The sequence below is a fragment of the Burkholderia sp. BCC1998 genome (genome assembly GCF_905339875.1).
Lineage (GTDB): Bacteria > Pseudomonadota > Gammaproteobacteria > Burkholderiales > Burkholderiaceae > Burkholderia.
Genome location: NZ_CAJPHE010000022.1, coordinates 56,716 through 114,386, shown reverse-complemented (window position 1 = coordinate 114,386; position 57,671 = coordinate 56,716). Strand labels below are relative to the sequence as shown.

49 protein-coding genes (2 of these 49 only partly in view) are annotated in these 57,671 nt (G+C 67.9%); 40 read left to right on the top strand and 9 right to left on the bottom strand.

Translation table 11 applies throughout. The features are described from left to right. The 18 genes from U5A56_RS29845 to U5A56_RS29760 form a co-directional block, all read left to right on the top strand. A protein-coding gene (locus U5A56_RS29845) for an ABC transporter permease (protein WP_124646497.1) crosses the window boundary here: on the top strand, positions 1-453 show its 3' portion. 522 nt of this gene lie to the left of the window's left edge; 453 of the gene's 975 nt are visible here — the last part of the coding sequence; the start codon falls outside the window, past its left edge; the stop codon is at positions 451-453. 45 nt (positions 454-498) lie between these two features. Continuing rightward, positions 499-1,410 (top strand): ABC transporter ATP-binding protein, encoded by a 912-nt coding sequence (locus tag U5A56_RS29840; protein WP_321926021.1) that lies wholly within the window; start codon positions 499-501, stop codon positions 1,408-1,410. A gap of 690 nt (positions 1,411-2,100) precedes the next feature. After that, positions 2,101-2,604 (top strand): inclusion body family protein, encoded by a 504-nt coding sequence (locus tag U5A56_RS29835; RefSeq protein WP_124489572.1) that lies wholly within the window; start codon positions 2,101-2,103, stop codon positions 2,602-2,604. A gap of 64 nt (positions 2,605-2,668) precedes the next feature. After that, positions 2,669-3,187, top strand: coding sequence for an AidA/PixA family protein (locus tag U5A56_RS29830; protein ID WP_124489573.1), 519 nt, complete (start codon positions 2,669-2,671; stop codon positions 3,185-3,187). A gap of 508 nt (positions 3,188-3,695) precedes the next feature. Next, positions 3,696-4,556, top strand: a complete 861-nt coding sequence (locus U5A56_RS29825; protein WP_044845555.1) for a transporter substrate-binding domain-containing protein — start codon at positions 3,696-3,698, stop codon at positions 4,554-4,556. Between the two features lie 85 nt (positions 4,557-4,641). After that, a complete protein-coding gene (locus U5A56_RS29820; RefSeq protein WP_044845491.1) occupies positions 4,642-5,364 on the top strand; it encodes an ABC transporter permease in 723 nt (240 codons plus the stop codon). Between the two features lie 12 nt (positions 5,365-5,376). Beyond that, positions 5,377-6,123 (top strand): ABC transporter permease subunit, encoded by a 747-nt coding sequence (locus U5A56_RS29815; protein ID WP_321926017.1) that lies wholly within the window; start codon positions 5,377-5,379, stop codon positions 6,121-6,123. A gap of 28 nt (positions 6,124-6,151) precedes the next feature. Then, positions 6,152-6,943 (top strand): ABC transporter ATP-binding protein, encoded by a 792-nt coding sequence (locus tag U5A56_RS29810; RefSeq protein WP_044845493.1) that lies wholly within the window; start codon positions 6,152-6,154, stop codon positions 6,941-6,943. Positions 6,944-6,950: 7 nt separating this feature from the next. After that, a complete protein-coding gene (locus U5A56_RS29805; protein WP_321926015.1) occupies positions 6,951-8,444 on the top strand; it encodes a histidine ammonia-lyase in 1,494 nt (497 codons plus the stop codon). 60 nt (positions 8,445-8,504) lie between these two features. Next, complete coding sequence (gene hutC, locus U5A56_RS29800) at positions 8,505-9,260, top strand: histidine utilization repressor (RefSeq protein ID WP_321926013.1); 756 nt, start codon at positions 8,505-8,507, stop codon at positions 9,258-9,260. Positions 9,261-9,490: 230 nt separating this feature from the next. Continuing rightward, the gene (locus U5A56_RS29795; protein WP_321926012.1) at positions 9,491-12,994 is read left to right on the top strand and encodes an adenylate/guanylate cyclase domain-containing protein; all 3,504 of its coding nucleotides are present in this window, start codon (positions 9,491-9,493) and stop codon (positions 12,992-12,994) included. A 93-nt stretch (positions 12,995-13,087) separates the two neighbouring features. Then, positions 13,088-14,137 carry a patatin-like phospholipase family protein gene (locus U5A56_RS29790; protein WP_321926010.1) on the top strand — a complete coding sequence of 350 codons (1,050 nt, stop codon included), beginning with the start codon at positions 13,088-13,090 and terminating at the stop codon, positions 14,135-14,137. A 72-nt stretch (positions 14,138-14,209) separates the two neighbouring features. Then, positions 14,210-14,821, top strand: a complete 612-nt coding sequence (locus U5A56_RS29785) for a hypothetical protein (protein WP_415749239.1) — start codon at positions 14,210-14,212, stop codon at positions 14,819-14,821. A gap of 264 nt (positions 14,822-15,085) precedes the next feature. Beyond that, the gene (locus U5A56_RS29780; RefSeq protein WP_044845498.1) at positions 15,086-15,985 is read left to right on the top strand and encodes a LysR substrate-binding domain-containing protein; all 900 of its coding nucleotides are present in this window, start codon (positions 15,086-15,088) and stop codon (positions 15,983-15,985) included. 162 nt (positions 15,986-16,147) lie between these two features. Next, the gene (locus U5A56_RS29775) at positions 16,148-16,897 is read left to right on the top strand and encodes an SDR family NAD(P)-dependent oxidoreductase (RefSeq protein ID WP_124488566.1); all 750 of its coding nucleotides are present in this window, start codon (positions 16,148-16,150) and stop codon (positions 16,895-16,897) included. Between the two features lie 74 nt (positions 16,898-16,971). Beyond that, the gene (locus U5A56_RS29770) at positions 16,972-18,297 is read left to right on the top strand and encodes an MFS transporter (RefSeq protein ID WP_321926008.1); all 1,326 of its coding nucleotides are present in this window, start codon (positions 16,972-16,974) and stop codon (positions 18,295-18,297) included. A 50-nt stretch (positions 18,298-18,347) separates the two neighbouring features. Then, entirely contained in the window at positions 18,348-19,193 is an 846-nt protein-coding gene (locus U5A56_RS29765; RefSeq protein WP_321926006.1) for a transketolase, read from the top strand. Continuing rightward, positions 19,190-20,188: a transketolase family protein gene (locus U5A56_RS29760; protein ID WP_321926005.1), complete on the top strand. Its 999-nt coding sequence runs from the start codon at positions 19,190-19,192 to the stop codon at positions 20,186-20,188. Before U5A56_RS29765 ends, U5A56_RS29760 begins: the two co-directional genes overlap by 4 nt. A 160-nt stretch (positions 20,189-20,348) precedes the next feature. Here the strand turns inward: U5A56_RS29760 and U5A56_RS29755 are convergent, their stop codons facing one another. Both U5A56_RS29755 and U5A56_RS29750 read right to left on the bottom strand, forming a co-directional pair. Beyond that, positions 20,349-22,757, bottom strand: coding sequence for a hypothetical protein (locus tag U5A56_RS29755; RefSeq protein ID WP_321926004.1), 2,409 nt, complete (start codon positions 22,755-22,757; stop codon positions 20,349-20,351). A 38-nt stretch (positions 22,758-22,795) separates the two neighbouring features. Continuing rightward, a complete protein-coding gene (locus tag U5A56_RS29750; protein WP_321926002.1) occupies positions 22,796-24,358 on the bottom strand; it encodes a DASS family sodium-coupled anion symporter in 1,563 nt (520 codons plus the stop codon). A gap of 158 nt (positions 24,359-24,516) precedes the next feature. Here U5A56_RS29750 and U5A56_RS29745 point away from each other — a divergent pair, with 158 nt between their 5' ends. From U5A56_RS29745 to U5A56_RS29730, 4 genes are all read left to right on the top strand, one after another. Beyond that, on the top strand, positions 24,517-25,257 hold the full coding sequence (locus tag U5A56_RS29745; protein ID WP_124489475.1) for a GntR family transcriptional regulator: 741 nt from the start codon (positions 24,517-24,519) through the stop codon (positions 25,255-25,257). 178 nt (positions 25,258-25,435) lie between these two features. Then, entirely contained in the window at positions 25,436-25,639 is a 204-nt protein-coding gene (locus U5A56_RS29740; protein ID WP_321926001.1) for a hypothetical protein, read from the top strand. A 14-nt stretch (positions 25,640-25,653) separates the two neighbouring features. Beyond that, the gene (locus U5A56_RS29735) at positions 25,654-26,571 is read left to right on the top strand and encodes an AEC family transporter (RefSeq protein ID WP_321925999.1); all 918 of its coding nucleotides are present in this window, start codon (positions 25,654-25,656) and stop codon (positions 26,569-26,571) included. A gap of 452 nt (positions 26,572-27,023) precedes the next feature. Then, a complete protein-coding gene (locus U5A56_RS29730) occupies positions 27,024-28,112 on the top strand; it encodes a sigma-54 interaction domain-containing protein (protein ID WP_124489472.1) in 1,089 nt (362 codons plus the stop codon). Positions 28,113-28,157: 45 nt separating this feature from the next. Here U5A56_RS29730 and U5A56_RS29725 read toward each other — a convergent pair whose 3' ends face one another. From U5A56_RS29725 to U5A56_RS29695, 7 genes are read right to left on the bottom strand one after another with little or no spacing between them, the layout of a single operon-like run. Beyond that, entirely contained in the window at positions 28,158-29,267 is a 1,110-nt protein-coding gene (locus U5A56_RS29725; protein WP_124489471.1) for an LLM class flavin-dependent oxidoreductase, read from the bottom strand. Then, positions 29,264-29,992 carry an LLM class flavin-dependent oxidoreductase gene (locus U5A56_RS29720; RefSeq protein WP_321925998.1) on the bottom strand — a complete coding sequence of 243 codons (729 nt, stop codon included), beginning with the start codon at positions 29,990-29,992 and terminating at the stop codon, positions 29,264-29,266. The genes U5A56_RS29725 and U5A56_RS29720 overlap by 4 nt, the downstream gene beginning before the upstream one ends. Further along, complete coding sequence (locus U5A56_RS29715) at positions 29,989-31,047, bottom strand: LLM class flavin-dependent oxidoreductase (RefSeq protein WP_124489469.1); 1,059 nt, start codon at positions 31,045-31,047, stop codon at positions 29,989-29,991. Before U5A56_RS29715 ends, U5A56_RS29720 begins: the two co-directional genes overlap by 4 nt. Then, the gene (locus U5A56_RS29710) at positions 31,044-32,066 is read right to left on the bottom strand and encodes an LLM class flavin-dependent oxidoreductase (protein ID WP_321925995.1); all 1,023 of its coding nucleotides are present in this window, start codon (positions 32,064-32,066) and stop codon (positions 31,044-31,046) included. The genes U5A56_RS29715 and U5A56_RS29710 overlap by 4 nt, the downstream gene beginning before the upstream one ends. Next, positions 32,063-33,436, bottom strand: a complete 1,374-nt coding sequence (locus U5A56_RS29705; RefSeq protein WP_321925994.1) for an LLM class flavin-dependent oxidoreductase — start codon at positions 33,434-33,436, stop codon at positions 32,063-32,065. Before U5A56_RS29705 ends, U5A56_RS29710 begins: the two co-directional genes overlap by 4 nt. 13 nt (positions 33,437-33,449) lie before the next feature. Continuing rightward, complete coding sequence (locus tag U5A56_RS29700; protein WP_321925992.1) at positions 33,450-35,846, bottom strand: TonB-dependent receptor; 2,397 nt, start codon at positions 35,844-35,846, stop codon at positions 33,450-33,452. A gap of 38 nt (positions 35,847-35,884) precedes the next feature. Next, positions 35,885-36,235: a hypothetical protein gene (locus tag U5A56_RS29695; protein ID WP_321925990.1), complete on the bottom strand. Its 351-nt coding sequence runs from the start codon at positions 36,233-36,235 to the stop codon at positions 35,885-35,887. Here U5A56_RS29695 and U5A56_RS29690 point away from each other — a divergent pair. The 18 genes from U5A56_RS29690 to U5A56_RS29605 form a co-directional block, all read left to right on the top strand. Next, a complete protein-coding gene (locus U5A56_RS29690) occupies positions 36,234-37,475 on the top strand; it encodes an SfnB family sulfur acquisition oxidoreductase (RefSeq protein ID WP_321925988.1) in 1,242 nt (413 codons plus the stop codon). The two genes, U5A56_RS29695 and U5A56_RS29690, sit on opposite strands and share 2 nt — an antisense overlap. Beyond that, positions 37,475-39,103: an ABC transporter substrate-binding protein gene (locus tag U5A56_RS29685; protein WP_260427921.1), complete on the top strand. Its 1,629-nt coding sequence runs from the start codon at positions 37,475-37,477 to the stop codon at positions 39,101-39,103. The genes U5A56_RS29690 and U5A56_RS29685 overlap by 1 nt, the downstream gene beginning before the upstream one ends. Before the next feature lie 4 nt (positions 39,104-39,107). Further along, positions 39,108-40,109, top strand: a complete 1,002-nt coding sequence (locus U5A56_RS29680) for an ABC transporter permease (protein WP_321925986.1) — start codon at positions 39,108-39,110, stop codon at positions 40,107-40,109. Next, positions 40,106-40,936: an ABC transporter permease gene (locus tag U5A56_RS29675; protein ID WP_321925984.1), complete on the top strand. Its 831-nt coding sequence runs from the start codon at positions 40,106-40,108 to the stop codon at positions 40,934-40,936. Before U5A56_RS29680 ends, U5A56_RS29675 begins: the two co-directional genes overlap by 4 nt. Beyond that, positions 40,933-42,639 carry an ABC transporter ATP-binding protein gene (locus U5A56_RS29670; RefSeq protein WP_321925982.1) on the top strand — a complete coding sequence of 569 codons (1,707 nt, stop codon included), beginning with the start codon at positions 40,933-40,935 and terminating at the stop codon, positions 42,637-42,639. Before U5A56_RS29675 ends, U5A56_RS29670 begins: the two co-directional genes overlap by 4 nt. Beyond that, on the top strand, positions 42,636-43,520 hold the full coding sequence (locus U5A56_RS29665) for an alpha/beta hydrolase (protein ID WP_321925980.1): 885 nt from the start codon (positions 42,636-42,638) through the stop codon (positions 43,518-43,520). The genes U5A56_RS29670 and U5A56_RS29665 overlap by 4 nt, the downstream gene beginning before the upstream one ends. Positions 43,521-43,590: 70 nt before the next feature. After that, positions 43,591-44,130 carry a GNAT family N-acetyltransferase gene (locus U5A56_RS29660; RefSeq protein WP_044848942.1) on the top strand — a complete coding sequence of 180 codons (540 nt, stop codon included), beginning with the start codon at positions 43,591-43,593 and terminating at the stop codon, positions 44,128-44,130. 4 nt (positions 44,131-44,134) lie between these two features. Continuing rightward, positions 44,135-45,673, top strand: a complete 1,539-nt coding sequence (locus tag U5A56_RS29655; RefSeq protein WP_321925976.1) for an MFS transporter — start codon at positions 44,135-44,137, stop codon at positions 45,671-45,673. A 224-nt stretch (positions 45,674-45,897) separates the two neighbouring features. After that, positions 45,898-46,455: a GNAT family N-acetyltransferase gene (locus U5A56_RS29650; protein WP_185641372.1), complete on the top strand. Its 558-nt coding sequence runs from the start codon at positions 45,898-45,900 to the stop codon at positions 46,453-46,455. 30 nt (positions 46,456-46,485) lie between these two features. Next, on the top strand, positions 46,486-47,427 hold the full coding sequence (locus tag U5A56_RS29645; RefSeq protein WP_415749240.1) for an ABC transporter substrate-binding protein: 942 nt from the start codon (positions 46,486-46,488) through the stop codon (positions 47,425-47,427). A 117-nt stretch (positions 47,428-47,544) separates the two neighbouring features. Then, positions 47,545-50,028, top strand: coding sequence for a TonB-dependent receptor (locus U5A56_RS29640; RefSeq protein ID WP_321925974.1), 2,484 nt, complete (start codon positions 47,545-47,547; stop codon positions 50,026-50,028). A gap of 151 nt (positions 50,029-50,179) precedes the next feature. Further along, on the top strand, positions 50,180-51,181 hold the full coding sequence (locus U5A56_RS29635) for an LLM class flavin-dependent oxidoreductase (RefSeq protein ID WP_321925972.1): 1,002 nt from the start codon (positions 50,180-50,182) through the stop codon (positions 51,179-51,181). Positions 51,182-51,225: 44 nt separating this feature from the next. Further along, positions 51,226-52,548: an LLM class flavin-dependent oxidoreductase gene (locus tag U5A56_RS29630; RefSeq protein WP_321925970.1), complete on the top strand. Its 1,323-nt coding sequence runs from the start codon at positions 51,226-51,228 to the stop codon at positions 52,546-52,548. Positions 52,549-52,580: 32 nt separating this feature from the next. Then, positions 52,581-54,389 carry an amino acid ABC transporter permease/ATP-binding protein gene (locus U5A56_RS29625; protein ID WP_321926052.1) on the top strand — a complete coding sequence of 603 codons (1,809 nt, stop codon included), beginning with the start codon at positions 52,581-52,583 and terminating at the stop codon, positions 54,387-54,389. Between the two features lie 57 nt (positions 54,390-54,446). Beyond that, entirely contained in the window at positions 54,447-55,505 is a 1,059-nt protein-coding gene (locus U5A56_RS29620) for an LLM class flavin-dependent oxidoreductase (protein WP_321925968.1), read from the top strand. A gap of 203 nt (positions 55,506-55,708) precedes the next feature. Beyond that, on the top strand, positions 55,709-56,407 hold the full coding sequence (locus tag U5A56_RS29615; RefSeq protein WP_044848626.1) for an energy transducer TonB: 699 nt from the start codon (positions 55,709-55,711) through the stop codon (positions 56,405-56,407). Positions 56,408-56,477: 70 nt separating this feature from the next. Further along, positions 56,478-57,416 (top strand): MotA/TolQ/ExbB proton channel family protein, encoded by a 939-nt coding sequence (locus U5A56_RS29610; RefSeq protein ID WP_321925966.1) that lies wholly within the window; start codon positions 56,478-56,480, stop codon positions 57,414-57,416. Positions 57,417-57,428: 12 nt separating this feature from the next. Then, on the top strand, positions 57,429-57,671 hold the 5' portion of the coding sequence (locus U5A56_RS29605) for a biopolymer transporter ExbD (protein ID WP_321803063.1). Its footprint extends 180 nt past the window's final position; only the first 243 of its 423 coding nucleotides appear in the window; it begins with the start codon at positions 57,429-57,431; its stop codon lies beyond the right edge, outside the window.

Here is a 57,671-nt window from a genome sequence, read left to right as displayed (position 1 = left end):
GCGCCGGCGTTCGGCGCGCTGATGGTCGCGATTCTCGGCATCTACGACGCGCCGAAGATCGCGATCATCGTGATCGGCACGCTGTTCCAGCAGGTGCTGATCGTCGCGAACACGACGCGCAAGCTCGAATACGGGTTGTTCGAGGCCGCGATGACGCTCGGCACGAAGAAGCTGAAGCTGCTCACGCACGTCGTGATTCCGGGCGTGCTGCCGGACCTGTATCGCGACCAGCGGATCCTGCTCGGCTGGGCGTGGACCTACCTGATCGTCGCCGAACTCGTCGGCACGAGTTCGGGCATCACGTGGTACATCAGCCAGCAGGCCCGCTACCAGCATTTCGACAACGTATACGCGGCGATCCTGATGATCGGGATCATCGGCCTCGGCACCGACATCGTGCTCGGGCTGCTCGGCCGCAAGCTGTTTCCGTGGGATCGCACGCTGAAGGCGTGACACCCGTCGACGCGCATCCATCGACCGATTTTCGCAGAGGGCATCATGCAGAATCCGCAAGCCGTTCCCGATTACCTGATTCAATCCGACGCGGTGCGCGAGCGCTTCGCGCGGCTGAAAACCCGCGACGTGATTCTCGACGTGCGCCATGTCGGCAAGCGTTTCGCGACGCCGCAGGGCGAGTGCGTCGCGCTCGACGACATCAGCTTCCGTACGCACCGGCGCGAGTTCGTGTGCGTGATCGGCCCGTCCGGCTGCGGCAAGTCGACGTTGATCCGCATCCTGGCCGGGCTCGACGCGCAGACGAGCGGCGAGGTGCTGCTGGACGGCAAGCCCGTGCAGGGGCCGGGCGCCGACCGCGGGATGGTGTTCCAGGGCTATACGCTGTTTCCGTGGCTCACCGTGAAGAAGAACGTGATGTTCGGCCTGCGCATGAACGGCAGCAGCAGCGGCGAGGCCGAGCGCGAGGCGCTGCAGTGGCTCGATCTCGTCGGGCTGACGCGTTTCGCCGACGTGTATCCGCACCAGTTGTCGGGCGGGATGAAGCAGCGCGTGGCGATTGCCCGCGCGCTCGCGAACCGACCGCGGATCCTGCTGATGGACGAGCCGTTCGGCGCGCTCGACGCGCAGACGCGTGCGCGGATGCAGACCCACCTGCTCGACATCTGGCGCAATATCGACGTGACGATCCTGTTCATCACGCACGACCTCGACGAGGCGATCTTCCTGGCGGACCGGATTCTGGTGCTGAAGGCGAACCCGGGCGGCGTGCAGGAGCTGATCGAGGTGCCGGTGCCGCGGCCGCGCGATTATGCACAGGTCAATACGCCCGAGTTCATTGCAACGAAGGCGCGGCTCGAAGCGCTGATCCATCCGAAGGAAGCGGTGGCCGCGGACGACGAAGGCGTCAGGCCGCACATGATCCGGATGACGGACGTCGCGGACAATGTCGAGTAGCGGGGGAGCCGGGCGCGCGTGCGCGCCCGGGATCTCGTACCGGGCGTGATCCGTGCGACTGCATGACGGGATCCCGACCACGCACGAGTGCGAACATTTGTCGTCAGTCGTTTTGCTACGGATTTTCTCTTGATCTCTCGCGGCGGAATGCGAGATGAAATAATGCCGTTACACGTGTGGTTCGGCAATGGCGAAGTTGGGCGCGATTCGCGCAAGTCTTTTTGTTTCTGTTTTTGCGTGAAATGCGAGATTCAATTCACATATATGCGCATCAAGGTCGCGCGTTCGTCCCGGAAAATGGCGGCGTTAATAAAAATATTATTGAAGCGCTGAAATACTCCTTGTTGGGTCTGCGCCCCGCCTGACGCGTGCTTGCTGCATTTGAACCGCGCTCCCGCGTATCCGGCGAAGGCTTCGCCCCGGATGCGCCGATTTTGCAGTATTGAAAATCATGTGAAATATCGGTTCAATCCGGAATATTGTTTTCGCAAATTGACGTCCTTATAAAAAATAATCGAGAACTGTCAGTATTTACAGGTTCATTGGATTAACCGCTCGATGTAAATTCGAGTCGCGGGACAAATTGATGTTTTCAAGGTTTCGTGCGAATCGATCACCCGATCGGTGATCGAAGGTCGCATGGAACGGTGTCCACGCACCGGCAACCCATCTACCTGAACGGGAGCTTCTATGTCACGCGTTACCGATGTGCTCGTCTCGATCGATACCGAAACCATTCTCCAGAAATATCCGAATCCCAGCCGGGATCCGAAAAACCCGACGCTGATCGACTGGAAGCACGTCTACATGGTCACGAACCAGGACAACGTCGTGTCCGGGCAGGCGGGCGGCGAACTCGACCTGAAAGCCCAGGTGGGCGACCTGATCCGATGGCGTGAAACGAGCCTGTCGCTGGGCTTCGAGAAGCAGGTCGTGTTCTACGGCTTCATCGCCAACCAGGGCCGCGACCTGATTTCGACGCCGACGCCGCGCAAGGCCACCGCATCGATCCCGATTCCGAACCCGAGCTCGCCGTCGACGCCGACCTGCCAGAAGGTGGACAACTACTACTGGTCGTCGGAAACGCTGTCGGAAGGCCGCGTCACCTACCACTTCTACTTCCAGATCATCGACCGCAATTGCCAGTCGCTGGGTTGCTATCAGTGGGACCCGTTCATCTCGATCCACAACTGATCTCGGCAGGCGGGCGACCGTGCGACGGTCGCCCGCGTCATTGTCCCGTTCCGGAGGAAGCGCCATGCCTGGTCTTCGTTGCGACGTGCTTGCGATCGTCGATGCCGTCACGCTGCTGTCGGCCTGTCCCGATGCGAGCCGGAACGCGGATGCGCCGACCGTGATCGACGGCCGGCACATCTACGTGGTGAGCCCCGGCGACACCGGGCCGCTCGGCCGCAACGACAGCCGGCTCTTTGCCGGCCTGTCGCCGGGCGACCAGCTCCGCCTGCGCGAAACGGCGCTGGCGCTGCGTGCCGAAGTGAGCGTGCTGTTCATCCGGTTCGCCTTGCGGGACGCCGGCATCGTCGCGCCGATCGAAGCGCAGGTGCGCGACGCCGCGACGCCGGTGCCGTCCGACGACGACCTGCTCCATCCGCAGTGCCGGCCGATGCCGGACCATTACTGGCGCAGCGACGTGCTGGCTGCGGGCGCCACCACGTGCACGGCCGATTTCGCCGTGCTCGACCGTGGCGGTGCGGTGTCCGGCTACTTTCGCTGGGAGACGTCGATCGAGATCGCCGGCGGCCGCGCGGATTCGTAGCAGCGCGATTGCAAGCCGTCGCCGGACCGCGACGGCAACGTCAACCTTGCGTCCGATACCGGCTTCGGGCGATTTTCTGCGCGAATGCCGATTTCAGGCAGGACGCCGAACCGTTTGACTCACGGGCCGCTCGCGTTTCATCGGCAGCCGGCCCGCCCGAATCAGTTTCGTTCCCGTTCGAGCCAGCGTCGTTGCGAGGCGTGACCACCCGAGCGCGCCGCGCCCGTCGCGGGCCGGTTCCCCGCATTACCGCCCGCTGATCCAATCCGGAATTTGTCTAGTCATCCTTGCGATTGGATCGTACGAGATGCACCAAACGCGTGCCTGAATTCCCCACGACGAGGCACGTCAGAGCCCCGAAATTAGGGGATTTCCCGCGTTTACCCGGTTTTTTTTGATCGCTGCTTGTCGCGCTGTTTTTCTTCTTGCATGCTTGTATAGACAAATTCCTGAGGCGGCTTGCTGCAGCACCGAAGGGATGACGAACCTCAACGCAAGGAGAAATCTCGTGAACGGCAAGCGGATCAAGTGGGCAATCAGGACGATCGGTGTCATCGCGGCCGCGGCGGCAACGCTCGCGGCGCCGGCGCAGGCGAAGGAATGGAAGACGGTGACGGTCGCGCTCGAAGGCGGCTACGCACCGTGGAACCTCACGCTGCCGGGTGGCAAGCTGGGCGGTTTCGAACCGGAGCTGCTCGCCAACGTGTGCGAGCGGATCAAGGTGCAGTGCAACATGGTCGCGCAGGACTGGGACGGGATGATTCCCGGCCTGCAGGCCGGCAAGTTCGATATCCTGATGGATGCGATTTCCATCACGCCGGAGCGCGAAAAGATCCTGCTGTTCTCGCGTCCGTATGCGGCGACGCCCGCGACGTTCGCCGTCACCGACACCAAGATCCTGCCGAAGGCCGCGCCCGGCGCGCCGATGGTCAAGCTGACGGGTGACGCGAACGCGGACAAGCCCACCGTCGATGCGCTGCGCAAGCAGCTGAAGGGCAAGACGATCGGCATCCAGTCGGGCACCGTCTATACGAAATTCATCAACGACAGCTTCAAGGACATCGCGTCGATTCGCGTGTACAAGACCTCGCCCGAACGCGACCTCGACCTCGTCGCCGGGCGCATCGATGCGTCGTTCGACGACGTCACGTACTACGCGGCGAACAACACGAAGAAGGACACCGCGTCGATCGTGCTCGCGGGGCCGAAGCTCGGCGGGCCGATCTGGGGGCCGGGCGAAGGGCTCGCGTTCCGCAAGCAGGATGCCGACCTGAAGACGAAGTTCGATACGGCGATCGGCGCGGCACTCGCGGACGGCACGGTGAAGAAGCTGGCCGACAAGTGGTTCAAGACCGACGTCACGCCGTAAGCACGCCGCCGCCGCGCGAGCGACTCGAACGACGCGCGGCGGCAGGCATCCTGCCGATTCACTCAACGCTTGCCGGGAGGCACGCATGGCGATTCTCGAAATGCTCGGCTTCGGAACCGAAGGCTGGGGCGGTGTGCTGCTGCTCGCCGCACTGATGACGGTCGCGCTGACGCTCGCCGCGCTCGCGGTCGGCGCGGTGATCGGCGCGGCGATCGCGGCGGCGAAGCTGTCGCGCTACCGCAGCGCCCGCCTGCTCGGCGACCTGTACACGACGGTATTTCGCGGCGTGCCCGAACTGCTCGTCATCTATCTGTTCTACTTCGGCGGCTCGACGCTCGTCACGGCCGTCGGCCAGTGGTTCGGCGCGGAAGGCTTCATCGGCGTGCCGCCGTTCGTGATCGGCGCGCTCGCGGTCGGCATGATCTCGGGCGCCTACCAGGCGGAGGTGTATCGCGCGGCGGTGCTCGCGGTGTCGAAGGGCGAGCTCGAAGCGGCGCGCGCGATCGGCATGCCGCGCAGCATGGTGCTGCGGCGCATCCTGGTTCCGCAGGTGCTGCGCTTCGCGCTGCCCGGAATCGGCAACGTGTGGCAGCTGAGCCTCAAGGACTCGGCACTGATCTCGGTCACCGGGCTCGCCGAGCTGTTGCGCACGAGCCAGATCGCCGCCAACTCGACCCACCAGTACTTCGTGTTCTTCGTCGCGGGCGGTGCGTTGTATCTGCTGATGACGGGCGTGTCGAACCGCGTGTTCAACCGCGCGGAAGCGATCGTCGGCCGGTCGTTCCGCCGCAATTTCGCGCGCAACTGACGGAGAACGTGCATGTCCCTCGATTTCGCTTTTCTCTTCGATACGCTGCGCCAGCTGCTCGCGGCCGTACCGACCACGCTCGGCCTGTTCTTCGCCTCGCTCGTGCTCGGCGGCCTGCTGTCGCTCGTGATCGTCACGATGCGCCTGTCGCCGCGCTGGCTGCCGAACCGCTTCGCGCGTGCTTACATCCTCGTGTTTCGCGGCTCGCCGCTGCTGATCCAGATGTTCCTCGTGTATTACGGGCTCGGCCAGTTCGGCGTGATCCGCGAAAGCTTCATGTGGCCGCTGCTGCGCGAGCCATACGTCTGCGCGGTGCTGTCGCTCGCGCTGTGCACGGCGGGCTACACGGCCGAGATCCTGCGCGGCGGGCTGATGGCCGTGCCGGTCGGGCAGATCGAGGCCGGTTATTCGATCGGCCTGTCGGGCTTCGCGCTGCTGCGGCGCGTGATCGGCCCGATCGCGTTGCGCCAGTGCTTGCCCGCGTATTCGACCGAAGCGGTACTGCTCGTCAAGTCGACCGCGCTGGCGAGCCTCGTCACGGTATGGGAAGTGACGGGCGTCGCGCAGCAGATCATCCAGCAGACCTATCGGACGACCGAGGTGTTCGTCTGCGCCGCCGTGATCTATCTGGGCCTGAACTTCATCGTCGTGCGCCTGCTCGGCGCGCTCGAATGGCGGCTTTCCGGGCACCTGCGTGCGCCGAAGCCCACCGGTGCGCCCGCCGCGGCGACGCGCAATCCTCAACGCGTCGCGCCCTGAGCGTCCCCGTCCTTTCCAGGAGAATCCGATGAACACCGCTGCTCCCGTTGCGCTGTCGGTCAAGAACATCCACAAGTCGTTCGGCGACCATCATGTGCTGAAGGGCATTTCGCTCGACGCGCATGAGGGCGACGTCATCTCGATCCTCGGCGCGAGCGGCTCGGGCAAGAGCACGTTCCTGCGCTGCCTGAACCTGCTCGAGACACCCGACGACGGCTCCGTCGCGCTCGCCGGGGAAACACTCGCGATGAAGCGCGCGCGCGACGGCAAGCTGCATCCGAGCGACCGGCGCCAGGTCGACCGGATCCGCTCCCAGCTCGGCATGGTCTTTCAGAACTTCAACCTGTGGTCCCACATGACGGTGCTCGACAACCTCGTCGAGGGGCCGCTGCGCGTGCAAAAGCGCAGCCGCGCCGAAGCGGTCGAGGAGGCCGAGGCGCTGCTGGCGCGCGTCGGTCTCGCCGACAAGCGCGGCTACTATCCGGCGCACCTGTCGGGCGGCCAGCAGCAGCGCGTCGCGATCGCCCGCGCGCTCGCGATGCATCCGAAAGTGATGCTGTTCGACGAACCGACGTCCGCGCTCGATCCGGAGCTGGTCGGCGAAGTGCTGCGCGTGATGCGCTCGCTGGCGGAAGAGGGGCGCACGATGCTGGTCGTCACGCATGAAATGGGCTTCGCGCGGCACGTGTCGAATCGCGTGCTGTTCCTGCATCAGGGCGAAGTCGACTCGGACGGCACGCCCGACGACCTGTTCGGCGGCCAGTGCTCCGAGCGCTTCCGGCAATTCGTGTCGAGCCACCACGACCGCACCACCAACTGAGGCTGCCATGACCGTATTCCGTGCGGCTCGGCCGCTCGACTGGCGACAGGTTGCGACGGTGGCGGCCGGCGAGCCGCTGGCGCTGGCCGACGAGGCACGCGCGCGCGTCGTTGCCGCGCGCGAACTCGTCGACGAGATCGTCGCGCGCGGGATTCGCGCTTACGGCGTCAATACCGGCGTGGGCGCGCTGTGCGACGTGATCGTGTCGCCGGCACAGCAGAGCACGCTGTCGCGCAACATCCTGATGAGTCACGCGGTGGGCGTCGGCATGCCGCTCGGCGCGGCCGAAACGCGCGCGATCGTCGCGGCCGCGATCAACAATTTCGCGCACGGGCATTCGGGCGTCCATGCCGACGTCGTCGACCAGCTCGTCGCGCTGCTCGAGCACGATTGCCTGCCGGAGGTGCCGGCGCACGGCTCGGTCGGCTATCTGACCCACATGGCGCACGTCGCGCTCGTCTGCATCGGGCACGGCCATGCGCGCCACCGCGGCGAACGCATCGGCGGCGCCGACGCGCTGCGCCGCATCGGCCGCGAACCGCTCGTGCTCGGTGCGAAGGAAGGGTTGAGCCTGGTCAACGGCACGCCGTGCGTCACGGGGCTCGCCGCGCTCGCGCTGGCCCGCGCGGAACGGCTGCTCGACTGGGCCGACTGGATCGCGGCGGCGAGCTTCGAGAATCTCGGCGGGCAACTCGCCGCGTTCGACCCGGCCTCGCTCGCGTTGCGGATCTCGCCCGGCATCGGGCATGTCGGCGCGCGCTTGCGGACGATGCTGGCCGACAGCCCGATGCTCGCCGCGGCGAGCGGGCGGCATACGCAGGATCCGCTGAGCCTGCGCACGATTCCGCACGTGCACGGCGCGGCGCGCGACGTGTTCGCGGTCACGGCGGACGTCGTCGATCGCGAGCTCGCGTCCGTCACCGACAATCCGATCGTCGCCGGTACGCGCGACGCGCCGGCCGTTCATTCGCAGGCGCATGCGGTCGGCGCGGGCATCGCGCTGGCGATGGACAGCCTCGCGGCCGCGATGGCGCAGGTGGCGGCAATCGCCGAGCGGCGGCTGGACCGTCTCGTCAATCCGCTCGTGAGCGGCCTGCCGGCGTTTCTCGCGGCGCCGGGCGGCACGTGTTCGGGCTTCATGATCGCGCAGTACACGGCGGTCGCGCTGGTCGCGCAGAATCAGCGGCTCGCGGCGCCGGCGAGCCTCGACGGCGGCATTACGTCGGGGCTGCAGGAAGATCACCTGTGTCATGCGACGCCGGCCGCGCTGAAGGCGCTCGACATCATCGAGAACGCGACGCGCGTGCTCGCGATCGAGCTGCTCGCCGCCGCGCAGGCATACGACTTGCAAGCGAGTGAAACCGGGCGGGCCGCGTCGACCGACGCGCTGTGGCGGCACGTGCGCGAACGCGTACCGGCGTATCGCGACGACCGGCCGCTCGCGGACGACATCGCGATCGCGGCCGGCATCGTCGCGGGGGCGCCGCCGCCATTGCAGTGACGACCGGCGACGACCGGCGACGACGGGCGGATCATCCATTATTCATTCGGTCGAGGGTGCATGAACGAGACGGAGCGACAACTTTCCGCACGGCCGGCGAGGGTATCGAGCGAGGCCGTGCCGGCGCGCGCACTGCCGGCCTATCAACAGATCAAGCGCTACGTCGTCGAGCGGATCGCGAAGGGCGACTGGAAACCCGGCGGCGCGATCCCGACCGAGGCCGAGCTGGTCAAGGAATTCGGCGTGGCCCGGATGACGGTGTCGCGCGCGCTGCGCGAACTGACGAACGAACGCGTGCTGACCCGCATCCAGGGTGCCGGCACGTTCGTCGAGCGCCGGCATTACGAATCGACGGTCCTGGAGATCCGCAACATCGCGGACGAGATTGCGGAACGCGGTCATCGGCACAGCGCGCGCGTCGTGCTGATCGAGCGCAGCGTCGACCCGGACGCGATCGATGCGCTCGGGCTTCGCTCGGGGCCGGTGTTTCATTCGCGCATCGTGCATTTCGAGGAAGACGAGCCGATCCAGTTCGAGGATCGCTACGTCAATCCGGCGTTGTTTCCCGACTACCTGGAGCAGGATTTCACGATCGAGACGCCGAACCACTACATGGTGCGGCTCGCGCCGATCCAGCGCGCCGAGTTCCGGATCTATGCGGAGAAACCCAATGCGCAGGTGCGCCGGCATCTCGTGATGGAAATCGGCGAGCCGTGCCTGGTGTTGAAGCGCCGCACCTGGGTCGGTGAGCACGTCGCGACGTCGGTCAGGCTGTGGCATCCGGCGTCGCGGTTTCACCTGGCGGGGAAAATGTAGGGACGCGGCGAGCGGCCCGGATCGAGCCGAGGCAATCGGCGTGGATGTCCTGCGCGTCGGCGAATGATGCGGCCGCTGACTCGACCCGGCGAGTGACAATCGCGAAGAGCGCCCATCGAACCGTTCGTTCCTTCGCCCGTCGGCATGCGTACGCGCATTCACCGACCTGAATACCGGCAGCGAGTGGCGCATAATGTTTCGAGGTCGACCCTTGGCTGGAAGAGGGTTTTATGCGCTGCACAATTTGCGGATCGGAGAATCCTCCCGGTGCTGGGTTCTGCCAGGAATGTGGCGCCGTGCTGTCCCGCACCTGCCCGCAGTGCGGGCATGACGCAGCGCCGGCAGCCCGCTTCTGCAGCCATTGCGGTGCGCCGCTGGCGACACCTGCCGCCGCGGCGCCATTGTCCCGACCGTCGGCTCACGCGCCGTCGCCCACCCCGATTCATTACACGCCCGATCATCTGGCCGAGCGCATCCGTGCCGAACACGCGGCGATGGAAGCGCGCGGCGAGCCTGCCGGCGAGCGCAAGACCGTTACCGCGCTGTTTGCCGACATGGCCGGGTCGACCGCGCTGATCCACGACCTCGATCCCGAAGTGGCGCATCGCCTGATCGTGCCGGTGGTCGAGCTGATGATGGAGGCGGTCCACTACTACGAAGGGTACGTCGCCAAATCGCTCGGCGACGGCATCCTCGCGCTGTTCGGCGCGCCGATCGCCCACGAGGACCACGCGCAGCGCGCGCTCTTCGCCGCATTGCGCATGCAGCAGGCGATGCGCCAGCACGGCGACCGCATTCGGCTGCAGGAAGGCATTCCTCTGCAGATTCGCGTCGGCGTGCATACGGGCGAGGTCGTCGTCCGTTCGATCCGCACCGACGACTTGCACACCGAATACGACCCGCTCGGGCATACGATCCACATCGCGTCGCGGATCGAGGGCATCGCGGCGCCCACGTCGATTCTCGTCAGCGAATCCACCCACAAGCTGGCCGAAGGCTATTTCGAGTTCAAGGCGCTCGGGGCCACGCAACTCAAGGGCATTCCCGCGCCGCTATGCGTCTACGAAGTGCTGGGGCTGGGTGCGTTGCGCACGCGCCTGCAGCTGGCGGCGCACCGTGGTCTCGCGCGGTTCGTCGGGCGCGAAACGGAACTGGAACACCTGAACCGGGCCCTGGAGACCATGCGGGCCGGGCACGGGCGCGTGGTCGGCGTGGTCGGCGAGGCCGGCGTCGGCAAGTCTCGTCTGTTCCACGAGTTCAAGGAGCGTTCACGGCGCGGCGCGCTGGTGCTGGAGACGTTTTCGGTATCGCACGGCAAGGCGTTTTCCAATTTGCCGTTGATCGAACTCCTGAAGAACTATTTCCAGATCACGCCGCAGGACGACGAGCGGCGCTGCCGGGAAAAGGTCATCGGCAAGGCGCTCGCGCTGGAGCGCAGTTTCGAGGACCTCGTGCCGTACGTTCTCTATCTGCTCGGCATCGGCGAGGGCGGCTCGGTGCTGGTCGAGATGGACCCGCAGATCCGGCGCGAGCGCACCTTCGACGCGATCAGGCAGCTGCTCGTGCGCGAGAGCCAGAATCAGCCGGTTCATTTGCTGTTCGAGGATCTGCAATGGCTGGACCGTGAAACGGAAGCATTCCTAAGTTATCTGATCGACCACGTGCCGGACGCACGCATCCTGCTGTTGGTGAACTACCGGCCCGAGTATCGGCCGGCGTGGGCCGGCGCGGTTCATTGCAGCAGGATCCGGCTCGAGCCGCTCGGCCCGTCCGATGCGCAGGGGCTGCTCACGGCGCTGCTCGGCGAGGATCGCACGCTCGTGCCGCTGAAGCAGCTCATTCTGGAGAAGACGGAGGGCAATCCGTTCTTCATGGAGGAAGTGGTCCAGACGCTCGTCGAAGAGAAGTCGCTGCTCGGCGAGGCCGGGCGCTATCGCATCGTGGAGACGCCGGCGACGCTGCATATCCCGACCACCGTGCAGGGCGTGCTGGCGGCCCGGATCGATCGGCTTCCCGTCGAGGAAAAGGAACTGCTGCAGGCGCTTGCCGTGATCGGCCACGAGTTTCCGTTCAGCCTGATCCGGCGCATCTGCGGCGAGGTGGCGGCGCGGGACGACGAACTGCGTCGCCTGCTCGCCCATCTGGAAGCCGCGGAGTTCATCTACGAACGGCCCGCCTTTCCCGAGGTCAATTATTCGTTCAAGCACGCGCTGACCCAGGAAGTGGCCGGGCGCTCGTTGCTCACGGAGCGGCGCACCGCGCTGCACGAGCGAACCGCGCAGGCGATCGAGGTGCTGTTCCCGACGCGCATCGCCGATTACTGCAGCGAACTCGCGCATCACTACGGTCAGAGCGGCAACATTCCGAAGGCGGTCGAATACCTGCATCGTGCGGCGCAGCAGGCGCTGCGCCATGCGGCCCATCACGATGCGATGAATCACCTCGGCGCGGCGCTTGCGTTGCTGAAGGGCTTGCCGGACACACCGATGCGCGCGCATTGGGAACTGACGCTGCTGCTGTCCCTCGGGCCGGTCCTGATGGATGTGCGCGGGTATGGCGCGACGGAGGTGGGCGCCACCTATACGCGCGCGCTCGAGTTGTGCGAGCGCACGGGCGAGGTATCGCAACGCTTCGCGACGCAGCTGGGATTGCGGATGCACCACGTGGTGCGCGGCGAATATGCGCTCGCGACCGACCTGGGCCGGCAGATGCTCGGTACGGCCCGCGATGCGAACGACCCCGGCTTTCTCATCGAGGCCCATAGCGCGCTGGGTTCGTGCTTCTTCCTGCAGGGCGATTTCACGGCCGCCCGCACCCACCTGGAACAGGCGATCGCGATCTACGATCCGGAGCAGCATCAGGCCCACGTGTTCGCGCACGGGGTCGATCCGGGCATCCGGGCGCTCAGTTTCCTGGTGTTGACCCTGTGGATCCAGGGGTATCCCGACCAGGCGCTCAGGCGCAGCGTCGAAGCACTGGCGCTCGCACGGCACCTTTCCTATGGGCCGTCCCTGGCGTTCAGCCTGACCTACACGGCACACCTGCATCAGCTGCGGCGCGAGCCGACGCTTGCCGCCGAGCGCGCGGAAGCGGTCATTGCCGTATCGACCGAGCACGGCTTGCCGTACTGGCTCGCATGGGGGACGCTTCTGCGGGGCTGGGCGATGAGCGCGCAAGGCAACATCCGGGACGGCATCGCGCAGATGCGGCTGGGCCTCGACGCGCAGCGGGCCGCCGGCGGCGAAGACCAGCGGCCCTATTCCCTTGCGCTGCTCGCCGACAGTTACTGGCGCGCGGGCGACCGGCGGGCAGCGCTGGACCTGCTGGAAGAGGCGACGACGCTCGTCGAGCAAACCGGTGAGCACTGCTTCGAGGCCGAGCTGTACCGGCTCACGGGCGTCTATCTGGCCGGCGGGGCGAGCGAGCAGGAGGCCGTCGCGGCGAGCGAAGAGGGGGCCGTCGCGGCGTGCGACGAAGGGGCCGTCGCGGCGCGCGACGACAAGGCCGCCGGCTGCTTTCACCGGGCGATCGAGCGCGCGCGCCGCCAGGGTGCCCGAGCGCTGGAGTTGCGGGCGGCGTCGGACCTTGCGCGGCTGTTGCAGCGGCAGGGGAAAACCGTGGAGGCGAGGCGAGCGCTGTCCGAGGTGCTCGCCTGCTTCACGGAAGGTTTCGATACAAGCGACCTGCGCGACGCGAAAGCGCTGCTGGATGCATTGGACGCGCGCGCAGGATGAATGGAACAACGGCGCACGGCGACGGATCGCGTGACGACGTGCGCTCGATGACCTGCCGCTGCTCCGCCTGCGCGGAGCGCCGAGGAGACGGGCATGGCAACCACGCACGCAAGACGCGGCAACGATGGCCCGCGCAAACCGATTGCGCTCGCGTTGCAGGGCGGCGGAATGCACGGCGCCTTCACCTGGGGCGTGCTCGACCGCATGCTCGAAGACGGCCGGCTCGACATCGAAGGCGTCAGTGCAACCAGCGCCGGCGCGATGAACGCCGCGGTACTCGCGTACGGGCTGCACAAGGGCGGCGAAGACGGCGCGCGTCAGGCACTGCACGACTTCTGGCACGCGGTCGCGCAATCGGCGGAGCGCTACAACCCGCTGCGCTGGATGCCCTGGCTGAAGGGCACGCACAGCTTCGGGCTCGATCATTCGCCGCTGTATGCGTTCGCCGACATGATGCTGCGGGTCTTTTCACCCTATCAGTTCAATCCGAACAACCTGAATCCGCTGCGCGAGGTGCTCGAAAGCCAGGTCGATTTCGACGCGCTGCGCAAGCACTGTCCGATCCGGCTGTACGTGTGCGCGACCAACGTCGAGACGGGGAAGATCCGCCTGTTCACCGGAGCGGACCTCAGTGCCGACGCGGTGCTGGCATCGGCATGCGTGCCGACCCTGTTCCAGGCGGTCTCGATCGACGGCGAGTACTACTGGGATGGCGGGTACATGGGGAATCCGGCCATCTATCCGCTCATCTACAACTGCGCGACGCGCGACGTCGTGATCGTGCACATCAATCCGCTCGTGCGTCGCGGCGTGCCGATCACCGCCGCGGAAATCCTCAACAGGATCAGCGAGATCAGTTTCAATTCGTCGCTGATGCGCGAGATGCGGGCGATCGCGTTCGTCACTGACCTGATCCAGCAAGGCACGATACAACGCGGCGAGATGAAGGAAATGCTGATTCATTCCATTCGCGCCGACGATGCGCTGTGCGCGCTGAGCGTATCGAGCAAGTACAACGCGGATTGGGGATTCCTGAGCGAACTGCATGACCACGGGCGACGCGAAGCGGATGTGTGGCTCGCGCATCACTACGGAAACATCGGGCAGCGCTCGAGCATCGACATCCGCAGGGAATTTCTCTGAGCGCATCGCAGTCATGTCGGCATGGGGCGATTCCGCGCGGACGCCCCCATCCAAGGAGCGAACGTGAACCGGATGCAGGCGCGGTTCGTCGCGTTGTGGTCGTGCAGCGGCGGGACCCATGCCGAGGAGGTCTATCGCAGGCTCGCGCAATGCTATGCGGAGCCGGTGCGCCATTACCATACGCTCGTGCATGTACGGCGATGCTTGCGTCATCTCGACCTGGCGCGCGACGCGATTCCCGCGCCGGACGCCGTCGAACTCGCGCTCTGGTTCCATGACGTGATCTTCGTGCCCGGCGCGAAGGACAACGAGCAGCGTAGCGCGGACTGGTTCCGGCACCAGGCCGGGGGGCGAATCCGCGCGTGCGACCCCGTCTGCGCGATGATCCTCGCGACGACCCACTCGGGCATTGCCGCGCAACCGGATACCCGTTTCGCGTGCGACATCGACCTGGCCGCGCTCGGCGCTTCCCGCAGCCGGTTTCGCGAAGACGGCCGGCGTTTGCGGGCAGAGCGTCCCGATCTCGACGACCGGGCCTACGATTTTCATGAGCGGACCATTCTGCGCGGGCTGCTCGTGCGTCCGCGCATCTATCTGACGGAATTCTTCTACGTGCGCTGCGAGAGGCAGGCGCGCAGGAACCTGAGCTGGCGGCTGGGGTTGCCGGTTCCTGAACCGGAGTGACGACCCGCCGCGCCGACGCGATGATCGATCGAAGCGGTGCCCGGGCGCCAGGGCAACCTGACCCGACAGGCCCGCCACGCGTGCGTCGCGCGCCTAGGGAACCGGTGCGCGCCCGCCGGTCGGACCGCGTTGCGGCGAGCGGCGGCCCTCGGGCACTCTAGAATTGGCATGTAACGTATTGCAGTGGCCTGGCCCGGACAATGTTCCAGGTGTCGTTTCGATATCGCTTTGCCAGGCGATCTGCTCATTCCAACGGATACCAACATGCGCATCCCGCCGCTCAAGGCAATCATCGCGTTCGAAAGTGTCGCCCGGACCAAAAGCGTCAATCGTGCCGCGGAAGAACTGGGCCTGACCGCGTCCGCCGTGAGTCACCAGCTCAGCAACCTCGAATCGCAGATCGGCCAGCCGTTGTTCCAGCGATCAGGGCGCGGGCTCGTCCTCACGCCGACCGGCGAGCGCTATCTGGCGGACGTCACCGGCTCGCTGGCCGACCTGAGCCGCGCCACCGAGCGCGCGTCGAGCCGCGCCGAGGTCGATATCCTGCGCGTGCATTCGAGCCCGAGCTTCGGGCTGATGTGGCTGTTGCCGCGGCTGTCGTCGTTTCAGGAAGCGAACGGCGATATCCAGCTGAACCTGGCGTGTTCTTACGAAAACGTATCGTTCTCGAACGGCTTCTACGATATCGACGTCCGCCACGGCTACGGCAACTGGGACAACCTCGAGGTGAAGACGATGCGCGGCGAGTTCATCGCGCCGCTCGCGTCGCCGCAATACCTCGAACGGCATCCGGTGAACGCGCCGGAAGACCTCCTCGCGCATCGGCTGATCTATTCCGAAACGCCGCTCGTGCAGTGGAAGCAGTGGTTCGGCCGGGCCGGCGTATCGCTCGCGGCCCGCAAGACCTTCGACTTTTCATTCGACCGGTCGTACATGTCGCTCGAAACCGCCGCGCTCGGCCTCGGCATCGCGCTCGAAAGCCTGATGCTCGCGTCGGTGAAGATTCGCGAAGGCGCGCTGGTGCCCGTGTTCGACGAGACGCATGCGGTGGAAGTCGGTGCGCATCATCTCGTTTACCCGCGGCAGAACGCGGAACTGCCTCGCGTGAAACGCTTCCTTGCGTGGATCGAGCGGGAGGTCGCGGCGCAGCGCCGCGCGAACTGAGCGTCGCGCGTCCGGGCCGCGTGCAATATTGCGTTGCAGCACGCCGGAACGGCCCGCGCGGCGTCATCTGAAATTTTCTCAACCATGCCTGAGCGTTTCCGCGTTGATGCGGGTGTCCGGCGAGCCGACACTCTGCACACACATCAACACAGGAGACGAACGATGTTGCTCGACAACAGGACCATCATCGTGACCGGCGCGGCATCGCCGCGCGGTATCGGCAAGGCCACGGCCCGCACGCTGGCCGCCCAGGGCGCGCGCGTGGCGATTCTCGACTTGCGTCGCGAGGACGCCGAAGCGGCCGCCGCCGAGCTCGGGCCCGACCACCTCGGCCTGGCCTGCGACGTGACCGATCGCGACGCGTGCGTGGCCGCGGCCCGCGCGACGCTGGCGCGTTATGGCCGTATCGACGGCCTCGTGAACAACGCCGGCATCACGCAGCCGGTGCGCACGCTGGACATTTCCGGGCGCGACTTCGACGCGATCGTCGACGTGAACCTGCGCGGCACGCTGTACATGTCGCAGGCGGTGCTGCCGGCGATGAAGGAGCAGCGCGGCGGCAGCATCGTGTGCATGTCGTCGGTGTCCGCGCAGCGCGGCGGCGGCATCTTCGGCGGCCCGCACTACAGCGCCGCGAAGGCCGGCGTGCTCGGCCTCGCGAAGGCGATGGCGCGCGAATTCGGGGCCGACCGTATCCGCATCAATTCGATCACGCCGGGCCTGATCCAGACCGACATCACCGGCGACAAGCTGACGCCCGACATGCGCGAGGAGATCGTCAAGGGCATTCCGCTCGGCCGCCTCGGCGATGCCGCCGATGTCGCCAATGCGTGCCTGTTCCTGCTGAGCGACCTGTCGAGCTACCTGACGGGCATCACGCTGGACGTCAACGGCGGGATGCTGATTCACTGAGAACGGCGCCGCGACACGCGCGGCGCCGACCATCATGCACCCGGGACAACCCGGGGCCATGGCAGGAGACAAAGATGAGAGCAAAGTACCCCGCCTCGCCGGTTCAGGGCGAGCTGCTGCAACGGGACGATGCGCAGACGTTCGAAGCGGCGACCTATGCGAAGGTCGCGCGACGGCTGATCCCGTTCCTGATGTTGTGCTATCTCGGTGCGTATCTCGACCGGGTCAACGTCGGCTTCGCGAAACTGCAGATGCTCAACGACCTGCGTTTCAGCGAGACCGTGTACGGGATGGGCGCAGGCATTTTCTTTCTCGGCTACTTTCTGTTCGAAGTACCGAGCAACCTGATCCTGCATCGCGTCGGCGCGCGCCGCTGGCTCGCGCGCATCATGCTGACGTGGGCCGTGATTTCCGCGAGCTTCGTGTTCGTGAAGTCGCCCGCCGCGTTCTACGTGCTGCGGTTCCTGCTCGGCGTCGCCGAAGCGGGCTTCGCGCCGGGCGTGATCCTGTACCTCACCTACTGGTTCCCGTCGGCACGTCGTGCCAAGGCACTGTCGCTGTTCTTCATGGCGATTCCGCTGGCGGGGATTATCGGCGGCCCGCTGTCGGGCGCGATCATGCATTCGCTGCACGGCGCGATGTCGATGGCGGGCTGGAAGTGGCTGTTCCTGCTCGAAGCGTTGCCTTCGTTCGTGCTGGGCTTTGCGATCCTGCTGTATCTCGATGACGGCATTGCCGGCGCGAAATGGCTGACCGATGCCGAAAAAGCCTTGCTGGCGCGCAACGTGTCGGCCGACGCCGAGCACACGACCGCCCACCTGTCGATTCGTGCGTTCGTCGCCGACCGCCGCTTATGGCTGATGGCCGCGATCTACTTCTGCGTCGTGCTCGGCCAGTACGGCCTCACGTTCTGGCTGCCCACGATCATTCGCAAGGCCGGCGTCGCCGATCCGCTGTGGGTCGGCCTGTTCACCGCGATTCCGTATGCGTGCGCGATCGTCGCGCTGCCGCTGATCGGCATGAGCGCGGATCGCCGCCGCGAGCGCCGCTTCCATCTCGCGGTGCCGATGCTGATCGCGGCGGCGGGCTTCGCGACGTTGCCGATGCTCGGCAGCGTCGGCGCATCGATCGTGTGCCTGAGCATTGCGTCCGCCGGCATCCTCGCGTCGTCGTCGCAATTCTGGTCGCTGCCCACGGCGCTGCTCGGCGGGATGTCGGCGGCGGCGGGCATCGCCGCGGTCAACTGCTTTGCGAACCTCGCGGGCTTCTTCTCGCCGGCGATCGTCGGCTGGCTGAACGACCTGACCGGCAAGTCCACCGCCGGACTCCTCTTCATCTCCGTCGCGATTACGCTCGGCGCGCTGCTGGTGTTCCTCGTGCCGCGCTCCGTCAATCGCTGATACCCGCCGATTCGACCTGCATGCCTTCCGATCCAATACTGGAGCCAACGATGGATACCGAAACCATTCATGAAGCGGTCACGCTCGCCGAGCGCGCGTACCGCATCCGCAGAAACGCCGTGCTGATGGGCGAAGTCCAGGGGCAGGGTTATGTCGGCCAGGCGCTCGACATCGCCGACGTGCTGGCCGTCGCGTATTTCGGCGCGATGCGCTATCGCCCCGACGATCCCGAGTGGGAAGGGCGCGACCGCTTCCTGCTGTCGAACGGCCACTATGCGATCGCGCTGTACGCGGCGCTGTTCGAAGCCGGCATCCTGCCGGCCGAGGAGCTCGAAACCTACGGCAGCGACGACAGCCGTTTGCCGATGTCCGGGATGGCGAGCTACACGCCCGGCATGGAGATGTCCGGCGGTTCGCTCGGCCAGGGCCTGACGATCGCGGTCGGCCGTTGTCTCGGGCTCAAGCGCAACGGCTCGGACGCATTCGTCTATACGCTCTTTTCGGACGGCGAGCTCGACGAAGGCGCGATCTGGGAAGGGCTGATGTCGGCCGCGCACTGGAAGCTCGACAACCTGATCGCGATCGTCGACGTGAACAACCAGCAGGCCGATGGCCCGTCGACGCAAGTCATGGCGTTCGAGCCTCTGGTCGACAAGCTCGAAGCATTCGGCTGGTATACGCAGCGAGTCGACGGCAACGATCTCGACGCGGTAAAGCGCGCGTTCGACAACGCGCGCCGACATGACAGGCCGCAGCCGCGGATCATCGTCTGCGACACGAAGATGGGGTGCGGCGTGCCGTTCCTCGAAGCACGCGAGAAGAGCCATTTCATTCGCGTCGATGCGCACGAGTGGAAGCTCGCGCTCGACGCACTCGAAGCAGGGAGACACGCATGAGCACCGTCGACAACAAGCCGCGCCTGAAGACTTCCGCGATGATCGCGTCCATCGCGGCCGACGGGCAGGCGACCCGCGCCGCGCCGTTCGGCCATGCGCTCGCGAAGCTCGCGCGCACGAACGGCAACGTGATCGGCATGACGGCCGATCTCGGCAAGTACACCGATCTGCACATCTTCGCGAAGGAATTTCCCGAGCGTTACTACCAGATGGGCATGGCCGAGCAACTGCTGATGGGCGCCGCCGCCGGCTTCGCGCACGAAGGCGCGCAGCCGTTCGTCACGACCTATGCGGTATTCGCGACGCGCCGCGCGTACGACTTCATCCATCAGGCGATCGCCGAGGACAATCTCGACGTGAAGCTGGTGTGTGCACTGCCGGGCCTCACGACCGGTTACGGGCCGAGCCATCAGGCGGCCGAGGATCTGGCGCTGATGCGCGCGATGCCGAACATGACCGTGATCGATCCGTGCGACGCGCTGGACATCGAGCAGATGGTGCCGGCGATTGCCGCGCACAAGGGGCCGGTGTACGCGCGCCTGCTGCGCGGCAACGTGCCGGCCGTGCTCGACGAATACGATTACCGTTTCGAACTCGGCAAGGCGAAGCTGCTGCGCGACGGCAACGACGTGCTGCTGATCTCGTCCGGGATCATGACGATGCGTTCGCTCGAGGTCGCGAAGGCGCTTGAAGCCGACCGCATCGATGCAGCCGTGCTGCACGTCCCGACGATCAAGCCGCTCGATACGGCGACCATCGTTCGGGAGGCGTCGCGCAAGGGGCGCCTGGTGATCGTCGCCGAGAACCATACGGTGATCGGCGGACTCGGCGAAGCGGTGGCGACTGCCCTGCTTGCGGCTGGCGTCGCGGCACCGTTCCGGCAGATCGCGCTGCCGGATGCGTACCTCGCCGCCGGCGCGTTGCCGACGCTGCACGATCGTTACGGGATCTCGGCCGGCGCGATGCGGACCAATATCAGGACGTGGCTCGGTTGATCGTTTCAAGGCACCGCGGCCCGCTCGGCGGGGGGAGGCATTCCCTCCGCAAGCCGGGCGGGCCGGCTTCAGGGTAGCGTACCTTGCGCCCGGCCATGCGCGGCCGGGGGCCGACCCGTCGGCAACGCCGCCGGCACGGCGCCCGGATCGCGCATGCGCGTCACTCGAACGTGACGAACTGGGCAGACGACCACACCTTGCTGTCGTTGCGCTGCCGCCCGAAGAAATAGACGGGGCGGAATCCGAACGACGCATTTTCCGCCGCGACTTCGATGCTGCCCGCGAGATCGACGGGCAGCACTTGGTCCGTCAACCGTTCGACCGCGACGAACAACTCGGTGCCGCCGAGCGCATGCGTGGCCGTTCCTTGCGCGAGCAGGTCCGCGCCGCTGATCTCGAAGCGGAACGTCGGCGCGTGCACGAACGGATTGCGCTGCAGCGGATCGCCGACCTTCGCGAAGCTGTCGATCGTGCCTTCGACCACGATCGTCGCGTCGGCGAGATTGCCGATGTCGAGCTCGATGCTGTCCGCATCGCCATAGGTGTCGCTGCGGAACTCGACGTCGGTCGCGCCGGTACGCCATGCCGACTCCTCGACATGCTCGAAGCCGTTCGAGCCGAAGCGGTGGATCGTGCCGTTGACGACGCGGATCCGGCCGCGCCACGCGGCCCAGCGATAGCGGTCCCGGATGCGGGCGCCGCCCCAGCGCACGCGGATCAGGCGATCCGCGTAGCCGAGTTCCGCATGCAGGTTGCGTTCCCACACCCGTCCTTCGTGATCGTACGCGGCCACGTATTCCCATCCGGACTGGCCGAGCAGCCGGTAGTCGAGCCGCGCCGGCCCGCGATGCGCGAACGCATCGCCTTGCCAGTGATCGCCGCAACGCACGAGCAGCGCACTGTGCTCGCCGGTGGTCGCCCATGTGCGGCGCGCGCGCAGCGCGTCGCCGACGTGCTTGCGATCGAGCACGTCGGCGAGCACACCCGTCAGCCCGCCGTGCACACCGAACACCTGCACGCCGGGCGCGCCGCCACCCGGCCGGCCGCGATGTTCGTCGCCGCTGGCCGCGACGCCGAGCCGGTAGCCGCGTGCGATTACGTCCTGGTACAGCCAGCCGAAGTGCCCCCACGACGACGCGATCTCGACCAGCCGTTCGAGCTCGGGATGATGCCAGTCGGGGATGTAGCGGCGGCCGCCCACGTGCGGCATCACCAGATGCTGCGCGGCAGCGTCGGCATACGCATCCCACAGTTCCTCGACGGGCCAGCGGCCGAGCTCGACCGCATGACCTTTCATGTCCTCGTTCCAGACCAGCGTACGGTTGTGTTCGCCGCGCGCGTTGTACGGAAAATCCGGCCGCGCGTCGCCGAGGAACACCACGTTATGGTCGCCGCCCGCGGTCGAGCTGCCGCACCATTCCTGCACCGGATACACGACGAAGCGGCCCGGCTCGTTGAAGCGTTCGACCGCGTCGACGCCGAGCTGCCAGTTCTCGTCGGTGATCTGGAAATCGTTCGCGGTATAGCCGAGCACGTCGATGCCGCCGATGTCGCGTGCGTAGCGTGCGTTGTACTCGGGGCTGTTGGTGCCGACCGTGTCGTGCGCATGCACATGGAGATCCGCATACAGCGCGCGCGATACCGGCAACGACGCGTCGAGCGTCAGCCACGCTTCGGCCGCACGGACGTCCGGCCGCGCGGGCACGTCGGCCACGATGCGCAGCGTGCCGGCGTCGACCGGCAGGTCGTCGACCGCGCAGCTCGCGAATCCCGCCTCGGGCAGCGCATGTTCGCGCCGGTAGACGGCTTCGCCTTGCGCGTCATATGCAACGACGCGCGCGGTGCCGCCGACGTCGCGACACGCATTGCCCCAGCGGTCCTGCAGCGACAGCCGGAATGGCGCACGGGTGCCCGGCCGCACGAAGCGCGGGCCGTTCAGCAGTACGTCGGACGGCGCGCCGGCGCGGATGTCGATCGAGACGTCGCCGGGCACCGCGACGAAACGCGACGTGCCCAACGGATCGACGTACAGCCGGAACCGGAAGTTGTCCTCGGCGAAGGTCTGCACGCGCGTGCCGGGGCCGCGACGGCGATCGCCGAGACGGATCACGATCCGGTCGCCGGCGTTCACGTAGCCGTCGACGACGTCGACGATCACCGCCTTCTGGAACGGCCGCTCGTGCCCCTTCTGGTCGAAGCGCACGTTCAGCGCCTGCACGGTGGCCGGGCTCTGTCCCGGCACGAGCGGCGCCGCATGGTATTCGGCGCTGATGTAGTTCGCCGCGCCCGGGTCGCTCGTCTGGAACAGCGCCCAGTCGGAATAGAACTTGAAGGTGGCCTTCAGCCAGCCGCCGTCGGCGATGCCGGACGAGCCGACCTCGTAGTCGAGCACGATCTCGCTCCACTCGCCGGCTTCGAGGCGCGTGACGTTGCAATGCACGCGCCCGGCGAACGGCAGGCGCTTGTGGCGTTCGTACAGGCCCGCAGGTGCGACGTGCGGGCCCAGGCGGTCGCGCAGCGCGGCGGCGCGGGCTGCGACGGAATCGGGGACGTCCGTGGATTCGTTCATGAGGAATACAAAATGATGTCGTTGGAAAGCGGCGCGCTTCAATGCGCGAACGGCCAGGGCGCGCTCGCGTCCCAGACGGGGATGCCCATGTACGCGTACCACGGCGCGATCACGCAGAGGCCATAGACGATCGCGATCAGCACCGATACCGCGCCGACCTTCGCGTAGTCGGCCGTCGAGAACGCGCCGCTGCTGTACGCGATGACGCCGGCGGTGATCTGCGTGGGCAGCAGATAGGCGAAGCTGTCGGTATCGCTGACGAGCATCGTGAACGCGACCGGATGCAGCCCGAGGCGCGGCGCCAGCGCGAGCGCGATCGGCGCGATCATCGTGACGGCCGCGACGTTGGACAGCATGCCGATGCGGATCACGTGCGTGCCGAGCATCACGATCGCGATCGCGAGCCACCAGCCGTGCCCGTGCGCGGCGACGTAGATGTGATCGGCGGCCCAGTTCGCGAGCCCGGACGCACTGATCGCCGACGACAGCGACAGCGCACCGGCCAGCAGGAACAGCGTGCCCCAGATCGTCCGCCGCTCGACCTCGGCCCAGCCGAAGCGCAGCACGCCGGGTGCGAACAACAGCGCCAGCGCGATCAGCGCGACGATTTCCGACGGCAGGCGATGGAGCGGCTCGGTCGCCCACAGCACGGCGACGGCCGCGAACAGCGCGAGCACGGCCCAGTCGTTGCGGGCGGCGGGCGGTTGCGTACGGCGCATCGCCGCGATCGCGCCGGGGCCGCCGGGAAGCGCGACGGCGCGCGAGCGGAAATGGAACTGCACCCAGCCCTGCGTGATCGCGAACATCCCGAGATACGGCCACTGTAGCTTCAGCCACGTCAGGTAGGAGATCCGGATGCCGAGCTGCTTCTCGAGCAGGCCGGACACGACCATGTTCGGCAGATGCGCGGTGAGGATGCACATGCCGCTGATCATCGCGCCGTACACGAGCGTCTGGATCACGATCGCCTTGCGCGCGGCGCGTTCGCGCGGCGATTCGCCGAACAGCCGGACGATGCCGTTGGTGACCGGCAGCAACGTGGCGGCACGCGCGTTCGCGGCCGGCACGACGAGCGCCATCACGCAGTTCACGGCGAACATTGCCCAGATCACGCCGTTGGCCGTGCGGACCTTCAGGCGATCGAGCAGCAGCAGGGCGATGCGCCGGTCGAGCCCGCTCGCCTGCATGATCGCGGAGAACAGGAACGCGGCGAGGCACAGGAACACGACGGGCGCGGCGAAGCCGCTGGCCGCCTTCGGAAACGACGGGCTCGCATGCGACAGCACGAGCAGCATCGGCAGCAGGATGCCGCTCACGCCGACGGGAATCGCCTCGGTGATCCAGACGATCGCGACCCACGCGACGACCGCGAGCGTCGCCCGGCCCTCGGCGGAAAGATGCGCGGGCGCGGGCAACCACCAGGCGATCGCGAAGAACGCCAGCCACGCGGCGGCAAAACCGATCGCGGCACGCCACTGCGCGCCGCGCGATCGTCCCGCCGCGTGCGGATCGATGCGTGGCGCCGTGGCTGGTTCGGCCCGTGTCGGCCGGCTGCCCTGCACGCCATCGAGAGGCGGCGTGCCGATTGCGTTTTCAGTCACTGGTATGCTCCCCGGGGCATCGGGACCCCGAATCGCGGCCCCGACCGTCTGTCGAGATGTGATAATACGTATTAATACAAGTTGAGCATTCCAATTGCTTTTCATATCGATATCGGGAAACGCGCATAGCGCGAACCCAGCACGACGAGGAAGGATCGATGACGCTGGTGCGTGACGACACGACATCGCTTTACGAGCAGCTTGCGACGACGCTGCGCGACGAGATCGAGCGCGGTGTGTACGAGCCGACCGGCAAGCTGCCGTCCGAGGCGCAGTTGAGCGAGCGTTTTCAGGTTAGCCGCGTGACCGTCAGGCTCGCGCTCGATCGATTGAGCGACGCGCGCATCGTCGAGCGCAAGCAGGGCAAAGGGACGTTCGCCGCGAAGCAGCGGCTGCGGCATCGACTCGATGTGCTGCGCGGGCTGCACGACTCGATCGCCGCGCAGGGCGCGCGGGCGCGGATGGAATTGCTGCGCATGGAAGCGTGCGACGTGCCGCCGGGCTTGCGGCACGCATTTGCCGCCGACGTCACGCGCTGCATCTATCTCGAACGCCTGCACTGGGTCGACGACGAGCCCGTCGCGCTCGCGCAGACCTGCCTGCTGCCCGACGCCGGCGCCGTCACGTTCGAGCAGGCCGAGCGCATGTCGACCTACGAGGTGCTGGAGAGCCTGCTCGGCTGGCGAATCACGGATGCCGACATGTCGGTGACGGCCATGGCCGCGCCGGACGATATCGCGGCCCGGCTCAAGGCCGACAAACACGCGCCGCTGCTCGTGCTGCGGCGCACGTCGCGCCTCGCGGACGGCCGCACGTGCGAATCCACGGTGTTTCACATTCGGCCCGAGCGCTTCGATCTGGTGGTCCGCAGCGGTGTCGAGGCACGGTTCGTCGGTTGACGCGTGCCGTCGGTCACGGCTTGCGATGCCGCTCCGGCGCGCAGTCGACCGAATCGGACAAGGTGCCCATGCGGCTTTTATAAATTACCTTTCGATCTAGATTTCAAATTTTTTATTCTTTCTGGGAATTTCGCGGCTCTGTCATATTTCTGTGCACCGAATTCATCGGACCAGAAAAATGTCGAAGACCACCATCATCGCGACGCTCGGAACGGTGTCGAATCCCGCTGAAAGGCTTCTTGCATCGCATCGTTCGGGCATGACCGTCGCGCGCCACCTGTTGTTCACGCGAGCCCGCGCGCCGCTGGATGAACGCGCAATGACCGCGTTCGTCGGCGTCCGTGGCGCGCGCGCGCATGCGAAGACGCCGGTCTTCGCGTGACGGGAGCGCAGCCGATGCAGAACGTCCTGGGTGCGCTGGTGCCGATCTTCGTGCTGATCCTGGCGGGATTCGTGCTGCGGCAGCGTCGCCTGCTGCCGGACGAATTCTGGCTGCCGTGCGAAACGCTGAACTACTACTACATGTTTCCCGCGCTGATGTTCAGCCAGGTCGCGAAAGCCAACCTGACGCAGTTTCCGGTGCGGCCGATCGCGACCGCGATCCTTGGCGCGGTGGGCGCGAGCGCGATGCTGCTGTATGCGTGGCGAGCGTGGAGCCGGCAGCCGGGGGCCGTGTTCTCGTCGGTGATCCAGGGGGCGTTACGGCCGAATACGTATGTGGGTGTTGCCGCGGCCGCGGCGTTGTACGGGAGCGTCGGACTGACGCTCACGTCGATCAGCATCGCGGTCGCGATACCGCTGCTGAACGTCGCGTCGATCATTGTCCTGATGCGCCACGGTCGTGGCGGCGCGCCGTCGGCATGGCAGGTCGGCGGCGCGCTGCTGAGGAATCCGGTCATCATGTCGGTGGTCCTCGGCGCCGCGTTCAATCTCGGCGGGCTGGGTCTGCCGGCGGTGATATCGAGCGTGCTGTCGATTCTCGGCGCCGCGTCGCTGCCGCTCGGGTTGCTCGCGGTGGGAGCGGGCCTCGACGTGAAGGCCGCGAAGGCGGCGCGTGGCCCCGTGTTCCAGTCGTCGGTGATCAAGTTGCTGCTCGTGCCGCTGCTGACTTTCTGGATCGGTTTCAGCCTGGGTATCCGCGGCCCGGCACTCACGACGATCGTGCTGTTCAATTCACTGCCGTGCACGCCGTCTGCGTACATCATGGCGAAGCTGCTCGGCGGCGATCACCGGTTGTCCGCCGGCATCATTACGGTACAGACGGCGCTTGCGGCCGTCACGATGCCGTTGGTGCTGCTCGTGTTTCACGGTTGAGCCGGATTCGCGCGCGGTGGCGGGGTGAAATGCAGAAGGCCGGTCAGCTCAACCTGACCGGCCTTCTGCATTTCCGGTGAGCCTACTTGCCGCGGCCCGGAGGCGCGGTCCGCTCGAACGGCACGTCAGTGCAGCGTTGCCGGAGCGCCTCCGAATCGGCGGGCGTTGCGCGTGTCGGCAGGCCGCACGCGTGAAGCGGCCTTGCTCCGTGTCCGGCCTCGCCGTGCGAAGCGGCGTGGAGGCGGGTTCGTCGGCACAAGGGATGCGGGGCTGCCGGCCGGCGACGTCCTGACGCATCGGACGGCATGCTGCGCGACCCACACGGGATTCGTTATCTGCGCGCGGCAGCGAAGCATCACAGCAATCGGTATTTTGCGTGCGCCCGAGGTTGACTAAGATCAAACCCTCAGGCGGACGCCAGTATCGTCAACCGGTCCGCCCGTGCCCGGATCATGAACAACCCTACAGATTCTCCACCGCTCATCTCGCTGCCGGAAAGCGAGCATCGCCCGCTCTCGGTGCGCGCGAAGGCGCTCGTATTCGCCGATCCCGCCTCGCGCGCGGTCCTGCGCTTCGTCGAGCAGATCGGACCCAGCGCCGCGCCGGCGCTGATCCTCGGCGAGACGGGCACCGGCAAGGAGCTGGTCGCGCGCCATATCCACCATGTCAGCGGCCGCACCGGCGCATTCATCGCGGTCAACTGCGGCGCGATCAGCCAGCAGCTCGCGGAGAGCGAACTGTTCGGCCACGAGGCCGGCGCGTTCACGGGGGCGCAGGGGCGCCGCGTCGGCTATTTCGAGGAAGCGAACGGCGGCACGATCTTTCTCGACGAAATCGGCGATCTCGCGCCGCCGCTGCAGGCGAAGCTGCTGCGCGTGCTGCAGGAGGGCGAGGTGACGCGCGTGGGCGCGACCCGTGCGCGGCCGGTCGACGTCCGCGTCGTCGCGGCGACCAACGTCGACCTCGAGCAGGCCGTGCTGGCCGGCAATTTCCGGATGGACCTGTTCTACCGGATCAATCTCGCCCGGGTGCGGCTGCCGCCGTTGCGCGAGCGGCCGCAGGACATCCTGCCGCTCGCCGAGCATTTCCGCGGGCGCTATTGCGCGCAGCTGAAGCGGCCGCAACCGATGCTGTCCGAGGCCACGGTGCAGGCGCTGCACGCGTATCCGTGGCCCGGCAATATCCGCGAGCTGGAAAACGTCATGCATCTGGCGTTGCTCGTGTCGAACGGCAACCTGATCCGCCCGGAGCACCTGAAGTTCTCCGAGGCACTCGCAGGCTATGCGCAAGCCGACGCCGGCGCGGCGACGTTGCCGCAGGACGACATCCGCGCGGGCGTGCGCCGCCTGTTCCGCGCGCCCGGCGAAAGCCTGCTGCGCGACATCGAGGAACTGGTCGTCGGCGAGGCGTTCGAGCATTGCCGGTTCAGCCAGGTGCGCACGGCCGCGCTGCTCGGTGTCACGCGCAACACGATGCGCACGCTGCTCGCGCGCCACGGGCTGCTCAGCGAGCCGCGCCCGGAATCCGCATTCGACGACTGACGCGTCGCGGCGGTCGGCTGTGTCGCCGGCTCGCCGTCCGGCGCGTCAAGAGAGGCTGGCGCGTGCCAGCCGCGTGCGTACGCGCGGCAATACGTGCTCGCCCACGCGCGCCGCTTCCTCCAGGTTCGGATAGGACGACAGCAGGAAGGTATCGATGCCGAGTTGCCGGTATTCGTGGACGCGCGCGGCAACCTGGTCGTAGCTGCCGACGATCGCGGTGCCCGCGCCGCCGCGAATCAGGCCGACGCCGGCCCACAGGTTCGGAGATACCTCCAGCTCGCGCAGCGAGCGCAGCGCGCCGCGGCTCAGCGCGGTCTGGCGTTGCTGGCCGACCGATTCGTAGGCGGCGAGCTTGCGCTGCGCGTCGACATAGGTCTGGTCGGAAATCTCGCTCAGCAACTCGTCGGCGCGCGCCCATGCGGCGCGTTCGGTCGGGCGCGCGATCACGTGCACGCGCAGCCCGAAGCGCAGCCGGCGGCCGTGCATCGCGGCCAGTGCACGCAGGCGCGCGATGCGTTCCCGCACGGCGTCGGGCGGCTCGCCCCACAGCAGGTACGTATCGGCCTGGCTCGCGGCCACCTGTTCGGCAAGCGTCGACGCCCCGCCGAGATAGAGCGCCGGCGGGGTCGCGAGCGGCACGCCGGCATGCGCGGGGTTCAGCATGTAGTAACGCCCGGCGACGGAGTGGCCGGCGCCCTGCCACAGACGCCGCAGGATCCGCAGGCATTCGGACGTGCGCTGGTAGCGCGCGTCGTGATCGAGAAAGTCGCCGAGCGCACGCTGGTCGTAAGCGCTCGAGCCGTTGACCGCGAACAGGCGCAGGCGGGCGCCGCTCATGCGCTGCAGGGTGGCCGCCTTGCGCGCGATCTGCTCGGGCTGCTCGAGGCCCGGGCGGAATGTCACGATCAACGCGATGCGGTGCGTTGCACGCGCGAGCTGCGCACTGACGAGCCACGGATCCTCGAAGCCCGCGGCCATCGGCAGCAGCAGGCTGTCGAAGCCGGCGGCCTCGGCCGCGCAGGCGACGCCGCGCAGGTATTCGGGCGTGGCCGGCCGATAGTCCTGCATGTAGTTCGGCGGGCGCGGCAGGCCGCTGTTGGCGAGATGCGGACCGTCGCCGTTGGTCGGCAGGAACCACGCGAAATCGACGCTCATGCGTCGCCTCGCCCGCGGCTTGCCCGACGCGCGACGCGCGCGCGTCGCACGTCGTCGAACCCGACCGTGCGCCGGAGCAGCGCATCGGCCGGCGGTGGCGCGAGGCCGCGCGCGCGATACGCGCGTTCGACGGCCGCCGCCACCGGCGGCGCGCTGGCGGGTACGAGCAGCCCGTCGCACCACGACGCGGCGAACGCGATTTCGCGCCGCTCGGCGACCGACCAGTAGACGGCAGGCCGCTGCGCCGCGAGATCGGGCAAACGGGCATGCTCGACGCGATAGTAGACCCCGCGATACTGCAGCGGCGAATCGGTTGCCCACAGTGCGCGCAGGAGCGACAGGAATTCGGCGCTGCGCGCGAGCCGCTGGTCGCGGTTCAGATGCATGGCGCGGTCGGTCGCGTCGACGTCCTGCGCGTCGGCTTCGCATGCGAGCAGCGCGCGGCCGCGGCTCAGCGACTGCAGGCTTTGCGCGAGATGGGCAGCGGCGACGGGCAGCATCGCACCGGCCTGCAGCGTCACCATCACGCGCAGCGCCGGCAGCGCATCGACGAGCGCCGCGGCCGCCATCCACGGGTCGGGGCCGCCGGCCCGCGCGGGCAGCAGCACGGCGTCGCAGCCGGCCGCCACGCCGGCCTCGGCAAGCGCGATCCAGTCGGCGGCCGGGTCGGCGCGTGTGTCGTCGCAGCCGATGTCGAGCCGCAGCAGCAGACGCGGCGCGCTCATGCGGGTGCGTGCGCCGGCCGCCAGCCGAGCGCCGGCGCAATCGTTTCCGCGAGCGCGCGCAGCCGCGCCAGCGCGTCGTCGAGCGACGAGCTTTCCGATTGCACGACCGGCAGGAAATAGTCGGCGAACGGGAACAGCGCCGGGTCGCCGCGCAGGCTTTCGATCACGTCGTCCGGATGCCCGTAGTGGACGTTCAGCAGCCGCACGATCTGCTCGGGATCGGTCACGTCGGGATGGCCGCTCGCGGCGAGCCATGGAATATGGCGCACGACGTCGGGCGCCAGCGCGGCGAGCGCGGTGCGCCGGTCGCGTGCGGGAAACACCGCGCGCACCACGCCGATGCGCGGTGCCGGCGCGCCGGCGTGTGCGTGTTCGCGCCAGGCGTCGAGATACGCGTGCGCGAGCGGCAGTTGGACGGTGCGCGGATCGTGCACGGCGGTGCCGAGCAGCAGGCCGTTGCCGTGCCGTGCGGCGAACCGCGCGCCGTCGGGCGACGCGTGCGAATGCCACAGGCGCGCGCGCACGCCGGGCGCCGCGGGCTGCAGCACGAGCGGCGGCGCGTCGGCGGCGGCCGCGTGCGCGAGTGGGCGGCCCGCGAGCGCATCCTGCAAACGTTCGAGCGCGGTCGCGAAGCGCGCCTGCCGCGTGTCGACGTCGAGCCCGAACGCGGCGAACGCGTCGAGATTCGCGCCGCCGCTGCCCAGACCGAGTTGCAGCCGGCCGCCCGCCAGCGCGTCGAGCACCGCCGCGTCTTCGGCGAGCCGCAGCGGATCCTCGAGCGACAGCGTGACGATTCCCGTGCCGAGTTCGATGCGGCGCGTGCGTTGCGCGACGGCGGCCAGCAGCACGAGCGGCGACGGCAGCCGGCCGTATTCCGCGCGGAAATGATGCTGCGCGACGAATCCGCCGTCGAAGCCGAGCTGTTCGGCCGCGACGAACAGCGTTTCGAGATCCGCGTAGACGCGGCGCGCGTCGCCGCTGCCGTGGACGTGCGTGAGGAAACCGAGCTTGAACGGCCGGCGCTCGGCCGGTGCGGGTGTGGACGATCGAGTCATGTCGGGATCGGATCGGAAGTGAGCGAAGCGGCTGCGGGGCCTGCCGAGGCCGGCCTCCAGCCGAGCGCCGGCGCGATCGCGCCGGCGACGGTCTCGAGCCGGTGCAGCGCGTCGCGCTGCGAGGTGCCGGCCGTCTGCACCTGCACGACCAGCTCGGTTGCGCCGGCCAGCGCGGGATCGATCTGAAGCGCGGCCGCGATGTCGGCGGGCGCACCGCGTAGTACACCGAAGCGATCGAGCAGCGCGGGAAGGTCGGCGGGCCCGGGCGCCGGTGCGCCGCCGGCCGCGGCGAGCCGCGCGGCGTACCGCAGGATGTCGGGGCCGATCGTCGCTTCGACGCCGGCCGCATCCGCGCCCGGCACGACCGCCCGCACGAGTGCGACACGGGGCGCGCCCGGATGCGACCACGCGCGGCGATAGCGCGCCACGAGCACTGCTTCGCCGTCCTGTTCCGGACGCGTGCGCGCGACGATCAGCCCGTGACCGTTGCGCGCGACCGCTTCGGTATCGCCGGTCGCCTGCCAGACACGCGCGGCCAACGTGGGCGCGGGCGGTTGCAGCGTCGCCCCGGCCGGGGTGAGCGGCGCGCCATCCAGCGCCCGGCGCAACGCCGCGAGCGCGTCGGCCTGCAGCGCCGCGCGCGCACCGAAATCGCGGCCGAACGCGGCGAACACGTCCGCCTTGAAGCCGGCGCCGACACCGAGCTGAAGGCGGCCGTCGGCCAATGCGTCGAGCACGGCCGCATCTTCCGCGACGCGCAGCGCCGCTTCGAGCGGCAGCACGATCACGCCGGTGCCGAGCGCGATGCGCCGCGTGCGGCGCGCGGCGGCCGCCAGCAGCACGAGCGGCGACGGCAGCCGGCCCGTTTCGCTGCCGAAATGGTGCTGGGCCACCCACGCGCTGTCGAAGCCGAGCGCTTCCGCCGCTTCGATCAGCGCGAGCGTGTCGTGCAGCACGCGCGGCGACGAATCGGGCGCGTAGACGCGCGTCAGCACGCCGAGTCGGAACGGGCGCGTCATGCGGCACCGCCGCGCACCGGTGCGACCGTATCGCCGCGCAGCGACGACGGGCGCCGAACGAAGGGCGGGCGCGGCAGGCCGAGCTGATCGCGCAGCGTCGGGCCTTCGTACTCGGTGCGGAACAGCCGGCGCCGCTGCAGTTCGGGCACGACGAGATCGACGAAATCGTCGAGGCCGCCGGGCACCCACGCGAACGCGACGTTGAACCCGTCGGCGCCGTACAACAGGAACCATTCCTCGAAGCGATCGGCGATGGTCTTCGGCGTGCCGGTGACGACACCGGCGCTCGCAAAGCGCTCGTAGAGCTGGCGGATCGTCAGGTTCTCGCGGCGCGCGAGATCGACGATCAACTGCTGCCGGCTCTTGCTGCGATTGCTCGGCGGCAGCTCGGGCAACGGTCCGTCGAGCGGGTAACCGGACAGGTCGAAATCGCCCGCGTTGTCGGCGAGCAGCCGCAGCCCGAGCACCGGATCGATCAGGTCCTGCAACGCGCGCAGCTTGTCGCGTGCTTCGGCCTCGGTCGCGCCGACGATCGGCATCACGCCGGGCAGGATCTTCAGGTGCTCCGGGCGGCGGCCGTGACGCGCGAGGCGGCCCTTGACGTCCGCATAGAAAGCCTGGGCGTCGTCGAGCCGGTGCTGCGCGGTGAAGATCACTTCCGCGCAGCGTGCCGCGAGTTCGCGGCCCGCCTCCGACGAACCGGCCTGCACGAGCACCGGATGGCCCTGCGGCGCGCGCGCGACGTTCAGCGGGCCGCGCACGCTGAAGTGCGGCCCGTGATGATCCAGCACATGCAGCTTGCGGTGATCGAAATGCAGGCCGGCGGCCTTGTCCTCGATGAACGCGTCGTCTTCCCAGCTGTCCCACAGCCCCGCCACGACGCGCTGGAATTCGTCGGCGCGCGCGTAGCGATCGGCGTGCGCGAGGTGCGGCGTCGCGCCGAAGTTCGCCGCTTCGTCGGGCACGACCGACGTGACGAGATTCCACCCCGCGCGGCCGCCGCTCAGGTGGTCGAGCGACGCGAACTTGCGGGCGATGTGGTACGGCGCGTTGTAGGTCGTCGTCGCGGTCGCGATCAGGCCGATGTGTTGCGTGACGGCCGCCAGCGCGGCGAGCAGCGTGAGCGGCTCGAAGGTGTCGGCGCGCGCGCTGCGGCGCAGGGAATCGATGTGGCTGCCCTGCGTCGCGACCACGTCCGCGACGAACAGCGCATCGAGCTTGCCGCGCTCGGCCGTCTGCGCCATCCGGCGGAAATGCGCGAAGTCGCGGTTGCCGTTCGGCTGCGCGAGCGGATGGCGCCAGCCGACCACATGGCTGCCGCCGCCGTTCAGCATCGCGTTGAGTTTCAGGGTCTCGGTGCGGCGCGTCATCCGGATGGACTCCTCAATACGTGTAGGTCACGCGTACGCCGACGGTGCGCGGCTGCCCCGCGGCGGCGACGTTCGTGCCGGGCAGGAAGAAGTTCTTCGTCAGGTCGTACTGGCGGTTGAACAGGTTGCGCGCCCACAGCGCGACGTCCCAGTGCCGGTCGGGCGAGGTGACGGTCAGGCTCGCGTTGACGAGCCAGTAACTGTCGACCGTGTAGTTCGGGCCGAGCAGCAGCAATTGCGAATAGGCGTCGCGGTAGCTGTAATTCGTCTCCGCGCGCAGCCGGTAGCCGCCCGCGAGCCAGCTGTACGCGACCTGTCCGCCGTAGCTCAGGCGCGGGAAGCTGAGCGCGCTGCCGTTGTAGTCGGTGAACACGTTGTGGCCGCTCGCCGCCGACGCCTGCGTGTTGTACGTGACGAACGGCGACGTGTACTTGCCGCTCTTGTAGCCGACGTACTGCGAGATTTCCAGCCCGCGCACCGGCTGCCATTTCAGGTCGGTCTCGAAACCGTCGATGCGCGATTTCGGCGCGTTGACGAACGTGCCGATCAGCGATTGCGAGTTCGGGTCGAAGGTGGCCGACAGCACCTGCTGGTCGCGATAGTCGTAATGGAACGCCGACGCGTTCCAGCGCAGCGAGCGCGTGAGGTCGCTCTTGAAGCCCACCTCGTACGCGGTCAGCGATTCGGGCTTGAACGGCGCGAGCGCGTTCGAATTGCCGGTGTTGTGCGCGGTGAAGCCGCCCGACTTGTAGCCGCGGCTCACGGTCGCGTAAAGCATCGTCGCCGGGGCGAGGTCGAATTCGAGGCCGACCTTGCCCGACGTGCCGTTCGACGTCAGCGACTGGTTCGCGTCGCCGCCGCGGAAGCCCGCGAACGGCACGAACGACGGCGTCAGCATGCCCGACGCGAAGCCGCGCAGTTCGCGCTTCTCGTGTTCCTGCCGCAAGCCGACGATGCCGCGCAGGCGTTTCGTGATGTCGTAGGTCGCCTGGCCGTAGACGCCGAGCGTGTCGACCGACTGCCGGTAGCGCGTGAGCGCGATGAAGCCGAGCCGGTCGCTGAAGTCGGAATAGAACTTCTCGTCGAGATCGTCGTGCGAGTAGAACAGGCCGGAGACCCAGCGCAGCCGCGTGTCGCCGCGCGACGACGCGCGCAGTTCCTGCGTGACTTCGTTGACGGTGTCGTCGAAGTACTCGTCGGAGTCGTGATACCGGGTGGCGTCCCAGTCCGAATATTCGCGGCGGTGCAGGTAGTTGTACGCGGTGATGCTCTTCAGTTCGACCGGCCCGAGATTCCACGTCGCGGTCAGGTCGACGCCGCCGTTCGCGTTGTTGCGCCCCGGCTTCGCGTCGGTCGACAGGCCCGTCGCGCGCGAGAACGCAGGGCTCACGCTCCAGCCGGTTTTCGTGTGATCGGCGTCGGCCGGGATGACCTCGCCGGTCCTGGTCGACGTGTACGGCGTGAACAGGTAGAGCCCCGTGTTGTCGGACTTGTCGAATCCGCCGTGCGCGCCGAAGTGCAGCTTGAAATCGCGCGCGACGTCCCAGTCGAGTTGCGCGCGCGCGGCGGCGCTGTCGTGGTTGCCGAGCGTCTGGTTGGTCGCGCGGTTGTTCTGCCATGCGCCGAAGTCCTGCGTCGTGAACGCGAAGCGGCCGCGCACGCGATCGCTCAGCGGTCCGGACACGTAGCCTTCGGTCGTCAGCAGGTTGTGCGTGCCGTATTCGACGCTCGCGCCCGCCTGGAAGTCGCGGGTCGGCTGGTTCGTGATGAAGTTCACCGTGCCGCCCGTCGTATTGCGGCCGTACAGCGTGCCCTGAGGGCCGCGCAGCACCTCGACGCGCGCGATGTCGAACAGTTGCCCCTGGGTCTGGATCGGCAGCGCGTACGCGACGTCGTCGACGTTGATGCCGACCGTCGACGCGTTGTTCGACGTGTAGTCGTTGAAGCCGACGCCGCGAATCCGGAACTGCGGCTGGCCGCCGCCGAACGCGGGCTCGACTTCGACGCTCGCGGTCGCATGCTGCAGGTCGTTGACGGTCTCGACGTTCAGCGTCTTGAGGTCGTTGCCCGATATGACCGACATCGACGTGCCGACGCGCTGCGCCGATTGCCGCCGCCGCTGGGCCGTGACGATCACGTCCTTCAGCTGGGCCTCCGCGACCGGCGCGCTGCCGCTCGCGTGCGTCGCGCCGGACGCCGCCGACGCCGCCGACGCCGCCGACGCAGCCGGTGCCGCCGATGCAGCCGATGCAGCCGATGCAGCCGATGCAGCCGATGCAGCCGATGCAGCCGGTGCCGCCGCGGCCGCCGAAGCGGCGATCGGCGCCGCGGTGGCCGCCGGCTGCTGCTGCGCATGCAGCGCCGGCGCGGCGGCCAGCAGCGCCGACGCGCCGAGGGAGGCGCTCAACATCGTGTATTTCATCCGTCTATCCCCAAATCGAAGCGTTGTTATGCGTGTGGTCCGGCGCGGTGCCGCGCATCGAGTCGATGGCGCCGCGGCTCGGCAGTGCGTGAGCGGGGCTTTGCAACAGGCGTGCCAATGGGCGCTCGGGCACGCCCCGCAACGGATGGGTGCCGAAAGCGGCGGCCGAACGACGCAGCGCGCGCGCATGCGTTCCAGTCGTTTTGCTGGAATTCCAGCAGCGCCGTCGCGCATCGCGCGGCGTGCTGCATTTGCGGCATCTCGCTGGAAATCCAGCGCGCCGCGCGCGGCGCGATGGCCGCACAGGCCGACGGGACCGCATTGGCATGGTGCTTGCTGTCGACGGAGGCCATGCACCCGTCCACGAGGATCTTCATGAACGCATTCACGTCCGCCGACACGCCGGCCAGCGCGCCGTCCCCGCTGTCCTCCCGTCCACCCGCGAGCCGCATCGCCGACGACGCGCACGCGCTCGAAACCGCGCGCCGGCTCGCCGACGAACTGTCGCGCGACGCGGCGCTGCGCGACCGCGAGCGGCGCCTGCCGTTCGCGGAGCTCGACCTGTTCTCGGGCAGCGGGCTGTGGGGCATCACGGTGCCGCGCGCGTTCGGCGGCGCGGACGTGTCGCTCGCGACGCTCGGCGAGGTCGTGCGAACCATCGCGCAGGCGGACCCGTCGATCGGCCAGCTGCCGAAGAATCACTTTCACGCGCTCGACGTGATCCGGCTGACGGGCGACGACGCGCAGCGCCGCAAGTTCTTCGGCCTCGTGCTCGACGGTGCGCGGATCGGCCATGCGGCGTCCGAGCGCGGGACGAAGAACGCGCTCGAGATCGGCACGCGGCTCTCGCGGCGCGGCGGGCGGCTCGTGCTCGACGGCCAGAAGTTCTATTCGACGGGCGCGCTGTTCGCCGACTGGATCGCGGTGCTCGCGCTCGACGACGACGGCCGCTACGTGCAGGCGCTGGTCGAGCGCGACCGGCCGGGGCTCGAGATCGTCGACGACTGGAGCGGCTTCGGGCAGCGCACGACGGCGAGCGGCACGCTGACGCTGGCGGGCGTGGAGGTCGACGAGCAGGACGTGGTGTCGATCCAGGCCGCGTTCGAGCGGCCGACGCTCGCGGGCCCCGTGTCGCAGTACCTGCACGCGAACATCGACGTCGGCATCGCGCGCGCGGCGCTGGACGACACGCTCGAGTTCGTGCGCACGCGCAGCCGGCCGTGGGCCGACAGCGGGATCGCGCGCGCGTCGGACGATCCTTACGTGATCCGCGACGTCGCCGACGTGCAGATCCGCCTGCTCGCGACCGAAGCGCTGCTCGACCGTGCGGCCGCGGCGCTCGACGCGCTGCCGGCCGAACTCGACGACGCGCAGGTCGCGCACGCATCGGTGCAGGTTGCAGCCGCGAAGGTGCTGAGCACCGAGCTCGCGATCCTCGCGACCAACAAGCTGTTCGAACTGTCGGGCACGCGCTCGGTGCTGAGCGAATACAACCTCGACCGTCATTGGCGCAATGCGCGCACCCATACGCTGCACGATCCGGTGCGCTGGAAATACCACGCGATCGGCAACTACGTGCTCAACCACGTCAACCCGCCGCGCCACGGTTACCTGTGATGACCGACACGCTATCGACTCCATCGCCGTGGGTGCCGAAGGACCCGGCGCGGCGCCGCTATGCGCTCGCCGCCGCGTGGGCCGCGGCCGGGCTCGGCGGCGCGGCGCGCGTGTTCGCGGCCGACGCCGCGGCGGCGCCGGTGCGCGGCGGCACGCTGTCGCTGTTCGCGCAGCCGGAGCCGCCGTCGCTCGTCAACGCGCTGACGCCGCACGTCGCGTCGCAATACGTCGGCGGCAAGATCTTCCAGGGGTTGCTCGGCTTCGACCCGCAACTGCGCGCGGTGCCCGTGCTCGCGCGCAGCTGGCGCGCGTCGGCCGACGCGCTGACCTGGACGTTCGACCTGCAGCCGGGCGTGCGCTGGCACGACGGGCAGCCGTTCGGCGCGCAGGACGTGGTGGTCACGCTGAAGGAAATCGCACCGCAGGCGCTGCCGCGCACGAAGGTGACGTTCGACAAGTACGTCGCGTCGATCGACGCGAGCGGCCCGCTGCAGGTGACGATCCGCCTGAAGAAGCCGTACGCGGGGCTGATCAACCTGCTCGGCAGCGGACTGCTGCCGATCCTGCCGGCCCATCTGTACCAGGGCAAGGACCCGCGCAGCAATCCCGCGAACCAGCATCCGGTCGGCACCGGCCCGTTCGTGTTTCGCGAATGGAAGCGCGGCGCGTACATCCGCGTCGCGCGCAATCCGGATTACTGGAAGAAGGGGCTGCCGTATCTCGACGGGATCGTATTCAACGTCGTGCCCGACGCGGCCGCGCGCTCGATCGCGTTCGAGCGCGGGCAGATCCACGCGTTGCGCGCGGGCGACGTCGACTACGCGGACATCGCGCGGCTCGCGAAGCTGCCGGGCGTCGCGATCACGACGCAGGGCTGGGAGCTGTTCACCGGGATGGCCTTTCTCGAACTGAACCAGCGCAAGCCGCCGTTCGACAACGTGCTCGTGCGGCAGGCCGTGCTGCACGCGCTCGATCGCCAGTTCATCGTCGACCGGATCTTCTTCGGCTACGGGAAGGTCGCGAACGGGCCGTTCGTGTCGTCGTCGCCGTTCTACGATCCGAACGTGCCGCGCTTCGCGTACGACCCGGAGCGGGCGCGCGCGCTGATCCGGCAGTCGGGCGTCGACGTCGGCAAGTTTCCGCTCGTGCTGGTCAACGGCGAGAAGGGCGGCGCGTGGGAGCGCGTGGCCGAATACACGCAGCAGGCGCTCGGCCAGGCCGGCTTCCGGCTGCGCGTGCAGACGACCGATGCGGCCGGCTGGTATGCGCGCGTCGCGAACTGGGATTTCGACCTGAGCTACAACTTCCTGTTCCAGAACGCGGATCCGGATTTCGGCGTCGCGCCGCTGTACCGGATCGACGGCATCTCGAAGGGCTCGCCGTTCGGCAACGTCGCGGGCTACCGCAATCCGCAGGCCGATGCGCTGTGGGACGCGGCCGCGCTGGACACCGATCCGGCCGCGCGCCGCGCGCGCTACGCGCAGCTCCAGACCACGCTCGCGAACGACGCGGCGATCGCGAACATCTTCGAGATGGTCAACCCGACGCTGTACCGGCGCAACGTCCACAACCTGCTGCGCACGGCCACCAGCGTGAACGACAGCCTCGAGGACACGTGGATCGGATGACGCGATGAACACGGCGCTGCGTTTGACGTCGACGGTGCTCCGGGGCCTGGCGGTCGTGCTGGGCGTGCTCGTCGTGAACTTCTTCCTGGTGCGGCTCGCGCCGGGCGACCCCGCGCTGATGCTCGCCGGCGACGCGGGCTCGGGCGATGCCGCGTACGTCGAGCGGCTGCGCGCGCAGCTCGGCTTGAGCCGGCCGCTCGTCGAGCAGTTCGCGCTGTATCTGCGCGATCTCGCGCACGTCGATTTCGGCTTCTCGTACCGCAACCAGCTGCCGGTGCTGCAACTCGTCGCCGAGCGCCTGCCCGCGACGCTGCTGCTGATGGCGGCCGCGTTCGCCGTGTCGGTCGTCGCGGGCGTGACGGCGGGTGCGGTGGCCGCGTACGGCGAGTCGCGCGGCGGTCCGTGGGTGCGCCGCATCGCGCGCGCGATCGGCGCGCTCGCGGTGATCGTCTATGCGACGCCGCTGTTCTGGCTGTCGCTGATGAGCGTGATCGCGTTCTCGGTGGTGCTCGGCTGGCTGCCGTCGTTCGGGATGGAAAGCGTCGGCGCCGGCTACACGGGGTGGCGCCACGCGCTCGACGTGGCCGCGCACCTCGTGCTGCCGGCCACGACGCTCGGGCTCGTGTACGGCGCGATCTACGTGCAGCTCACGCGCGCCGCGATGCTCGAGGTGATCGAACGCGATTTCGTGCGGACCGCGCGCGCGAAGGGCGCGTCCGAGTCGCGCGTGATGATCCGCCACGTGCTGCGCAACGCGCTGTTGCCGGTCGTCACGCTCGGCGGATTGCAGCTCGGGCAGCTCGCGGGCGGCGCGCTCGTGACCGAAATCGTGTTCGCGTGGCCCGGCCTCGGCGGACTGATGTACGACGCGCTGCTGCAGCGCGACTATCCGGTGCTGCTCGGGCTGCTCGCCGTGGTCGCGGCGCTCGTGGTGCTGTTCAATGCGCTGACCGACCTGCTGTACGGGATCGTCGATCCGCGCATCGGCTGGCGGGACGCGCGATGACGGGCCGCTTCGTGCATCGTTTCGTGCGCGCACGCGGCGCGGCGGCCGGCACGCTGTTTCTGGCCGTCGTCGCGCTCGTCGCGCTGAGCGCGCCGCTGTGGCTGCCGTCGCCGTGGCGCATGGCCGGCGAGCCGTTGCTGCGGCCGCTGCAGGCCGGCCATCCGCTCGGCACCGACATGCTCGGGCGCGATGTGCTGGTCGCGCTGCTGTGGAGTGCGCGCGTGTCGCTGTTCGTCGGGCTCGCGGCGACCGTCGCGACCTTTGTGCTCGGCGCATCGATCGGCGCGCTCGCGGGCTGGTGCGGCGGCTGGGTCGACCGGACGCTGATGGCGCTCACGACGCTGTTCCAGACCGTGCCGCAATTCGCGGTCGCGGTCACGATCGCGGCGGTGCTCGGCGCGTCGCTCGAATCGACGATCGTCGCGATCGCCGCCGTGTCGTGGCCGGCGATCGCGCGGCTCGTGCGCGGCGAATTCATCGGGCTCGCGCAACGGGAGTTCGTGCTCGCGGCGCGGCTGGCCGGCGAGTCGCCGGCCGCGCTCGTGCGGCGCCAGATCCTGCCGCACGTCTGGCCGCCGCTCGCGGTGCTGGCCGCGCTGATGGTCGCGACCGCGATCCTCACCGAGTCGGCGCTGTCGTTTCTCGGGCTCGGCGATCCGTCGCAGATGAGCTGGGGCTTCATGATCGGCGCGGCGCGCAACGTGGTGCGCGACGCGTGGTGGCTGAGCATCTGGCCGGGGCTCGCGATCGTCGCGACCGCGCTCGCGATCAACCGGGTCGGCGAAGGGTTGCGCCACGCGTCGGCGCTTGCGGAGCCGGCGCGATGAGCGGCGCGCCGCTGTTGTCGGTCGAGCGGCTCACGCTCGCGTTGCCGGCCCGCGCGGAGCGCCGCGACGCGGTGCGCGACGTGTCGCTGACGGTCGCGCCCGGCGAGGTGCTGTGCGTGGTCGGCGCGTCCGGGTCGGGCAAGTCGCTGCTCGCGGCCGCGATCGCCGGCCTGCTGCCGCGCGGCGTGCGGCACGCGGCCGGGCGGATCGCGCTGCGCGGGCGGGACCTCACGCACTGCAGCGACGCGCAATGGCGCGCGGTGCGCGGCCGCGACGTGTCGATGATCTTCCAGGAACCGCTCGCCGCGCTGAATCCGCTGATGACGGTCGGCGCGCAGGTCGACGAGGTGCTGCGCGTCCATCGCGTGCTGAGCGGCCGCGGTGACGGCGCGGCGCGCGCGGCGCGCGCGGCACGCGTGACGGCGCTGTTGCGCGACGTCGGCCTGCCGGAGCCCGAGCGGCTGCGGCATGCGTATCCCGACGCGCTGTCCGGCGGCCAGCGTCAGCGCGTGCTGATCGCGATGGCGCTCGCGCTCGAGCCGGCCCTGCTGATCGCGGACGAACCGACCACCGCGCTCGACGTCACCACGCAGGCGCGCATTCTGGCGCTGATCGAGCGGGCAGCCCGTACGAAACGGACCGGCGTGCTGCTGATCACGCACGACTTCGGCGTGGTCGCGCGCGTCGCCGATCGCGTCGTGGTGTTGCGCGATGGCGAGCAGGTCGAGAGCGGTCGCGCGGCCGACGTGCTGCGCGCGCCGCGCCATCCGTATACGCGCGCGCTGCTCGATGCCGTGCCGCACGGTCGCGTCGCAGCGCGTGCCGTCGCCCGCGGCGGCGTGCCGCTGCTGGACGTGCAGGGCCTGCGCAAGCACTACGCGTCGCGCCGCGCGTTGCCGTTCCTGCCGGCGCGCGGCCGGCGCCGCGTCGATGCGCTGGTCGACGTCGGCTTCGTGCTGCATGCCGGCGAGACGCTCGGCATCGTCGGCGAATCGGGTTCCGGGAAGTCGACGCTCGCGCGCGCACTGGTGCGGCTCGCGCGGGTGGATGCGGGGCGCATCGTGCTGCGCGGCGAGCACGATCTCGCGCGCGTGGCCGACCACGCGTTGCGGCCGCTGCGTCGCGACGTCCAGATGGTGTTTCAGGACCCATACGCATCGCTGAACACGCGTCAGACGATCGCGCAGATCGTCGCGACCGGCCTGCTTGCGCACGGTGTCGGCCGCGCTGCGGCGTATCGGCGGGCGGCCGAGCTGCTCGCGCAGGTCGGCTTGCCGCCGGATGCGCTCGACCGGTATCCGCACGAATTCTCCGGCGGGCAGCGCCAGCGCATCAGCCTGGCACGTGCGCTGGCGCTCGATCCGTCGATCCTCGTGGCCGACGAAATGGTGTCGGGGCTCGACGTGTCGGTGCAGGCGCAGGTGCTCGAACTGCTCGCGTCGGTGCAGCAGCGCCGCGCGATGGCGATCGTGTTCGTCACGCACGACTTGCGCGTCGCCGCGCAGATCTGCGACCGCATCGCGGTGATGCAGGCCGGGCGCATCGTCGAACTGGGCGATACCGCGCAGGTTTTCGGCGCGGCGCGCCATCCGTACACGCGTGCGTTGCTCGATGCGATGCCGGTGCTGCCGGCGCGCGTGAGCGCGACCGGCACGCAGGACGGCAGCGCGCACGCCCATCGAACCAACGAGGAGCACTCATGACGTCCGATTCGAACTTCGCGGTCGCGGCTTTCGCCGTCGTGGCCGGTGTGCCGGTCGAGGTGCGCGCCGGGCGCACGCTGAGCGTCGCGCATCGCGCCGCGCCGCGCGGCTCGCCGCATGCGGGGACGGTGCTGTTCTTCGCGCACGGCGGCGGCGGCAACAAAAACCAGTGGCGAGCGCAGTGGCGCACGTTCGCCGATGCGGGCTACGAACTCGTCGCATGTGATTTCCTCGGTCACGGCGACAGTCCGCGGCCGCCCGCGCGAAGCGGCGCCTATCACGGTGACGAAACGCTGCGCGACTATCTCGCGCTGTTCGACCGCTACAAGGGGGCGCACAACGTGCTGGTCGCCCATTCGCTGGGCACGGGAAGCACGCTCGCCTTGCTCGAGCGGCTGGCGGCGCTCGGGCGGCTGCACGAAGCGAGCGGTGCGCTGCTGCTCGGCACGCAGCTCGCGCGCCCGGTGACGCGGCCGCCGGCGTTGCCGGGCTGGCTGCTCGAATGGATCAAGCCGGTGTTCGCGCGGCGCTTCCGGCGGCTCGCATGGCATCCGCAGGCCGACCCGGCGCTCGTCGCCTACGAGTCGCGCGTCGCGCGCCGCAACCGGATGACGACCTTCCAGGCCGTGCTGCGCGACGCGCCGTGGCCCGATGCGGCGCGGCTGGCCGCGCTCGACTTGCCGGTCGCCGTGCTCGCTGGCGACAGCGACGGCCTGACACCGCCCGCCGGCGGACGCGCGCTGGCCGACGCGTTGCCGAATGCGTCGTTCGGCGTGCTGCCCGCCTGCGGCCATCAACTGATGCTCGAGCGGCCGGATGCGGTCGGCGCCGCATTGCGTGCGCTGCTCGAGCGCACCGTGCAAGCGGCGCCCGTGCGATGAGCGGCCGCCGAAGAACCATGAAACAGCAGCCGGCCCGTCATCCGGGCAACGGCTCGTGAGGAGGCAGTTGATGTCTGAAACCGGATCTTCGCTGGATCGGGATGATCGTTTTGTCTACGTGTCCGCCACGGACCCGCTCACCCGGCCGCTCTTCGACGAGCTGGCGCACGAGTACAGCAGCCGCTACGCGGCCTATATTCCCGAAGAGGAACTCGGCAAGGAACTGGTGCGTTATCCGGGCGAAGCGTTCGCGCCGCCGCAGGGCGCATTCCTGCTGCTGCTGAGGGACGGGCAGGCCATCGCCGGCGGCGCCTTCATGCGCCATCACACCCCTGCGACGGCGGAGTTCAAGCGCATCTGGGTCAGCCGCGCGCATCGCCGCCAGGGGCTCGCGCGCCGCGTGCTGGCCGAGCTCGAGGCGCAAGCTGCCCGGCAAGGCTACACGCGCGTGCATCTGGGCACCGGGCCGCGGCAACCCGAAGCGGTGGGCCTTTACCGGTCCTCGGGCTATACGCTGCTGTCGTCGCACGATTTCGGCGAGGACGCGCCGCCCGGCGTGTTGTTCGAGAAATATCTGCTGCCGGCCCGGCACCCGGCCAGCCCCGACTGAATCGATGATTCACGACGAGCCGCACGCGACCGTGCGCGATGATCCGGCGAAACCCGTCACCCTGGGTCGGCGCTATGGCGCGACCGGGTGGGCGGTGCGACGGCGCGCTGCCGGAAGCGGTTCGACCGACGCGGGCGCCCGTGCGAACATCGTGCTGGGCATCTGTGTCGCGATGGGCTTCACCACGCTTCTCGATCAGGCGATCTTCACGCTGGCCGTGCCGACGCTCAGGCGCGAACTGCATGCGTCGACAGCCGAAATACAGCTGATCACGTCGGTCTATTCCATTGCGTTCGGCATCGCGCTCGTCCCGGCAGGCCGGCTCGGCGACGTGATCGGGCGCCGCCTGCTGTTTCTGGTCGGGCTCGCGATGTTTTCGGGTTTCAGCGTGCTGGGCGGACTGGCGGACGACGCGCGCACGGTGATCGTCGCGCGCGTGCTGCAAGGGCTCGGTGCGGGGATGATCAATACGCAGATATTCGGCTTGATCCAGGACCTGTTCAAAGGCGCGGCGCAGGCCAGGGCACTCGGGCGATACGCGTCGGCGGGCGGTTTGTCGGGGCTCGCCGGCCCGATTCTCGGCGGGCTGATTCTTGCGTCGGTTCCGCCGGATCTCGGCTGGCGGCTGCTGTTTCTCGTCAACGCGCCGTTCGGAATGGCCGTGTTCTATCTGGCGCTTCGGCATCTGCCGCGCCACCGGTTGTCGGACGCCCGGTTTTCGATCGATCCGGTCGGCCTGGCCCTGCTGTCCGCGGTCACGCTCGCGCTGATGCTCGCCACGCTGGTCGGCGGCACCGGCATACCGCCGCGACGCGTTTGTCTCGTGGTCGCGATGGCCGGGTTGCCGCTGTTTCTGGCGTGGGAGGCGGTGTATCAGCGGCGCGGCGGCACGCCGATTCTGTCGCGCGATCTGCTCGGGTCGGGCGGGTACGTCCTCGGCACGCTCGTGGCGATGTGCCAGTTCGCGGCGGGCGTGACCCTCGGGATGGTCAGTGCCTTGTTCTTTCTCGACGGCTTGCATCTCGATCCGCTGCTGTTTGCCGCGCTGTCGATTCCTGCCGCGCTGGCCTCGATCGCCGCGACCATGTGGAGCTGGCGATTCGTCGGGCGCTTCGGCCGTGCCGGGACGGTGTGCGCAATCGCGTGTTATGCGCTCGCCGTCGCCGCGCAAGGTCTGGCGACCGAGTACTTCGCGGTTCGCTGGATCGTGTTCGCGTATCCCGCGATCGTCCTGCTGCAGGGGTTCGCCAGCGGCCTGATCCATGCGCCGAACCAGGCCATGACGCTCGCGGAGATCGGCCAGGATCAGGGGCGGGGGCTCGCTGCCGGGTTCCTGCAGTTGTCGCAGCGGCTCGCCTGCTCGATCGGCATGTCGTGGGGAACCGGCGTATTCCTGGTGCAGGCGTCGTCTTCGGCCGGTCTGGCCGCATACCGGGATGCGTTCGTCGAAGTGTCGGTGCCGATATTGCTGCTGGTGGCCGGCGCATTCGCGGCAGCGTGTGCGGACTGGACGATCAGGCACGCGCGTGACGCGGCCGAGTGAATTGCATTGCGCGGCGAATCGCATTTGCCATGCGGTTTCGGCTCTACGATACGGAATCCTGATTATGTGTATCTGTGTGAATAACGTTTTCGAAAATGCTTGGTTTGAGCGCGCACGGTTCGCGCGCACTATTGCTGGATGCGATGCGCGGCAACAAGCGTGTCGAGCGAATCCACCGATCCTGGCAAATCAGAGGCAGATGGCTCGAAGCATCTGGCGTATCAGTGACTGACGAAGTAATCGACACATCCCCACTCGACCTGCTCGCGTTGCCCATGTTCGACGAGTTGTCGGTCGAATATTCCACGCGCTACCAGGACTTTCGCGCGGTGCCCGCGGAAGTCGTGCGTGACGAACTCCTGACCTACCCGGCGGCGCTGTTCGCGCCACCCGATGGCGCTTTCATCCTGATTCGACGCGGTGGCGAAGTCGTGGGCGGCGGTGCATTTCAGCGCTACGACGACACGACGGCTGAACTCAAGCGCATCTGGGCGCATTCCGGCGTTCGTCGCCAGGGCGTCGCACGGCGCGTGGTGGCCGAACTCGAAGCCCGTGCATTGAAGCAGGGATACCGGCGGGTTTATCTCACGACCGGATTTCGTCAACCGGAGGCCTCGGCGCTTTATCTCGGCACCGGCTACGAACCGCTATACGATCCGGCGATCGCACCAGAAGTGCATTGGCGACTGCCGTTCGCAAAGGATCTGCTCGAACCCGGTCGTATCGAACATTTGCAGGATCTGAAGCCGGACAGGCCGTTGGGTCGGCCGTTCGGTGCATGACGCATGAACACTTCCACGGGATACCGAAAAATGAATCGTCGTCGCGGAATCGGCCTGGCCTTGTCCGGTGCGTTTGCGGTGGTGGTAATGGGGGTTGCCGGCATCGCGCAATCGGCGACGTCGTTCAACCTGAGCCCCGATCAGCATGATCGCCCGCGCGTCACGCCGGATGCGGAGGCGATCAAGTTGATCCCGGAGAACTTCCGTTTTGCCGAGAAGGGCGTGCTGACCGTCGGCATCGCGGTGGCATTTCCCCCGATCAGTGCGTACGCAACGGACGCGAAAACGATCGTCGGCGCCGATCCGGATCTCGCCCAACTGGTTGCGGACGAACTCGGACTGAAGCTCAAGCTCGTGCCGCTCGCCTGGGCGGACTGGCCGCTTGCCGTCGCGTCCGGCAAGGTGGACGCGGTGCTGTCGAACGTGACCGTGACGGAAGCGCGCAAACAGAAATTCGACTTCTCGACCTATCGCCGCGACGTGCTCGGTTTCTACGTCGAGCAGAACAGCACCATCAAGCAGATTCGCGAGCCCAGGGATGTCGCCGGATTGCGCGTCATCGGCGACTCCGGAACCAACCAGGAAAAGATCCTGCTGGCCTGGGACAAGGAAAACGTCGCACACGGGCTGAAGCCGATTCACGTGCTGTATTACGAGGATCCGTCGGTGCGGACGCTGGCGCTGGTATCGGGGCGCGCCGACGCGATTTTCAGCGTCAACGCCGCGCTGGTCTATCAAGCGAGCCAGGGTGTGAAGATCCGGCAGGTCGGCACGGTCAGCGGCGGGTGGCCCCGCACGGCGGAAGTTGCCGTCACCACCCGCAAGGGCGGCGGGCTGGCCGTGCCCATTACCTACGCCATCAACGACCTGATCCGGAACGGCAAGTACCAGCAGGTGCTGGGACGCTGGAATCTCGACAGCGAGGCGATCACGAAGGCCTCGACGAATCCTCCGGGGCTCCCCGATCTCTGATCGGGTCATGAGCGGCCGAAGCACGGCCGTCATGCGGAAAATCCTCGGGTAATCGTACGGACTACTACTAAAAGGCAGCATGTAGCGTGCCTTCAATCGGCAAAGAACGGAGAAATCATGCGGCACACACGGGGCGAGGGGGTCTCGCCGAAGACGCGCAGGACGGTGATATCGGTGGCGGTTGCGGCAGGCGTTTTTCATGGCGCGGCCTGGGCGCAGGAAGCGGGAGCGGGAGCGGGGGACGGAGCGGCGGCGGTCGCGGCGCCGGCCAGTAGTGCGGTCGCACCGGCATCGTCGGCGTCGGCCGCGCCGGACGGCAAGGTACAGGTTCAGGACCGGGTCGTGATCACGGGTTCGCGCACGGAGACGCGTGCGAGCAAGAGCCTGACGCCGATCGACGTGATCGGAGGCGATCAATTGCGCGCGACGGGGCAAACCAACCTGCGCGACGCATTGGTGAAACTCTCGCCGTCGATCACCCGGACCTCGTACTCCGGCGACACGGGCGTGTTGACCGATACGCTGTCGCTTCATGGCCTCACGCCCGACCACGTGCTCGTGCTGGTGAATGGCAAGCGCCGCCATACGACGGCCAACATCACGCTCGACCCGGGCCTGAACCAGGGCTCGACCGGCGTGGACATCGATACCATTCCGGTCGGCCTGATCGACCACATCGAAGTGCTGCGCGACGGTGCGTCCGCGCAGTACGGCTCGGATGCGATCGCGGGCGTGATCAACATCATCCTGAAGCGCAATGCGCGCGGCGGCGAGCTTGCCACGACGAACGGGCAGACCTACTCCGGCGACGGTTTCAAGACGAGCGAGTCGGCCACGATCGGCCTGAATCTCGCCGACAAGGGCTTCCTCGACCTGAGCGCCGGGTTCGACCGGCAGAACCATACGATCCGCACCGGGCCGGACGATTATTTCGGGCGCTTTCCGCAAGGACAGGGCTACTACAACCCGATCCTGGGCGACCCGGCCAGTTCGCGCGAGACGGTCGGCTTCAATGCCGGCTACTACCTCGGCGACGAGGTCGAACTCTACGGGTTCGGCACTTACGCACACCGGAACGGCGATGCGTACCAGAACTTTCGTCCGCCTTTCGTGCTGCCGCAGGTCTACCCGAACGGCTTCGTGCCGGTCGAAACGATCAACGAGAACGACTACTCGGTGACGGCGGGGATCAAGGGAAAGAACCTGTTCGGCTGGGCGTGGGATTTCAGCACGACCTACGGCGGGGACTACAGCGTGTTCGGAATGCGCAATTCCGCCAACACCGGGTTGTACGCGGCATCGGGCTATACGCCGACCACCTTCCACCTGTCGACCGTCAGCAATACGCAGCTGACCAACAACCTCGACCTGTCGCGGGCATTCAATGTCCCGCTGCTGCCGGCACCGCTGAACGTCGCGGTGGGCGTCGAGCAGCGCCGCGAAACCTATACGATCCGCAACGGCGAGCAGGCATCCTGGATCTACGGCGGCTCGGCTGCGTTGCCGGGCCTGGCGCCCGTCAGCGCGAGCGACATCTCGCGCAACGTGATCGGCACGTACATCGATTTGTCGACTTACCTGACGCCGAAATGGCAGGTGAATCTGGCGGGCCGCTACGAGCACTACAACGACGTCGGCGACACCACCAACGGCAAGATCGCCACCCGCTACCAGTTTTCGCCGGCCATTGCGGTTCGCGGCAGCGTCAGCTCCGGCTTTCGGGCGCCGTCGCTGGCCCAGGAGTCCTATACCAGCGTGACCACGTCGCCGGCGTCGGTGGGCGGCATCCTGGCGACGACCTCGCCCGGCGCGCGCCTGATCGGTGCGCAGGCGCTGAAGCCTGAAGAGTCGACCAGCTACAACTTCGGTCTGGTGCTCAATCCCGTTCGCAACCTGCAACTGACGATCGATGCTTACCAGATCAACATCCGCAACCGGATCGTGCTCGGCGGAACCGCGTCGGGCGCGGCGGCCATCGCCGCGCTCGAAGGGGCGGGGCTGACGGTCCCGGGATCGGTGCCGGTGTCGGCGGTCAGCGCGAGTTATTTCACCAACGGCGCCAATACGCGCACGCGAGGGATCGACCTGGCGGGTACCTACCACACCGGTTTCGGCCGGTACGGGCAGGTGGACTGGGACTTCGGGGTGAACCTGAATACGACCTCGGTCACGCACGTGGCGAACGGGTCGAACGGCAGGCCGTCGCTGAACGCGCAGCAGATCGCGTCGCTGTCCACCACGACGCCGAAGAACAAGATCATCGTCGGCGGCACCTGGCGTCTCGACAAGTGGGCCGTGACGCTCCACGAGACGCGTTACGGGAAGACCTCGGGAGAAGCGACCTACATCGTCGGACCGAACGCGTTCTCGACCTCCCAGTTCGTTCACTTCGAGGAGGCCGCGCGGTATGTCACCGATGTCGAGGTGCGCTATGACGTGACCAAGAAATTCCAGATCGCGGCCGGCGCGCAGAACCTGTTCGACGTCCGCCCGAGCAAGCTGCCGTACGAGGCGCAGCTGGAAGGCATCCAGTACAGCGGCGGCAGCACGATCGGCGTCAACGGTGGTTTCTATTATCTGCGGGCACGCTATCTGTTCTGATCGATCGGCCATATTCATAGAAGAAATGACCGTAACGGGCAGATGATCCGTTATCCATAATGAATGATCTGTCCGGCATGTTCCGCTTTTTCGGCGCCCGTCCGAGGCCGTTTCATGTCGGCGGGACGACCGACTTACAAGGTTGAGCTTCATGTCTTATTCCCTTTCGATTCTCGACAAAAGCCCGATTGCAGAAGGGGCGAGCGCGCATGACGCGTTGAACTTCACGATTGCGCTTGCGAAGCGTGCCGAAGCGCTCGGCTACAAGCGCTACTGGATTGCGGAACACCATGGCACGCCGGGTCTCGCGAGCTCGGCACCGGAGATCATCGTGTCGCATTTGCTTGCGCATACGTCGCGGATTCGCGTCGGCTCGGGCGGCGTGATGCTTCAGCATTACAGCCCCTACAAAGTCGCCGAATCGTTCCGTGCGCTGGCTTCGCTCGCGCCCGGACGTGTCGACCTGGGCGTCGGCAAGGCGCCCGGCGGGCTGCCGCTCACGACGCGGGCATTGCAATGGTTTCACGACAAGGCGAAGAAGCCCGACTTTGCCGGGCAACTCGCCGAACTCGATGCGTTTCTCGGCGACGGCGTCGCGCCGGACCACCCGTTGGCCGGGGCGGTCGCCTTGCCCGCGCCGCCGGAATCGCCGCAGCGCATCCTGCTGGGCGGTAGTCCGGAAAGTGCCGAACTGGCCGCTCGGCATGACTGGCAGTTCTGCTACGCAGGCCACTTCAACGGCGACATCGGCAATATCGAAAGGTCGCTCGACGTCTATCGCAGCGCGACGGGCCGTGTGCCGCTGCTCGCCCTGTTCGCGGTCGCCGCGCAATCGTCGGAGGACGCCAAACGCCAGGTCGGCGCGTTGCGGATCTTCAAGCTGCGTTTCGGCAACGGGCAGAGCGTCAACCTGCAGAGCCCGGAGGCGGCGGCCGATTTCGCGCGCCAGATCGGTGTCACCGACTATCGGATCGACGAGTTGCGTCCGCAGGTCGCGGCGGGCACGCCGGACGAGGTGCGTCGGGAACTGGATGCGCTGCATGAGCGCTTCGGCATCGAGGAGTTCGTCATCGACAACCCGGTGGCGGACCATGCCAAGCGCCTCGCCTCGATCGAGGCGCTGGCAGGTCTCGAGCAGCCGGTCGGCGCGTGACGGCGCCTGGCTGCCTTTTCATTCTTCAGACCGCGGATTCGAACATGACCCAACGCAACCTCACTTTCGGCCTGATGCTGCATGGCGCAGGCGGCCACATGAATTCGTGGAAGCATCCGGCCGGCCCTGCCGATGCGAGCGTCAACATCGACTTCGTCACCGGCATCGCGCAGACGGCCGAAGCCAACGGCGTGGCATTCGTGTTCGTCGCGGATGGCCTTTACATCAACGAGAAGTCGATCCCGCATTTCCTGAACCGCTTCGAGCCGATCTCGATCCTGTCCGCGCTTGCGACGGCCACGTCGAAGATCGGGCTGGCGGGCACGCTGTCCACGTCGTACAGCCATCCGTTCACGGTCGCCCGCCAGTTCGCGTCGCTCGACCTGATCAGCGGCGGGCGCGCCGGGTGGAACGTCGTGACCTCGCCGCTCGAAGGCTCGGCGAAGAACTACGGCGGCGCACATCCGGATCACGCGCTGCGTTACGAGATCGCCGATGAATACCTGCAGGCAGTGCAGGGCCTGTGGGACAGCTGGGACGACGACGCGTTCGTGCGCGACCGCGCGAGCGGCCGCTTCTTCGATCGCGACAAGCTGCACCCGCTGAACCACAAGGGCCGCTTTTTCGAGGTGGCCGGGCCGCTCAACATCCAGCGTTCGCCGCAGGGGCAGCCGGTGATTTTCCAGGCGGGAGCGTCGGATGACGGTATCGCGCTGGCCGGCAAGTATGCCGATGCCGTGTTCACGCACGCGCCGTCGCTGGACGAGACGCGCGCATTTGCCGAGCGCGTGCGCGACAGCGCGGAGGCGCACGGCCGCGCGCGCACCGACGTGAAGATCTTCCCCGGTATCGGGCCGATCGTCGGTGCGACGCGCGAAGAAGCCGAGGAGAAGTACCGCGCGATTCGCGATCTGCTCACGATCGACGAGGCGCTCGCTTATCTCGGCCGCTTTTTCGAGCATCACGACTTTTCGCAGTATCCGCTCGATGCGCCGTTTCCGGAGCTGGGCGAGCTCGGCAGGAACAGTTTCCGTTCCACGACCGATCGCATCAAGGACGAGGCCAGGCGAAACGGGCCGACGCTCAGGGAGGTGGCGCTCGACGTGGCAACGCCGAAGCCCGGGTTCATCGGCACCGGCGAGACGGTCGCGGACGAACTGATCCGCTGGTTCGATGCGGGCGCGGCCGACGGCTTCATTCTCGGCTTCCAGGTGCAGACGGAAGGGCTCGAGGATTTCGTCCGTTACGTGATTCCCGCACTCGAGGCACGGGGCCGCTACCAGCGTGCGCTACCGGGCGCCACGCTGCGGGACCATCTCGGCCTGCCGCGCCGCGCGAGCCGTTACGCAACCGCAGAGACTGCGTGACGGATCGACACGACATGCGCAAAGGCAGCGTGATGAACGATATTTCCAGGATTGCCGGTCATGCACCCTTCGTGGCCGAAGGCGCGTCATCGGCGCCACCCGACTACGCGCAATACCGGGTCGTTCCCGCCCGCAACCCGGCAAGGACGCTCGGGACCGCCGCGGCGATCGTGCTGATCGCTGCCGTTCTCTATTCGGTGCTCGACAACCCGCACTGGGGCTGGAAAGTCTTTGCGCAGTGGTTTTTCTCCGAAGCCGTGCTCGCGGGGCTCGGGCAGACGCTGCTGCTGACGGCGCTCGGCGCGGTCCTCGGCTTCGCGCTGGCCGTTCCGCTCGCGCTGGCGCGCCTTTCGCGCTCGCCGCTGTTGTCCTCGTGCGCGTGGGCCTACATCTGGCTGTTCCGTTCGATTCCGACCATCGTCCTGCTGCTGTTGCTGAACAATCTCGGTTATCTGTACGACACGGTCAGGCTCGCGATTCCGTTCACGAACATCGTGTTCCTGCACGGCCCGACCACGGATCTGATCACACCGTTCATGGCAGCGATCCTCGGACTGACGCTGACCCAGGCCGCGTTTGCGGCGGAAGCGATCCGCGGCGGCATCCTGTCGGTCGACCACGGGCAGCGCGAGGCCGCGGCGGCGCTCGGCCTGCCGCGTGCGCGGCAGACCTGGCGCATCGTGCTGCCTCAGGCGATGCGCGCGATCCTGCCTGCCGCGTTCAACGACGTGATCGGACTGGCGAAGGGCACCGCGGTCGTCTATATCCTCGCGATGCCGGATCTGTTCTACACGGTCCAGATCATCTACCACCGCAACCTGGAAGTGATTCCGATGCTGATGGTCGCGACCGTCTGGTATTTGGTGATCCTGACGGTATTGTCCGCGATCCAGGTTCATATCGAGCGCCACTATGCGCGCGGTGCGACGCGCGACCCGGTGGCCGTGTCGCCGGTTTCCGCATTCCTGCGCAAAGGTTTCCGTTCGCTCGAGACGCTGCTTTCCCCGGCCGCGGTGGCGGGCAGCCAGCCGGACGACGCGGCGGCGGGTGCAGAGACGACCGGCTGGGCGAAACAGCGCGTCGGGGCGGCCGTCGGCATTCATCGCATATCGAAGCGCTTCGGGGCGCAGAAGGTACTCGACGACGTTTCGCTGGCCATCCCGTCCGGGAGCGTGACGGTCATTCTGGGGCAGTCGGGCTCCGGCAAGTCGACGCTGCTGCGTACCGTCAACCACCTCGAGCGTGTCGACGAGGGCTTCATCGACATCGACGGCGAACTGGTCGGCTATCGCCGCGACGGGCGCACGCTCCACGAACTCAAGGAAAAGGACATCCTGCGCCGCCGCGCCGAGGTCGGCATGGTGTTCCAGAGTTTCAACCTGTTCCCGCATTTGACCGTGCTCCAGAACGTCGTCGAGGCGCCGGTCGCGGCCGGCCTGCCGCGCGAACGGGCGGAAGCGGAAGCACGCGCGCTGCTCGCCCGCGTGGGCCTGGCCGACAAGGCCGATGCGTGGCCGCGTCAGCTGTCCGGCGGGCAGCAGCAACGCGTGGCGATCGCCCGCGCGCTCGCGCTGAAGCCCAAGGTGTTGCTGTTCGACGAGCCGACTTCCGCGCTCGACCCGGAGCTCGTCAACGAAGTGCTCGACGTGATCCGTCAGCTTGCCCGTTCCGGGACGACGCTGATCATCGTCACGCACGAGATCGGTTTTGCGCGCGAAGTGGCCGACACGATCGTTTTCATGGACGGCGGACGCATCGTGGAGTCGGGGCCGCCGTCGGCGGTGCTGGCGGCGCCATCGCATCCGCGTACGCGCGAGTTCCTGTCCAGGGTGCTGTCGTAGTCATGTGCGGGTCTCCCGGCTTGCGGCCGGCACGACAACGCATCGACACCGTGGCAAATGACGAAGGATGAAAAAGTGAGCAACGGACGAATCGATCACATTGCATTCCTCACACCGGGGAATTATCCCGACGAGGACGCCGCCGCCGGATTCGAGCGGACGCTCGAACTGTTTCGCGTCGGCGAGGCGCTCGGTTACGACAGTGCCTGGGTGCGGCAGCGTCATCTCGAGCGCGCCGTGTCCTCGGCCGCCACGTTTCTCGCGGCGGCGAGCCAGCGGACGAGCCGGATCGGGCTCGGCACGGCGGTGATCCAGATGGGCTACGAGAATCCGTTCCGGCTCGCCGAGGATCTCGCGACCGTGGACGTGCTGTCGAACGGCCGGCTCAATGTGGGGCTCAGCGCAGGCGCGCCGAATCACGGCGCGCTGCTGGGCGAGCGGCTGTTCGACACCGATCCCGACCTGGTCGACTTCTCGCACGCACGGGTGGCACGCCTGCGTCGCAATCTCGCCGGCGACTGGCTCGGTGACGACGACACGTTCGTGGAATCGGCCGCCGGCCGGGTGCGGCCGCGGGTGAGCCCGTATGCGCCCGGTCTGACGGACCGGCTCTGGTATGGGGGCGGTTCCAGGCGCTCGATCGAGTGGGCCGCCAGAAACGGCTTCAACTTGCTGATCGGCAATCTGACCACGGGCGAGGGAACCGACAGTTATGTCGACGCCCAGCTTCGGCAGCTCGAGCTGTACCGCCGTCACTGGAGCGAAGCCGCCGCACCCCGTATCGCGCTGGGCCGGGTGATCGTCCCGACCGACAGTGCAGATGCGCGGGAGCGTGAACGCTATCGGGCGTTTGCCGACGCGCGCCATGCCCGCACGCTGGCGCCGCAGGGTGAACGGCGCACGCTCTTCGCACCGGATCTCGTCGGCACCTCGGACGAGATCGTGGAGCGGCTGCTTGCCGACCCCGTGGTCGGACAAGTGCGGGAACTGCGCCTGGAATTGCCTTACGACCTGCCGTTCGAAAGTTACCGGCAGATTCTCGACGATTTCGTCACGTGTATCGCCCCGGCACTCGGCTGGCGTCCGGCCGACCGGCGAGAGCCGGTCGCGGCCTGACGGGAGCGACACGACATGCGTCGGGCGGCGTGCGTGACCGGAATCGGCGACGGGGCGGATACGGCCGCGCGGGCCGGGACCGTCTCGCCGCCACGCACGCGGGGCGGTCACGCGCCGGCGAATCGCTTGCGCCGTCGTCCGTGCGCCGGCGCGCCGATGTCAGGCGGCGCCGAACGCCCGACCTTATTGCCATTGGACTGAACATGACTAGCGCTTCTCAAACCCGACTCGCGGCAATCGGCCGTCCGCGCCAGTTCGGCAACAAGCGGACCCATCCGGTCCGTCGCTTCGGCGGCATCGCGATCGCCATCGGCCTGCATCTCGTCCTGATCTGGGCGCTGGTGAACGGTCTGGCGACCCGGGTCGTCGAGATCGTCCAGCAACCGATCGAGACTCGCATCATCGTGCCGGTGAAACCGCCGCCGCCGCCGCCGCCGAAGCCGGTCGAGAAGGTCGTGTCGAAGCCGCGGGTGGCGCCGCCGCCTCCGCCGTTCGTGCCGCCGCCCGAGGTGCACGTGCAGGCGCCGCCGCCGCCGACCATCACGCACCAGGCCGCGCCGGCCCCGAGCGCACCCGTGCACGAGGCGCCGCCCGCGCCGGTGCCTGCGCCGGCGCCGGTCGCGAGGCCGGTGAACCAGGAGGTGGGCGTCGTCTGCCCGAACTCGGACGAAGTCCGCTCGTCGATCGTCTATCCGCCCGACGCGCAGGACAACAACATCACGGGCGATGTGACGGTCGAGTTTACGGTGGACCCGGACGGTCGCGTCACGAACCTGAGGCTCGCGCAGCCGGCCGACCCGGTGCTCAATCGGGCGGCGCTCAGTGCGGTCAAGCGCTTTCGCTGCATTGCGCAGGGGCAGCCCGTGCGGGTGCGGGTACCGTTTTCCTTCAATCTGAATTGATGCCGGCCGCACGCCGTTCGAGCTGGCCGGCTTCACGAATCGACACACGACGTATACGGATGGAGTCCTTATGAAAAAGCGCTTTCGCGCCGCACTTGCGGCAAGTCTGATGATCACCGCCGGCATTGGCGGCACCCTGGTCGCACCGCACACCGTGCTCGCACAGGAAGCAGCGGCATCGGCGCCCGGCCGGGCGGCATCCGGCGCGGCACCGACCGCGGCGGCACCGGCTGCCGCCAGTGCGGCCGATCTTTCGGCGCCGCCGCCCGCGCCCGCGACGTCGGCAACCGTCGAGAACCCGTATGGCCTCGGTGCCCTGTGGGCGAACGGCGACTTCGTGGCCCGCTTCGTCCTTGGGCTGCTCGTGGTCATGTCGCTCGGCAGCTGGTACATCATGATCACCAAGTTCCTCGAGCAGGTGCGGGCAAACAGCCGCGCGAAATCGGCCGACGAGCAGGTCTGGAGTGCGCCGACGCTGGCCGAAGGCGCGGCCCAGCTCGATGATGCGTCGCCGTTCCGTTTCATCGCCGAGAACGCGATCGAGGCCGGGGAGCATCACGACACGGCGCTGCTCGATTCGGTCGATCGCAATACCTGGATCGACCTGAACATCGAGCGTTCGATCACCAACGTGTCGAACCGGCTGCAGGACGGCCTCGCGTTTCTGGGCACCGTGGGATCCACGGCGCCGTTCGTCGGGCTGTTCGGCACGGTGTGGGGCATCTATCACGCGCTGACGGCCATCGGCATCGCCGGCCAGGCATCGATCGACAAGGTCGCCGGCCCGGTGGGCGAGGCGCTGATCATGACCGCGATCGGCCTCGCCGTGGCGGTACCGGCCGTGCTCGGCTACAACTTCCTCGTGCGCCGGAACAAGTCCGTGATGGAGCGCGTGCGCGACTTCGGCGCGCAGTTGCATACGGTATTGCTCGCGGGCGGCCGGCGCGCGGCCGGCAGCAGCGCGACGCCCGCGGCACCGGCGCCGCAGGCGCTGGCGGTTCAGTCGTGAGCGGAGGCTGTCATGGCGATCAGTGTCGGCGGTGACGACAACGACGAGGTCATCTCGGCGATCAACACGACGCCGCTCGTGGACGTGATGCTGGTGCTGCTGATCATCTTCCTGATCACGATCCCGGTGGTGACCCATACGATCCAGGTGCAGTTGCCGAAGGAGCGGGTCCAGCCGCTGCAGACGCAGCCGAAAAGCATCGAGCTCGCGGTGAACCGGCAGGGCGACATCTTCTGGGGCACCGAGCATGTGGAC

Coding starts and splice junctions, on each gene's coding strand:
- U5A56_RS29615 (WP_044848626.1), top strand. CDS start 55,709: ATGACTAGCGCTTCTCAAACCCGACTCGCGGCAATCGGCCGTCCGCGC.
- U5A56_RS29660 (WP_044848942.1), top strand. CDS start 43,591: ATGTCTGAAACCGGATCTTCGCTGGATCGGGATGATCGTTTTGTCTAC.
- U5A56_RS29625 (WP_321926052.1), top strand. CDS start 52,581: ATGAACGATATTTCCAGGATTGCCGGTCATGCACCCTTCGTGGCCGAA.
- U5A56_RS29770 (WP_321926008.1), top strand. CDS start 16,972: ATGAGAGCAAAGTACCCCGCCTCGCCGGTTCAGGGCGAGCTGCTGCAA.
- U5A56_RS29780 (WP_044845498.1), top strand. CDS start 15,086: ATGCGCATCCCGCCGCTCAAGGCAATCATCGCGTTCGAAAGTGTCGCC.
- U5A56_RS29690 (WP_321925988.1), top strand. CDS start 36,234: ATGAACGCATTCACGTCCGCCGACACGCCGGCCAGCGCGCCGTCCCCG.
- U5A56_RS29705 (WP_321925994.1), bottom strand. CDS start 33,436: ATGACGCGCCGCACCGAGACCCTGAAACTCAACGCGATGCTGAACGGC.
- U5A56_RS29665 (WP_321925980.1), top strand. CDS start 42,636: ATGACGTCCGATTCGAACTTCGCGGTCGCGGCTTTCGCCGTCGTGGCC.
- U5A56_RS29620 (WP_321925968.1), top strand. CDS start 54,447: ATGACGAAGGATGAAAAAGTGAGCAACGGACGAATCGATCACATTGCA.
- U5A56_RS29835 (WP_124489572.1), top strand. CDS start 2,101: ATGTCACGCGTTACCGATGTGCTCGTCTCGATCGATACCGAAACCATT.
- U5A56_RS29745 (WP_124489475.1), top strand. CDS start 24,517: ATGACGCTGGTGCGTGACGACACGACATCGCTTTACGAGCAGCTTGCG.
- hutC (WP_321926013.1), top strand. CDS start 8,505: ATGAACGAGACGGAGCGACAACTTTCCGCACGGCCGGCGAGGGTATCG.
- U5A56_RS29830 (WP_124489573.1), top strand. CDS start 2,669: ATGCCTGGTCTTCGTTGCGACGTGCTTGCGATCGTCGATGCCGTCACG.
- U5A56_RS29670 (WP_321925982.1), top strand. CDS start 40,933: ATGAGCGGCGCGCCGCTGTTGTCGGTCGAGCGGCTCACGCTCGCGTTG.
- U5A56_RS29840 (WP_321926021.1), top strand. CDS start 499: ATGCAGAATCCGCAAGCCGTTCCCGATTACCTGATTCAATCCGACGCG.
- U5A56_RS29820 (WP_044845491.1), top strand. CDS start 4,642: ATGGCGATTCTCGAAATGCTCGGCTTCGGAACCGAAGGCTGGGGCGGT.
- U5A56_RS29755 (WP_321926004.1), bottom strand. CDS start 22,757: ATGAACGAATCCACGGACGTCCCCGATTCCGTCGCAGCCCGCGCCGCC.
- U5A56_RS29630 (WP_321925970.1), top strand. CDS start 51,226: ATGACCCAACGCAACCTCACTTTCGGCCTGATGCTGCATGGCGCAGGC.
- U5A56_RS29610 (WP_321925966.1), top strand. CDS start 56,478: ATGAAAAAGCGCTTTCGCGCCGCACTTGCGGCAAGTCTGATGATCACC.
- U5A56_RS29815 (WP_321926017.1), top strand. CDS start 5,377: ATGTCCCTCGATTTCGCTTTTCTCTTCGATACGCTGCGCCAGCTGCTC.
- U5A56_RS29685 (WP_260427921.1), top strand. CDS start 37,475: ATGACCGACACGCTATCGACTCCATCGCCGTGGGTGCCGAAGGACCCG.
- U5A56_RS29720 (WP_321925998.1), bottom strand. CDS start 29,992: ATGAGCGCGCCGCGTCTGCTGCTGCGGCTCGACATCGGCTGCGACGAC.
- U5A56_RS29710 (WP_321925995.1), bottom strand. CDS start 32,066: ATGACGCGCCCGTTCCGACTCGGCGTGCTGACGCGCGTCTACGCGCCC.
- U5A56_RS29765 (WP_321926006.1), top strand. CDS start 18,348: ATGGATACCGAAACCATTCATGAAGCGGTCACGCTCGCCGAGCGCGCG.
- U5A56_RS29810 (WP_044845493.1), top strand. CDS start 6,152: ATGAACACCGCTGCTCCCGTTGCGCTGTCGGTCAAGAACATCCACAAG.
- U5A56_RS29740 (WP_321926001.1), top strand. CDS start 25,436: ATGTCGAAGACCACCATCATCGCGACGCTCGGAACGGTGTCGAATCCC.
- U5A56_RS29640 (WP_321925974.1), top strand. CDS start 47,545: ATGCGGCACACACGGGGCGAGGGGGTCTCGCCGAAGACGCGCAGGACG.
- U5A56_RS29675 (WP_321925984.1), top strand. CDS start 40,106: ATGACGGGCCGCTTCGTGCATCGTTTCGTGCGCGCACGCGGCGCGGCG.
- U5A56_RS29655 (WP_321925976.1), top strand. CDS start 44,135: ATGATTCACGACGAGCCGCACGCGACCGTGCGCGATGATCCGGCGAAA.
- U5A56_RS29790 (WP_321926010.1), top strand. CDS start 13,088: ATGGCAACCACGCACGCAAGACGCGGCAACGATGGCCCGCGCAAACCG.
- U5A56_RS29695 (WP_321925990.1), bottom strand. CDS start 36,235: ATGAAGATCCTCGTGGACGGGTGCATGGCCTCCGTCGACAGCAAGCAC.
- U5A56_RS29645 (WP_415749240.1), top strand. CDS start 46,486: ATGAATCGTCGTCGCGGAATCGGCCTGGCCTTGTCCGGTGCGTTTGCG.
- U5A56_RS29680 (WP_321925986.1), top strand. CDS start 39,108: ATGAACACGGCGCTGCGTTTGACGTCGACGGTGCTCCGGGGCCTGGCG.
- U5A56_RS29725 (WP_124489471.1), bottom strand. CDS start 29,267: ATGAGCGTCGATTTCGCGTGGTTCCTGCCGACCAACGGCGACGGTCCG.
- U5A56_RS29735 (WP_321925999.1), top strand. CDS start 25,654: ATGCAGAACGTCCTGGGTGCGCTGGTGCCGATCTTCGTGCTGATCCTG.
- U5A56_RS29760 (WP_321926005.1), top strand. CDS start 19,190: ATGAGCACCGTCGACAACAAGCCGCGCCTGAAGACTTCCGCGATGATC.
- U5A56_RS29635 (WP_321925972.1), top strand. CDS start 50,180: ATGTCTTATTCCCTTTCGATTCTCGACAAAAGCCCGATTGCAGAAGGG.
- U5A56_RS29805 (WP_321926015.1), top strand. CDS start 6,951: ATGACCGTATTCCGTGCGGCTCGGCCGCTCGACTGGCGACAGGTTGCG.
- U5A56_RS29715 (WP_124489469.1), bottom strand. CDS start 31,047: ATGACTCGATCGTCCACACCCGCACCGGCCGAGCGCCGGCCGTTCAAG.
- U5A56_RS29795 (WP_321926012.1), top strand. CDS start 9,491: ATGCGCTGCACAATTTGCGGATCGGAGAATCCTCCCGGTGCTGGGTTC.
- U5A56_RS29730 (WP_124489472.1), top strand. CDS start 27,024: ATGAACAACCCTACAGATTCTCCACCGCTCATCTCGCTGCCGGAAAGC.
- U5A56_RS29700 (WP_321925992.1), bottom strand. CDS start 35,846: ATGTTGAGCGCCTCCCTCGGCGCGTCGGCGCTGCTGGCCGCCGCGCCG.
- U5A56_RS29775 (WP_124488566.1), top strand. CDS start 16,148: ATGTTGCTCGACAACAGGACCATCATCGTGACCGGCGCGGCATCGCCG.
- U5A56_RS29785 (WP_415749239.1), top strand. CDS start 14,210: ATGCAGGCGCGGTTCGTCGCGTTGTGGTCGTGCAGCGGCGGGACCCAT.